The following is a 57,671-nucleotide window of genomic DNA, read 5'->3' as shown; positions in this document are numbered from 1 at the left end:
CGCCGCATTCTTGACAGCCTTCTACAGCGCGCGCCGTGCGCGAACCCTGAGCATCCTGGCTTCATCAGCCGTACCACCGTCGAGAGCTGGCCCGACCCGGTAGCCGAAGAAATGGGCAGCGGGATATGACTCAGCGACTACTGATCATCGGCGGTGGCATCCAAGGAATTTTATCCGCCTCCGCTGCGGCGACGGCCGGAGCCCGCTCCGAACTCATCGTGACTGAACATGCCCTTGGACCTATGGGCGCATCGCTTTATTCTGGGGCGTCCATTTGCCCCACGGTCGTCGAAACCGTACCAGGTCGCTCACTCGAAAGTGCGCACTGGCCCTGGCGGCCATGGCTGCGTCGGCCGTCAGCGGAGGCTTCCGGCTCGTAGCGATGCGTGTGGTGGCTGGACCGGGTGAGGTAAATGAACGGGACGAGCTTAGGGAAGCCCTGGGCCCGGCTTGGCCTGGGATGGCCAGTCTAGCGCTGAACTCTCCGCGGATAATATCCGTTCTTAGAGATCGATGGACTCATGCTGCCGACGTGCCCTCCATGATCGGCCGACCGGAACGGGAACTTGTCGTAAACATTCGCGTGGCCCACGGCTTGCTTCGCGTCAAGCTGCACGAAAGGTCGCCTTATCGGGCAGTCGCACCATCAACAGCATGCTCGGCGGTGACTCCTATAAAGACGTACCGGATCGACAAATCTTTACGAGCCTGGACAATCGCTCCATTGAGGAGGGACAACACAGCCTTGAAAATCCAGCCGGAGCGGAATGCACTTAGCGTCGCCGCCCACATGCCGTGGAGTATCGTCTCCGTGGGCCATACCCTGGCCAGCGCCCGACTGCCTCTAACCGGAATGTTCGACCAACCATTTTTTCCAACAGGAGGCCTTTCGCATGTTGACTGATGCACAAAGAGAAAAGTGGCAGAAAGACGGATACATCAGGCTCGAAAGGTTCTTCGATCCCGCGGCTGTGGAACGGATTTCAAGCTTTGTTGAAGACGTATCACGCTGGGATGTTAGCGATGATAAATGGCTGATGTGGTTCGAGAAGACGACTGATGATCGAAAGATCACCTCTAAGGCCGAGAATTTTCTGGACTTCCATGACCCATTGCGTCTTCTCCTCCTAGAAGATCAGCGCATAAACTCTGCGGTCGAGGATTTGCTTGGCGAAGATTCGCGCAGACTCAAGGAGTTGCTGATCTTCCACTATCCCGATAGCGGCGGTTATCGCCCGCATCAGGACATTTATCACATTCCATACAGGCTGCCCGACCGGATGGTCCATGCGATCGTTGCCATAGGCATTGACGATTCCGACCCGGACAATGGTGGCCTTTTCTTCAGCCCCGGCAACCACAAGAAGGGGGTATTTCCCATGGATGCCGGCGGGGTGATTGATCCTGAGGTCGCCGAAACATTCTCCTGGGAACCCGTAGTATGGAAGGCTGGCGACATCTTCATCTTCGACGATTATGCACCGCATTACTCGAAGCCGAATAAAAGCAGTCGTTCGCGGCGGACGCTCTACTTGGTGTTCCAGCGTGCTTCAACCGGTGGACCGACCCGCGCTGAATATAACGTGCTTAAGCGCGCCCTTAATCCGCCAGAGGGCAAAGTTGCCGATCTCGACAACCTCAAGCCCCCAAACGGCATTTTCTATCGCGATTGAGCTCACGGAACCAGGCGGGAATGCATACGAAACTGATCTACCGCCAAAAAAAATAGCGCGCAGAGCATGGCGTTCTGATTGCCGGCTACTGGAGCATCGTCCGCGGTCCGTAACGACGCTTCGCTATGTCGATCGTGCAAGTGTCGCCGGGCGGGCTTTTGTAACGCCTAAAGCCGCGCTGGCGCCGGTCATCGCCCGCCTGGGGCCCAGAGCCGGACTATTCTGACGGGGGGCCAACGTGTCGGGCTGCCGCTCTCTTCGCAACTTGCAGCAGAGGCCGTTGCGTTGGCAGCCGAAGATACCACTGTTTCAATAGCTGAGGTTCGTCTTGCGGAAATCCACGTTTTCTCGAACGGAGCTATCGCTGGCGTTCGGCATCGACATGGCCACCCTTGGAACGGGGAGCGCGGGTACCGGGTTTTCATTTGGCAAGGTGGCACCGGGCGTCACATCCGAGCCCCATCGGCACGACGAAATCGAGGCCTTCGTGGTCCTGTCTGGAGCGGGCAAGGTCAGGACCGACCTTGGGGAAATCCCGGTCGCGGCTGGCGATGTCGTTCTGTTCCACCCTTTTGAAGCGCATGTGCTGCACAACGATGGAGAGGAAGACCTAAATTTCGTCGATGTCTACTGGCGCGACGGCAAGGCCGCCCTCGAAGCTGCTGCACAAGTCGCGACTCCCCGCGGGCCGATCTTCGTCTTCTCCACGCCGCCGACGCCTAATGGCGATCTGCATCTGGGGCATCTTTCTGGCCCTTATTTTGGCGCCGATGTCTACACGCGTTTCCTGCGCATGAAAGGGGTCGAAGCCTATCACCTGACTGGAAGCGACGATTACCAGAGCTACGTGCCCACGCGTGCCGATGCCGAGCAATCGACGCCCGCAAAGGTGGCGCGCCACTACGGAGACGAGATTCGAGCCACGCTTGCGCTTCTCGACTGTGAGGTCCACAGCTTCCTTCCCACTTTGGGCGATAGCGCTTATGCAGAATTTCAAGCCGCGTGTTTCCGTAGTCTTCTGAGCAGCACGGCGGTAGATCTGCGCCAGAGCCCCGCGCTCTGGGATGCTGTGACAGGCGACTACCTTTACGAGCCGGATGTAAGCGGCCTCTGCCCCGATTGCGGCGGCTCCGCTGGTGGCAACATCTGCGAGGAATGCGGCGCACCGAACCTATGCCACGACCTAGGTGCAGTCCGGTCGCGGCACTCGGCGGAGGCGCCGGTGGTCGGCTCCGTGCGCCGTCCCGAACTTGCGCTGGAACAGCGCTACGACAATATCGACCGGCATTTAAGGGCGTCGGGCGCCCCCTTTCGGATCATGGACCTCTTCGCGCGTCTACGCCAACGTGGCGACTTTTCCGTGCCCATCACCCACCCGTCGGACTGGGGGCTACCGGCCGAGGGGTTCCCGGGGCAGGTGACCTGGGTCTGGCCAGAGATGGCGTTTGGTTTTCTTTACAACATCCAGGCGCTAGCTACATCGGTCGGCCGAGACTGGAATGCGGCCCTGCCCAGCAAGGACTGGCAAATTGTCCATTTCTTCGGCTTCGATAATTCCTTCTACCACGCCCTACTTTATCCGGCGCTTTATGCTGAGGTCTTCTCCCACTGGACGCCGCGCATCCGGTATCATGTGAACGAGTTCTACCTGCTCGACGGTCAGAAGTTCTCGACAAGCCGCGGCCATGCGGTCTGGGGCAAAGATGTTCTGGGCCAAAAGACAGTCGATGTCGTGCGTCTTCATTTGGGCCTGACACGCCCGGAAGGTGAGCGGACGAACTTCACCCTGGACGCGCTACGCCGCACGGAGAACGAGGTGTTCCAAGGAATCTGGCTGAATTGGCTTGATGCGCTGCACTGGGAAATCAAGCAGAACTTTGGCGGCTGCGTGCCCGATGCAGGCGACTGGGCTCCCGCCGATCGCGCTTTCTTTGCTCGGATAGAGATCCATCGCGCGGCGATGGAACGCGCCTATTCGGACGATGGCTTCTCGGTCCGGCGCGCGGCCGCGCAGGCCTGCGATTTCGTCAGCGATTGTGTAGTCTTTCGACAGTCGCAAGACTATGAAGCGGCGCGACGTCTCTATCCCGCCCGCACCCGCACTTCGCTCGCCCTTCAGACGACGGCCGCTGCGATCCTGGCGCAGACACTCGCACCGCTGATGCCCCGATTCGCCAGCACGCTGGCGCGAGGTATCGATGGCGTCTCGACCGAAACATGGCCCACGTCCGTCCGGCGCCTTGCGCCAGGAACGACCTTTGATCTCGGACCCGTGCTAGGCTTCTACGCCAGAGCAGACATTCCTGTTCTCAATGAGGAGGAGGCATAATAGCCTATCGTGATTTCGCCCAGATTTGGGCGGCAATCAAAGCCGAGGATGCCGAAGCTTTACTCGCTACCACTGGCTGCCCGAAGGCCACTCCCAGACCATAGGCACAAACACTGGCCGGCCTTAACCAACATATCGTCGAGACGCCGGCCCGCGCCTTGGAGGATCGCTCGGTTGACAGCTTTCGGGCGCTTGCCATTCGTGCGGCAAATGCCGAGCGGGCTGCACTGCGCTGACCAACTTTTTCGGAATCGCGGAATTTCCGACCTATAGCCAGCCGATCAAGAAGGTCATGCGGTTCGGGGCGCTGGGTCGGCCTAGCTGTGCGCGCCCGCGCTTCGCCGGCGGCGAATGATGCTAGATGAGCCGACGCCAACATTGCCGCAGGGCAGACAGCCAAGCCGCTCTCGCCCTCAAGCGTCTGACGCATGATGCGTGTCCAAAAGCTGACAGCAGCAGAAAACATGTCGGGTTCAAAACAACCGGCCGTCCTGGGCTTGTAAGGTTTCGAGGCAGAATCATCCATTTACTGCGGGCAACGCGCTGGCATGACGTTTGCTGGTTGAGATCGGCAATACTGAGTGAGGGCTGATCGCATGAGAACACGCAAGACTTTGATGGTCTCCTAACCGGTGTGTTCCGTTCTGAGAGAACCAGCTCGCGCATAAACGTCAGGAAAGGTGTGGGAATGGAGAACAACATGTTGCGTAGAGAGTCCCCGGCTCCTCTGATCAAAGTGGACGACTGGCTGCGTGGCTAACCTCTCACGGACTTTCAGCCCGGCAAGGTGTCGGGATGACAAGTGGAATGGAACCCTGATCAATTCGCCCATTTTCTGCGGCGCGCCCGCAGTAACTGTGTTCATGGTGCACAGGGTCGACGGTTTGCTCCAGGTCAGGGCTCGGACCTTAGACTTCCAACCGAATAGCCGCGGCGGCGATATTCGACGCGAATTTGGCCCGTCGTTGAAGACGTCACAGTCCAGGACCTGTTCAAGGTCGGCCCCAGGGGCAGCATTTACGTGGAATCGGCCTGGCGGGGCCGGACGTCGGCTGCGTAAGCGAGCCCGAAGTCAGCGTAACCGAAAGCAGAAATCCTCCGTTGAGGACGAGACCTGAAATTGAGGAAACGAAATGTCTCACGCAGCGCTTGGCCCTGCCGTCAACAAGGATGGCGAGGCCCTTTCCCGCCCGTTCGTCAAATGCCTCCTGCGGCTGATCCGTGCTCAGGATTTTCACGGCTCATGCCAACGGAAATCGGACACCGGGCTGCTGGCCGATTTCATTATCACCGAGGAACTGCGCCGGAATATCCACTCATTGGCAATCGGGATCCGGACGTGCTGTGGAGGCTCGACATGTCGGAGCTGGCGATCGAGGAGCGCTCAGGCGTGATGACATTGTCAACAACAGAAATCAAACGTCTGTCGAGACGTCTACCGATTCGCTTCGAGACTCTCCGGAAACTCGCGGATACCGGCGCGAAACTGGTCGGCGATGTGACTGCAGCTATTGCCTATCCCGAAGTGGCGCGGGCGTGAAGAAACCCATTTTCGAGGAAGGATCATGTCAAACCTGGATGAGATGGCGAAGAAAGTCCGAAAGCTTCAACTGCGCGCAGCAATTGCCAAGACGAACTTGCGCGATCTTGCCGAGGGTCTCCCGGTCAAATGGATTGAGATAGAGGAAGTCGCCGAGAAAACGCATGCCGTTTATGCCGAGTTGGATGGTGCCAGGAGAGAGCTTGCCAAAATGAAGACTTTGCGATGAGGAGCAAATTCATCAGCCGCGACGGCTCCATATGGGTGCCGGAATATCTGATCGCTATCGATGGCAAGATCTGTATCGGCTGCGGCCGCTGCTTCAAAGTCTGCTCGCGCGGGGTCATGCATCTTTACGGCGTCGATGACGCGGGTGAAATCCTCGGCGCCTGCGACGACGATGACGACGATTTCGACGGTGAGCTCAATCGTATGATCATGGTTGTCGACCATGCGGGCCGCTGCATTGGCTGCGGAGCCTGCGGCCGCGTCTGCCCAAAGAACTGCCAGACCCATGTCGCGGCCGACCAGATCGCAGCATGAGCTGCATGATTTGACGAGACAGACCAGGAGAACGGCGTTGAACTTCATGATCTTTTGTCGGCTCCTGGCGCTGCTCTTGTGCGGCACCGCTGCTACCGTTTACTTCGCTTCGCAGTCGATCCGTCTAACCGTCGTCGCCACGCTGGGCTGCTCGCTGCTGCTCCAGATGGTTTATTTCGCAAGTGTGCTCTTTCTGATTTGGCGATCCAGCTGCGCTGGCAAAGCCGGGCAAGGGAAAACGCACGGATTGAGTGGTCCCACCGCCACGAAAGTCGCTAGCTTACGCCACCTCCCAAGGTGAACCCGGCCCGGCAGAGAGCTCCGTCTCTGCCGGGCATGCCTTTCAGAGGACTCGCGTTCAGAACAGCAGCAAGTTCACGTCAGCAACACCGACACAGATTACCAATCAGTTGCTGGATACCGCTAGGACCGACACGCTCGTCAACTACAATCCGACGACTTACGGCCGCGGCGAGGCCAGCCTTTCGAGAGCGTTGGCACCCGTTTCGATCAGGTAGACGAGCACTTCGATCGAGCAACTGAAACCTCTGTGAGGCGTTGAGCGCCACAAAAATCGCCTCGCGGAATTCGGCTCGGCAACCGTGCGGTTCCTGCCGGTCCAATCGCAAACAAGAGCCACTGCGTTTTTATCGAAGTCTGTTGGTTTGGCGGTCTGGCTGCACTTGCAAAGCTGGCAAAAACGCAGATGCCGACCGCGTGTCGTCGTAGGTTTCCTAGGCGATGGTCGCCTCATCGCAGCATGGCGACATGGGGATCGCTTCGTCTCAATCGCAAGGAGAGCGCTGGAAATCCCCAAAGCTCTGATGGGTGGTCGGAGAGCGCGGCCGACCAATCCAAGCAGCGCTTATGGAACGAGTTTTGCGTGGCTATTTCAGCTGAATGATCATCGCCGGAGAGAATATGCTGGAAAAATTCGAGCGTTACCCGCTCACCTTTGGACCCACACCCATCGAGAAGCTCGACCGGCTCGGCAAGCATCTGGGTGGCAAGGTCGAAATCTACGCCAAACGCGAGGACTGCAACTCCGGTCTGGCGTTCGGCGGCAACAAGCTGCGCAAGCTCGAATACATCATCCCCGACGCGATCGCGTCAGATGCCGATACCCTTGTCACCGTCGGCGGCGTGCAGTCCAACCACACGCGCATGGTCGCCGCCGTTGCCGCCAAGATCGGCATGAAATGTCTCCTGGTCCAGGAGAGCTGGGTTCCACATGAGGATGTCGTCTACGACCGGGTCGGCAACATTCTCTTGAGCCGCATCTTGGGCGCGGAGGTGCGTCTGGTCGACGATGGCTTTGAGACATCGGTATCCGCCGCAGCTGGGAAAACGCGCTCTATGAGGTCAAGGCAAGGGGCGGCAGGCCTTATGCGATACCGGCCGGGGCGTCTGTTCACCCGAATGGAGGCCTCGGCTATGTAGGCTTCGCGGAGGAAGTGCGCGCCCAGGAGGAACAGCTAGGGTTTGCCTTCGACTACATGGTCGTTTGCACGGTCACCGGTTCAACACATGCCGGCATGCTCGTCGGATTCGCCAAGGACGGTCGGCAGCGCAACGTTATCGGTATCGATGCCTCTGCTACCCCGGCCAAGACCAAGGCGCAGGTGCTTAGCATCGCCCGACATACAGCGACCCTCGTCGAGCTCGGATCGGAACTTGTCGAGGATGACGTGGTGTTGCTCGAGGACTACGCGCACCCGCGGTACGGTATTCCATCCGAGCAAACCAAGGAGGCGATCCGTCAGTGTGCGCAGCTCGAGGGTATGATTACCGATCCCGTCTATGAAGGCAAATCGATGCAAGGGATGATTGACCTCGTCCAAAAAGGCTTTTTTCCAGAGGGCTCAAGGATACTCTACGCGCATCTCGGCGGCGCGCCAGCCATCAACGGTTATGGCTACACCTTTCGCAATGGCTGATGCTCGACAGATCTCCACGTGCTGTGCCCCCTGTAACAGCGCTGCGCCAAGTTTGACCGAAGGCCCGTGGGCGAACCTCAGCGGGCAGCTGTTAATTGCCGCCACGACGTGGGGTCGTGGTACTGGCATGCTTGGCAGTGTCTACCTGTGCTCAATGTGTCCTGGAGCCGCATAAGGAGGGAGAAGACATGGCCCTTTGACTTTCTTGTCATTTTGCGGTGCGGCGATAATCGTCGCAATTTTGATAAATTGTAAGCCACCGAAGATGTCGCGCAGATGCGGAGGTATCTTCTTGATCAAGTGTGGAACCTGTGACCCAAGCGGGCTCGATCTGGTCGTCGTCGGCGAGCACACAGCGGGACACCCCCAGCGCAGTGGTGAGCTGGGCCAAGCATGGGCGAGGCGAGGGAAGAGCCGTCCCCAGCGAGCGTGACAGCGGGCAGGTCGGTATCCGGCTTAACGAGGGCTTGCTCATACCTATTGCGAGCGTCGACGAGACTGTCGTCCCTTCGGCAATTTTGACCGAAAGGGCGCGTTCAGCCGGCGCGTTGCCTTCGGGCGGGTTCGTCCACCTGGCGCTCTTTTTAGCACTACGTGCGGAGGGGGGTGGGGGCTACGACGTAGCCGAGCCGCTCTATACGGAGGTGGCGCGCGCGAGGCGAGGCGACGATGAGGTCGAGTTTGTCCCCCGATCGCCTCTACGTAGCTCTAAGTGTCGACAGATCCATATCGGCCTGTTTCTCGATCTTCGAGACAGAGGGCTGCTTGATCTTGAAGGTCGAGGCAATCTCCCTGGGCTTCCCAGCCGCATGGCGCAGCTCTCCGAGGCTCTCGACCTCGTCCTTTAACTCTTCGAACGTGCTTCGACACGCTCCCGACGCTCCTCAGTGAGGGCTGCGATCACGTCATCAAGCTTGCGTTCCATCCCTTCCTCTCCTTCTTCTTCGCCGCCGTCCGGCGGTGATTGATGGCATTTGTCCAATGGCGTGTTGATTGGTGGCCCGGAACCGGAAGTCGCGTCTGGCCATTGCCATTGCCCGGGCGCTCATCCGAGACGGCGGGCGCGGCCGCTACTTCGACGGGACAACGATCGCACTGCTCGATCATCTCACACATCGTTGCGAGATCATCGAAATCGGACATGAATTCTGGCGCTTCAAGAACCGCGCCTGGTCACCACATCGCCCAAGACGATCCGCGCTCGCCGGGCTTCGCAACCCCGACCAGCTCCGCCCAGCGAGCGCTAAGCGCGATGCGCTGCAGCCAATTTTTACCGGGATATTCGCTGCGGCCAAGCAAGAGGGATACCTTCTCAAAAAAGCAAAACTGGACACATTGTCGATGTAGCACCGCCAAAGTGCTCTACTGGGTGGATTTGCAGAGCGCGATTGACGGGTATGTGAGAGGGTTTTCACCGAGCTGGAACGGTCCGTGCAGTCCAAAATGCGTTCATAGGAAAATACGATACTTGGCAAAAATGGCTGTTTGACCCGAATCTTTTCTTCCCAGTGGCTGAGCGGACTCAGATTGGTCGACGTCTGCAGCGTGATAGGTATTGCAATCCACGCTGCCCAAAATGGCGAGCAGTATCTGGCGGTCCTCAAGGGATTTGGCGGCCGCATCCTTGCGGTAGTCGATGACTTAGACGGGGATACTTATCGCGCCGTCCATGCCGCGCTTCGCTGGTGTGATCTAAATCCTTGCTTCCAGAAGAAGGACAGGGAGACGCCCAAGTGCGAAGTCGATCTCGTTACAGCGATTGAAGGTGGCCGAGACGCACCATCGCGAAAACTATCGGAAGGAACAAAGTCATGACTGAAGAATCACCGGCGAAATGACTAGCGGCAACGTGTCTGCGGATTTGGGCTTTGACAATCCCGAAGAGGAATTGCGGAAAGCCAAGCTCGCCCGCGAGATCCGCGCCACCATTATACGTCGGCGCCTCACTCAAGCTAAATCGGCTTAAATGCTTGCTATGAAACAGCCCGACATACGCGCCATAGTCACCGGGCGAACAGGCAGGTTCTCTATAGACCGCCTGGTGCGCGCCTTGATCGACACGATCATGTGGCGCGCCACGAGCCGCGCAAACGGTACGGACGGCCGCAGAAGCAGCCTAATCATTGGCGCAAGCGTGGGGTCCAGCTCTCGACAGGATCGTCTTCCTCGGAGATTTCCATCTCCTGGTCCTCCTGGCCTGTTTCGGTGCATACGAGGATCATGCGAACTGCCCTTTGCGCCCCAGTTTTCCTACAGGAAGCGACGCCGCGTCGCAGCGGTATGATGACCTTATCCGGACGACGTTGGCTCTTCCGATTCTTAAGTCCAAATGCTCTCTGGCGTGAGGATCTCGAACGGAACAATCCGCTGTTCGATTAGTCGTGTGTCCGTGCGTTCGATCATGCGCAGCATCACGTCGACAAGTTCTTCAGGCATCCTGTCGACGGGATGGCACAAGGAAGCAGTAATCAAGCCTTCGCTTAATCCCTTGCGTGTCTCGGGCCCGATGTCGCGGCAGACGATCCGGATTTTACACTGATGCTCTACAGCGTGCTCGCGCATGGCCCGCAGGACGCCGGAAATGCCGCCGCCATTAACGAAGATGCCCCTGAGCTCCGGCTCATCCGCTATCAGCCTGCGAACGATTGCATAGGCGTTCTTCGGCGCCTCATGGGTCAGGAGCGTTTCGCTGACGTGGAACTCGGGCGCGTGCTCGCGCATGTAGGAGCGAAAGCTCGCATCCGAGATGTCTTGGAACTGATAACGGTTGCTGCCGATGAGAGGAAAGACCTTGCCGGGCCGACCGGACGTCTGGCTGATAAACCATGCGGCGGTGCGGCCGGCCTTCCAGTTGTCGGTTCCCACAAAGCCGGCCCGGCTGGCGGCGGACAGATCGGTGACGTAGGCGATCACCGGAACGCCTTTGACGCGCAACTCATCAATCGCCTGGCCGACGAGCGGGTGATCGGCCGAGATCACAGCGATTGCATCGGCGCTTTCGCCTATCTTGAGCAGATTGGCAGCAACCGCTTCGGGGGAAGGGTCGTCCTCGAAGAGCACGTCTGGCTCAATAACCGCATCTGTGCGTCGCGCGCAGGCACCTAGAAGCGCCTCGGCCCAGATCCGGCAGAGCGGCCGGTGGGATTGCTGCATGAGAAAGCTCAAGTGCCGATGCGGGAGATTGTCCCGCCTGCGTTCGTGCAGCGGCCCCGAACTGCGGAACCCGATCTGCTGCGCTGCGCTCAAGATGAGGTCGGCCGTCTGCGGTCGCAGTGCGCCAGTTCCGTGCAAGAGCCTATTGACCGTGGAAACACTTACGCCCGCGGCTTTCGCCAGATCGGCGATCGTTGGTCTGTTCATCAGCCGCCTCTCATATGCAATTCGTGAATGACTTTCTTTCAAGTGCAAAGGCCATGTCAGCGGCGAAAGACGCGTTTCTTCGGATCCTTCGAGGAGAGGCCCGACATGTTGGACGAAATCTCCGCGCCGCCTGACGCCAATCGGCAAGATTGTTCGCCCGCGGCCGCCCGTTTTTCCCGATGGCACCACGCGCGCTGCGGTTGTGCGATCCGAAGCCGCGCGGCGCGCTGCAATGCGAAGGCGCAAATCTGGCTGACGTCAACGGACAGCGCTTTCTGGACCTCGACAACACTTTCGCCATTCTGATTGGCGCTTGATGCGGTCGCGCGTATCCTTCATGACGGCAGCCGCCTTTCAATTCGACGGCACATGAGATCGACTTTGCTGAATTACCTGCTCGATTGTCTTCCGGCGGTTGAGCAGATCATTTCGTCAACTTCGACACTGAGGCTGTGACGATCGCCATCAAGACGGCACGCGCATTCACTGGACGCAGGAGCATTGGGAGATCGAAGGCGCTTATCAGGATCCTATGATTGGGCCGAGGTAGGCCAGGGGAGGGATATCCGCAACATCGCGGCGCCGCAGGCGCCTGCGCCCGTGCCGGCTTACGCAGGCGCCGGCATCGATTGCCGATGAGGTCGTCATTCGTCGCTTCAATGATGCCAATGGTGCGGCCATGCTGGTTATGGGCCTGCATGGACGATCCTCCAGGATAAGGGCAGGCTCGGGCATCACCGCCTCTCGTCGAAACCACAACCTCCCCTTTTTCTTGGCGGTACGCTCCACGATCAATCCGACCGGGATTAAGGATAATAACCGCGGCCTGCTCGCCATGGTGCTGAACTCCCCTACTAAACAGCACCACGCGAACGGCAAAGATCATCAAGGTCGGTGGTATGGAACAGCCCTTCGAAACGGCATCGAAGGCGCCTACCCTGGTCGTGCTGAACACCAAAAAGAGAAGGAAACGATCTATGGAACAGATTGCCACCGTCGGCCTGGATCTGGGCGCTCACGTCATTTCATGGGCGGCCACCGGTGCCTCTTTGCGGGATCGGAATTGCTCCCATCCTACTGCGCGAAGATTACACTCGACGCAGGTCCCGCAACCGAAACCCCAGCTATGTCTATGCTCTCGGTCTCCGCTATAGCAAGTGTGGCTTCCCTCGCAGATGAGCTTCACCAGCGCCTCGCCGCCCAGCCAATCCGCCAGCGCCCAGGTCTGCGCCTTGTCGCGCCGCATGAGGGGTGTGTGAATGACGAAACGCGTCTCCATTCCAAGGTTCAGGGCAAGTTGCATTGCTTTGACTGCATCATCTCGACAATCCGGGTAGCTGAAACGATCCGTCTCGGACACGCCGATCACGAGGTGTTTCGCGCCCATCCGGTAAGCTGTCGCGGCCGCAAAGCCGAGGAACAGAAGGTTGCGGCCAGGCACGAAGGTATTTGTTAGACCGTTCGCGTTCAGTGCGACCTCGACGTCACGCGTGAGCGCGGTATCGCTGATTTGGCCGAGCACGGCCATGTCAATCATGTGGTCCTCGCCTAGTCGCCCACGCCAGGCCGGAAAGTCTGTTCGAATGCGCCCGAGCAGGTAGGGCCGCACATCGAGCTCGATCCGATGCCGCTGCCCATAGTCGAAGCCGATTGTCTCGACGCGCTCGAAGTTCTCCAGCGCCCAAGCCAGGCAGGTTGTCGAATCCTGGCCGCCGGAGAAAAGGACGAGTGCGGTTCCCGGATCTCGTTGCATCGGGTCAACCCTCGTATTCAGCCCAGCACAGCGGTGTCTCGTAGACTGTTACCGAGCACATTTGGCCAAGAAGCGGCTTGGTTTGGTTCCAGATCCAGACCGCAATGTTTTCCACTGTTGGATTGTCGAGACCCTCAATCTCATTCAGATAATGATGGTCGAGCCGTTGCAGAAGCGGTCCGAACACAGCCTCGACATCGAAGAAATCGATGACAAAGCCCGTATCTGGATCGACGGGCCCCTCCAGACGCAGTTCCACACGGTAGGAATGGCCGTGTATGCGGTGACAGCGGTGGGTTTCTGGCACCCGCGGAAGACAGTGCGCTGCCTCGAAGGTAAAAGCTTGCGTAATCTTCATGGGATTCCGAGAAATTTGTGGGTTTGAAGGCTCAAGCGCCAACGTGGGTTGGCAAGACAATAGGCCACTGCGGCGGCCGTATTCGCCTCGCGCTCGGGCCCATCCATCGGCTGAAGCAAAAGGTGCTCAAACGCGAGAACTTCGAAATGTTCGGGCTCCGCGCCAATCTGAGGATATACAAGCTTTAGCTCGTCCCCTGCCATGACCACGAGGGGTGCATTGCATTTCGGACTGACGCACAGCCAGTCGATGCCGGCGGGTGTGGGGATGGTACCATTGGTCTCCACGGCAATTTCAAACGCCAAGGAATGCAGCGCTTCCAGGAGTTCTTCATCGATCTGGAGGAGGGGTTCCCCTCCGGTGAGCACGACAAGACGCTGCCCAGTTCCCGACCCGCGCCAGGCTTGTTCGACCGCCAACGCAAGCTCCGGTGGGGTATCAAAATGTCCGCCACCGGGGCCATCTACCCCAACGAAATCGGTGTCGCAGAATCCGCAGAATGCTCTCGTCCGGTCGGCTTCGCGTCCCGACCAAAGGTTACAGCCGGCGAAACGACAAAATACGGCGGCCCGCCCGGCATTTCGTCCTTCACCTTGAACGGTGTAGAAAATTTCCTTGACCGCATATGACATTGCTTAAGCGGCCTTCGAGTGAGCAAGGGAGCATCTCTGCTGGCTTACGAGACGCGGCAAAAGATGGGAAATGTCCCACTGCACGTTCTGCAGCGCGTTCCACCGTCGAGGCTCGTTGCCGAAAACCCGTTCGGCCGAACTCCACACAGAATTAGGGTTCAGTGGGGGAAGGCTGCCGGGAAGGGTCTCTGGCTCCTCGAAGCCTATCACCAAGAGAAACGTCTCGATCTCGCCGCTCATCGCGAGGATGCCTTGACGAGCACGAGGCGTGAAAATCCTGGTGTCTCCTCGCAAGCTTGCCTCACAGCACGGAAGAACTCGCTCATCAGCCGCAAGCCGCGCTCCAGGATGAGGCGGTCGAGCGATGAGTATGTCGTGTGCGGCGGCAGGGCGCCGAGAAAATCCGCCATGTCCTGATCGGTGATCTGAAGGGCTTCATCGATGGTCTTGCCGACGATGAATTCGGTAAACGTCGAGGAAGCGGTTATGGCCGAGCCGCGGCCGAAGGTCTGGAACGTTGCGGCAGTAATCGTCCCGGTCTTGGGGTCGAACCCTATCATCAATTTAAGCCCATCGCCGCAGGCGACGGCGCCGACCTCGCCGGCCGCATTGGGGGTGTCCAAAGCGCCGACATTCTTCGGGTTGATGAAATAGACCTTGTCGCTGAAGAGGTAGACGTTGTCGGTGTCATCCCGCATGGCGCCGATCCTTGTCGTTATGGCGGCTAGCCGAAGGACTTGCCGCAGGCGCATTTGTCCCGCGCATTGGGATTGTCGAAGACAAAGCCCGAGGACTCCAGGTCCGTGACGAAGTCAACGGTCATGCCGGCGAGATGGGGCTGGGAGTTTGCGTCGACGAACACCTTGAACCCGTCCGTCTCCATGATGGCATCGCCCTCGCGCGAGACGCTTTCCAGACCCATCAGGTATTTGAGGCCGGCGCAGCCGCCCGCCTCGACCATGATGCGAAAGCCTTCCGCCGGTTCGTCGGCGCGGGAAAGCGCGGTCTTGACGGCAGCGACGGCGTTTTCAGTGAGTGTGATCATGGGACTATTTTCTTGCTCATGCGTTCGCAAGCCACGCTGCACAGAACGTGCCAGAGAGGAAATTCGATTAAAACAAGGGTTAGCGGATTTGGCGCCCTGTCTCACATCCAACAATTGTCGGATGTCGGTCAGAGTGAAAACTTGCGTACAAAAAGCGGCATGTGTCGGGCGTAATGGGCGGCAACCCTTTCGCCGCACAAATTCGTTAAAATCTGGGATCGCGACAGAACCGAAATGATACTAGGGCGCAGTGACGATTTAACTATCTGAGCCAGATAGCGATAGCCGCGAGTTTGACGAAGCCCATGAAGTTGGCGAGCAGCTTGTCGTATCGGGTTGCGACGCGGCGGAATTGTTTGAGCTTGCTGAAGAAGCGCTCGATGATGTTGCGTTCCTTGTAGAGATCGGCGTCGTAAGGACGCTGATCTTTTCGGTTTCGCTTCGGTGGAATGACGACGGCGGCCTGCATCTCAACTATCTTGTCGAAGAGATGATTGGCGTCATAGCCTTTGTCGGCGATCGTGCATTCTGCTTGGAAGCCGTCGATGAGCTCATGCGCATAGGCGGTGTCGTTATGTTGCCCCGGGCTTGCGATCAGGCGAACCGGAAGCCCGAGTGCATCGCCTGCGGCGTGGATTTTGGTGCTCAGGCCGCCGCGAGACCGGCCCAGGCCCTGGGCATCCACCCCCCTTTTGACCGGCGCGCACCGGCGGCGTGCTGATGCGCGCGCACGATGGTCGAGTCGATCATCAGCCATTCCAGATCGGCTTCGCGAGCAAGAACCATAAGCATCTCGTCGAGAACGCCCATTTCGATCCAGCGATAATAGCGCCGCTTCACCGATCGATAATCGCCGAGCCGCTCGGGTAGATCACGCCAGCGCCCACCCGAGCGGGCCATCCACAACAACGCATCCAGAAATCGCCGATTGTTCGTGCGCAGACCGCGCTTGCCTCTCGTGCCGCCTGGCACAAATCCCTTGATCCGTTCCCACTGATCGTCCCGAAGCGCATTGCAGTCCATCGCTGACCTCCAAAAGTCAGCCTTGAATCTGGAGGGTTCTGTGTAGTCGCGGGCGCGATTGGGCGGGCACGCACGGGTCGCGACTACATCGAAGCCTGATTGAACTGAACCGCGGGATGGCGGGCGGGGCTATGGGGATTTAGGGCTCGACAGTGTGTCCGAGGCGCCGGAGCGGGCTCGCCGATCGCTCTTGGGCGGTCGCCCGTCGTCGCGATGCAGGACCATCTGCGACGCGAGAGACGGCGCCATTGGGTCGTTGACGCTGAGGTGCAGCGTTGCTGGCGACAGCCAGGGCTGCGACTTTGACTAGCGGCGCGCAAAGGCCCTTCGGCGACTGTAGCAGACGCCGGGAAGGACGGTGCGAGCGTGTCGGTGCGCAGCGTGTCATGAGGTGTCTGGCCAGGTCGGGGCCTTGCGCGGGATCGGGCCGAGCGAGGCCATGGCGCCGCCGCAGCCCGGACAGATGTCCAGGGAGCGCCCTGTGAGACAGCGGTAACGCTGTCGATAGTCGGCGGTCGGGTCGGGCGTCAGCGGCGTGGGCGCCGCCAGAAGAAGACGGCACTGGGCGAGCTTGGCGACGCGGTGGCCGTTGGCGAGGAGGCCGTAATGGCGGATGCGATGGAATCCGTCTGGAAGAGCGTGCAGCAGGAAGCGCCGGATGAACTCGTCGGCGCTTAAGGTCATGAGCTTGTGCTTGGACTTGTCGTGGTGGCGATAGTCCTTCCAGCGGACAGACGAACGGACAGGTTCGCTGTTTTCGTATGTCGACCTTGAAGCGCGGGTTCGCTGCGACCATCCGCTGCGAGTGATACAGGAGATCGTGAACGCGGCTCTCGTTGCGATGGACCGAGATTTTGCTGGGCTCTATCGGCCGGGGCTCGGCCGCCCGTCGATCGCGCCGGAACGTTTGCTGCGCGCGATGCTGTTGCAGGCGTTCTACGGCATCCGCTCGGAGCGCCAATTGATGGAGCGGATGGAGTTTGATCTTCTGTTCCGCTGGTTCGTGGGGCTTGGTGTTGACGAGCCGGCCTGGGATCATTCGAGCTTCACCAAGAACCGGGATCGGCTGTTGGAAGGGGAGATCGCGGCAAAGTTCCTGGGCGCGGTGCTTGCTCAGCCAAGGGTGAAGCGGCTTTTGTCGTCGGATCACTTCTCGGTGGATGGGACGCTGATCGAAGCCTGGGCTTCGATCAAGAGCTTCCGCCGCAAGGACGGAGGCGACAACGACCCGGATGGAGCGGGTCGCAACGCCGAGCGCGGCTTTCATAAGGAGAAGCGCTCCAACGACACACACCAGAGCACGAGCGACCCGCAGGCGCGGCTTTACAAGAAGGGCGACGGGCAGCCGGCGAAGCTCTGCTACATGGGGCATGCGCTGATGGAGAACCGTCATGGGCAGGCGGTCGACGGCGGCATTACCCATGCGACAGGTACGGCCGAGCGGGAGGCCGCGCTCGCCATGTTGGACCGCAGATCGTCGCGGCGGCGCATCACACGGGGGCCGACAAGGCCTATGATGTGCGCCAGTTCGTCAAGGACCTGCGCGAGCGCAAGGTCACACCGCACATCGCCGTCGACGGTCATCTGAGCAAAACCGGCAAGCCTCGCGTAACAGCGATCGATGGCCGCACGCGCTGCCACGCCGGCTATGCGGTCAGTCAGCGCTGCCGCAAGCGGATCGAGGAGGTGTTCGGCTGGATCAAGGCCTCGGCCGGCATGGCCAAGGTCAAGCTGCGAGGATGCGCCCGTGTGGGCGCGGCCTTCACCTTGAACCTTGCGGCCTACAATCTGGTCCGCTTGCCCAAGCTGCTGGCAGCGCCGGCATGAGCCTCACAGGCCGCTGGCGGATCATCGCGATGCCCGACTATGTCGAGGACTATCGCGACATGATGGAGCCCGCCTAAATTGAGTTCGCGGACGATGGCTCCGGCGAATTCGCCTTTGGATGCGTCACCGGCCAGATCTTCGGCTCGGGTGACGGCAACAACGTCGCCTTCTCCTGGCAAGGCAATGACGAAATGGACGAAGCCAAGGGCAATGGATGGGCTGAAATCCAACCAGACGGTTCCATCAGCGGACAAATCTGCTTTCATGGCGGCGACGAAGCAGACTTCGTCGCTCACAAATGGACTTCTTCAACAGCCTGCTAGGGCGTGCCCTCACTATGGCGTTACGTCGCCTCGACCGAAAAATGTCTGTTACACATCCAGGAACGGACGGATTCGCCCAATGCCCGCTCGGTCGTTGGGCGAATGACCTCGCGCATCGTGCTCGGCCAGGAGGCCGTCATTGACAAGAGCCGTGACGAACGCAATCTCGGTGCTTGTGGAGCGCCTAGCGGCACATGAGGGCCTGAAGGGAGCGCACGCTCACGTCGCCTTGTCAGCGACCTCCGATGCAGCTTTGCAGGATCGGAATTTCTCACATCCCGCTGCGCGAAGATCACGCTCGACACCGATCATCTCGACAGGCGCGCCGGACATGTAGCGGGCACGCCAAGCCGGGTTGGGGACAATCGCGCACGGCACGAAAGGCGAAGGGACCCACGCCATTGCCATGGCCTTGCCGATCCTCTCGCGACCCAGTAAGGCCCGTAGGTTGCTCCTATTCGCCAAGGTTCGGAGATGGTGTGATCGACCAATCGATTAAATCGGCGGCCCGCTGAAGTATCGTCCGGGTCTGAGCATGACCCGTTGAAACGGCGATGACATGTCCAATGCGGTCTCGATAGTCGCCTTTCCTGGCGATCGGCGTCTTGGGGTCGATATACCACTCGACCTCGGCCACGCCTGAGACGGCAGCCGCCCGACTGTCGCCCTCGATCCAATTGACACTGCCATCGCGATCAGGAATTAGGAACCGCGCGGCCGCGATATTCGTGGGGCTTCTGCGCAAACTCCTTTGGGCACCGGTCACAAGTTTAATGTGCTCGGTGATGAGATCCACGCCGTAAGCCAACTGAACCAGTTCAGGAGCGGGCGAGCCTGGAAGATGCGGACTGACTCCAATGACAACTGGACCACGCTTCGTCCACCGGAGTTGAATGTTCGCTGGCCCCCAGCCAAGGCCGAGAGCTCGCAAACAGCTCAGCGAAACATCGGAAATACTGTTACGCTCGTCGCCAGTTAACACGGCCGGATAGGTGCACTCGCGACAGATGAAATGTGGGGGTCGACCGAAGTCAAGGGCTGCAATTCCAATTACCTCCTTTCCTATCATGTCAATGCTGTAATGGGGGCCTTGTACGAATTCCTCGATTAGTATCCCTCGCAAAGAACGCCATATGTGCTTTCCGCCCAACAGACTAGCCGTATGTGCGGATAACTCGTCGACATTGCTGCACAATCTAACACCGATGCTTCCGCTGCCCAAGGTTGGCTTGACAACTACGGGCATTCCGATGTCCATTGCAAAGCTTTCCACCTCCTTAGCCTTCGCTGCCAGGTGAAACGCAGGTACTGAAACGCCAGCCTCCGCGAGAAGCTGACGTTGAGCGAATTTGTCACAGCATCGTTCAATCGAACCGGGGTTCGGTCCCGGTAGACCAAAGTGCCGACAGAGCTTACCAACGGTAGCGGAAACTGAAACGTCGTCGCCCGCAAAGCCAGTAATTCCAATAATGTCATATGTTATACGCAGCCTGTAACATTCCCGGATCAACGCATCGATATTGCCTGTATCAACACGAATAGCCTCAATGCTTTCCGCCGCAAGATATTCGTACCGGGCCGGATCGACCGCCAAGGTAATCGTATGGAGGCCGAGACGCTTAGCCGCTTGGATGTGGAGCGGACCATTACCCCTATTGCCTTCTATCAGAATGAGCGCTTTTATTCCCACGGGCCTTGGACTCCGATGTTGTGTGCGATTCGGCGGCCAGTCACGCGCCTGATCTCACACCTGGCTTTGAAGGCATGGCGGCAGGTTCAGCGCCGACGGCGTTCAGGCGCTGCTGAAAAAATATAACTCGCCCACGCGAACACTGCGTGCACCTACGCTCAAACAAGCGGGTACAGGGAGCGCTCGTCAACCAACGTATGGGTCTCATCCCCATTGCGTCGCGCGGCCAACAGTCGCGCGAAGTCGGCACCAATATCCGCCAACCGCAGGTGGGACTGTCCTCAAAAACCGGACGCTGCTCGTCACCCGGCCGGAGAATGGCGTTCGTTCGGAGCACGACTTACCTTCACGGAAGACTTAGTTTGGCAGTGCGGCCACCGTCCACGACAAAGATCTGGCCGGTGACGAATGCTGCCTCGTCGGAGGCAAGCCATGAGACCATAGCCGCAACTTCCTCAACGCGGCCGGTTCGACCCAACGGATGAATGGTACCCAGCCTCCCTCGCGCCTGCTCCGGCAATGCGGCGACGAAATTGACGTTAAGATCCGTATCGATCCAGCCGGGAGCCACGCCATTGCAACGCACCCCGTCTTGACCGGCGTCGACCGCCACGGCACGCGTCAGGCCATGCAGCCCAGCCTTCGAGGCACAATAGGCCGCGTGCCCTGGATTAGAGGCCAATCCCTCTATCGAGCCAATATTGACGATTGAGCCGCGGCTTCTGCGAAGATGAGGCATGGCGCGACGGATCAGTAGGAAAGGAGCGTCAAGATTCAGCGCCATTGTGCGTCGCCACTCGTCCAGCCCCGTCTCATCTACCTTCGCCTCAACCATGCGCCCAGCGTTGTTGACGAGGATATCGAGGCGACCAGCCTGTCGAACGACATGGTCAACCACCATGTCCGGAACGCCGGGGTTGCAAAGGTTCGCGACCATCCCTTCTATATGAGCGGTCGCCTCCAACTGAACCGCAAATACTCTGGCTCCGTCGCTGGCAAGTCTGTCGGCGATTGCCGCCCCAATGCCGCTGCTGGCCCCGGTCACCAGGGCGACTCTCCCGACAAAAGGCTTCATGCGACTGCCCTTTCGCCGTTCACCTCGACAAGGGCGCCGTATATGGGATGCACGCGGCAGGGCGGGTTGACCCGAACGCCTTCTGGCGCATAGTCGAGACCACCTCGCCACCCGGTCTGCGATGCGACCGCTGCCTTGGGCATCGTCCTGAGCGGCCGAAAGATGAATAGGAGCATTTGTGCCTCCGAAGGCACCGACACCTTGTGGCTGACCGCCTGTAGCATGGGATGCGCCATACTAGGGACAAGATTCTCAATCAGCGCCGAGGGCTTGATCTGACGGGCATGCGCACGCACGAGGCCAGTCTGGCGCCGCCATTGGTTGCCCTTAGTCGATTTGAATTGTGATGCGAGCATCTGGGCTGAAGCCCCTTTCTCGATTGGTGCCCAAGCCTCCGCCCATACCAGTATGGTCTGGCTATGGTTTCAAAGGCGTCGCGCTGGAAAATCCTGTAAATTGATCGGGTGCTGGGTGTCCAGCACCGCGATGGAACCCATTTTCCAATGCACGGACAGGTACATTGTTGCCTCTTGCTACGAACGATCAAAACTCGTGCCAACTGCGCTTCAAGAACCTCAGAAAAAATTCCAGTTTGTGTTCAAGGCACTTAGCTGAGAGTGGGTCAGCACCCCAGCCGAACGCCACAGTGTCACAGACCGGACAAAAGCCGACAGTTGCATCGGCGCCCGGTCCTTTTTGGGCTTCGAATTGAACCTTTTTCGTTGAGTCGGGCCGGACTCCTAAAAGCGCATTGATATCGATGTTGAGTTCCAAGGCTTGTTTTTGCGCACCATGACGTTGAGAGTTGTGATGAGCTTACGCGTGACTCGACGCCGGTGTCGCGGATCGCCTTCTGCTTCCGTGATGGTCCTGGGCCACTGCGCCGGCTCCACCCTTAGGCAAGGTGGCAGGGACAATGCCTGTCGCAAGAGCCGTTGACGGCGGTGCACTAGCAGTGGGCGGTGCTCGCGAGGTCGTGGGATCAAGTAGCAGTTGAATGGTGCAACTCGCCGCCTTCCCCCGCCTTGGCCAGGCGACGATCGACGCGGGGCGACCAGCACGCAATTGAGATCCCTGTCGCCCAATTTGAACACCTCTTCGACTGCGAGGTTTTCCGCCAAAGCCTGTTTCGCGTCCAACCTGGCGTTGCCGCGATTCGGCGAGAGGAATTGCAAGTTTTTTTGAACCTTCCGCAAGCGATCCGCGCGTTGCGCACGGACCCTACTTGCAGCGGCCATGCGGCGGAAATGAACGAATTGGCCGGTGAGCCATCCCGGTCAATCCTTTCTATGTTTTCTCCTCGGGCGGCCACGCTTTGGCACTTTCGGCAAATTGCGTTCCGGAGTTGCACAGAAAGCGCCGTAATAAACCTTCTTACCCTTGTAGTTAGCCAAGGCCTGCAGCAAATTGGGTAGAAGGTACTGCTTCAGTTCGTCCCGGATAGGATCCGGATGGTTCAGCGACTTCAGTGCCATCTCGACCAACTCGATCGCGCGATCTTGGTTGCCGCTCTCGTGATAGTATCGAGCGACCGCCGGATAAGTCCGGAACTTGTGGCCGTCGCCTTGCGGTGGATTGAGCGCCAGAATATGCTCGGCCAGCTGCTTGCCGAGCGCGAAGCGCTCATGAGAAGGAAAGTGTGAGTGGTCATACGCCGGACCGAAGAGTTGTTCTAGTGTTGCTAGCAGCCAATGCTCGGAGTTCCTGTCGATCGCATCGCGAACCAATTGGCGTATGACAGGCAACCCTGTCCGAATATCTTGCATTCTGTGAAGCAATAGATGGGCATGAGCCAGGCGGAAATTAATATCGCCGTGCATCAAGGCGGTGCCCTCTTCGACTGCCGAGAGCGCCCTCTTCCAGTCCTCTTTCCTCACCGCCGCCCAAAACTTCTTATTGATTGACTTGTTCAACGCTAGTTCGCGCGCTGTGAGTTCTCTATCAGCGATCCGCTTCGAGGTGGAGGCTTTCGCTGCATCGCTCGTGCGCCAGCTGCCGTTGAGCACTCTCGGCAAGACCTGATCGAGTCCCGTCGGGTGACCGATAAAGGCGATACGGCCGTCTAGGTCGATCACGAACGAGGTCGGAACTCCGACAGAAAAGCTGGGTTCCATCCAAAGCTTTTTCATTTCGCCTGTGTGGTCGAACGCGATTGGAAAATTCAGCTTCGGGCAATTTTCGGTCAACCACGCGTCCAGCTTGGAACGCGCCTCAACGGCAGTTGAGGCGCGTTCGTGAGCCGCGACTCCGAGGACCTCGAGTCCGCTGTCCCTGAACCTTTCCTGCAATTGCATCAGGTAGCGCATCACCGCCGCACATGGCTCGCTCCCAGTTACCCAAAATTCGACGACGTAGATTTTGCCGGGCTGGAAGTGTTCAATGGGCTCGCCGCGCAGCCATGTCTCCACTTTGATCGAAGGACCCGGCGACTCCATCTGCAATACCATATTTGCTCTCCAACGCCATTCCAAAGTTGCGCGCCTTTATGGGCAAGCTGTTCCCTGAGAGACGGGGCACAGGGGCCGACGGAAAGGAGGGCGTCGCTCGTCCTGCGGGCTTCGATGCGGTCGGCCGTCAATCAGTTTTTGCCGCACTTCAATCAGCAAAAGCCGTGCCAGGCGTACTAAACGCTCAGTGATTGCATAATTGCGCTTTGAGAAACATCCATGTACCCCAAGAGGGGCGGGTCTAATGAAGCTGACATTTTGCCAGCGTTTTGTTTTGAACCCGACATTTTGTCAGCCGCCGTCGGTTTGGCGTATAGAGTCGCCATCCCAGACTGCGATGGCCCCTCAGCACCTGAATGCTGTTATGTCCTGGGCTCGCAGCGCGCCAGGCGGCAACTTTGGCGCGTTTTTACTGCTTCACGTGGGTATCCTCCACCGCCCCCATGGAGGGGTCAGATTCAGTCAAACAGTATGGATTCACGAATCCTCCGCGTCCTTTTAGTCAACACCACAAGCAAATGATGTACATCGTCGCGGGTGTGGCACATTTCCAGGTGCTATGAATCCATTAACTTTGGAAGCAACCCTATCTCTCTTGGAAGGTGCCCCGGGGTTTTCTTGAGGTATGGCGCGTAGAATCCGGATAGAAGCATAGGATGATCGCTAGGCAACGTGGAGAAGCCACCGGCTGAGCCTCGGCAATTTCTGGATGAACAAAGACATACCGATACCCCTATGCACTCAAATTCCGATGTAGCGTAGTTCCACGTCACTTCGGCGCCAGAGGAGATATGCTGAATAGCTACGAAGTCGTAGGCCCCGAAGCGATTAGACACAATCGCTAAGTTTGGGTCACAACAATGATTCACAATGACAGCCGGCTTATGAAAGAGAGCATGGACATTCCAGTCCAGTTGAAACGAGTTTGTCGTTCGAACCGTTTCCATGCAATCAATTAGCCCTATCACAACAATTTCTCCCGGCAGGAAGTCGCGAGCAGCGAATACCCCGCGCCCCCTATCACCACCCGTGCTGAGGATTTTCACGTTGCGGGCATTGATCTGCCTTGCGCACGCGACGTCATCCGTCAAAATAGACAGATCTTCGTTTATGTGAGTATTGGCCATGGCGGATTTCTTTCGTCTGCACGAGTGGTGTTGAGGGATGAGTACTTATTGCTAGAGATCACTTGGACTTTTGCTGCTTTCGGGAGCGTCTTCCTCAAATCTCAATGGTTCCGAGGCATTTACGAAGTTGGGGATTTGCCATGTCTTTGCACCTTAGACGGTGCCGGCCGACGGCGCTTACTGCCTCGTAGGAACACTCAAAAATCGTGCCGATTCACCCGAATCGCGGCAACGAAGGAATTTTGATTGCCTCTCGCCTAATTACTGAGGCAAAAGAAGGGATTGCCTCCAACGCGTTTGTAGCGGATCCGACAGACCTGACGCAGACATCTCGAATGGCGCTGCTGGATGTCGTGTTCATCGATCTGGCAGGCGGAGGAGTGGTGGCAACGCGTCTACAAGCCAGCAGTTCATTCTGCTGCGGACGGTGCGCGTGGCACCTAGCCGCGGGTCCAAGTATCGAAGTGGTTAGCATACGGTGGGAAGTGGCTGCGAAACCCCTGCACAAGTGCCGCCGGCGTCCAACAATTATGCCGCACTCAATCAAGGCATTTAGAGGCGTCGCGGGAACCCGACTCTTTCCCCAAGATAATCGGCGAACTCAGCTAACAGAGGCTGGCAGGCAACTCTGTAACGCGTTACGCACAAGTCTCCGCCTTCTCGGACCGCGGCCTGAGACGATCGCGTGAGCGGTAACGGCGCTGCCTGTCTAATCGACGCAGATGGTCAATCGGTTGGGAGGCTTGCTAGACGGAAAAGCGCGAGCCTAATATAGACCTGCATCTTGTCTAAGCCTCGCAACCGGTACCATCGACGCACTCGCTTTTTGTCTTTGAAGCGGCTGGCCGCACATTGAGCGTCAAAGGCGCGGCCGGCGACTGTACGTGACAGTATTGTCTCACCCATGGCGTTTTCTGATGTTCGACTGGGGCGCTTCGACTCCCGCTGTGTAGTGTCACGTGAGCAGGTGGCTGCCCGCTCTCTCACGTTTTGGCCAAGTGAGCATAACTTGCTGCGAAACGCCCGAGTTTGTGTTCGCCGCAAGTCACCGGCCGGTAGCGCAGTGGGTTGCTGTCAGTGACACATGAGGCCAATGGTTCAATGATCGCATCGAAATCAGCGTCAATAAAGAACGGGATTGAGTATCGCTCACGCCCTGAGCTATTCACCACGCGATGTAGGTTCGCGAGATAGACACCGTTGGTGAGCCGCTGAAGCAGGTCCCCGACGTTGATTATGAAAGTACCCTGGATCGGCGTTCCTTGTACCCAGTCGCCATCTCGGTTCATGACCTGAAGACCGCCCACGTCGTCCTGTGCAAGGATGGTCAAATTGCCGTAGTCAGTGTGGGCACCAATTCCGATCATGTCTTCGCTGATATTGCCACTCTGCGGCGGGTAGTGAAGCAGCCGCTGAATGCTGATCGGGTTCCGCATGAGGTCCTCGAAATAGCTTTCCGCCAGGCCCAGACTGAGCGCAATTCCCTGCAGGAGTTTTTTCGCGAGGCCCACCATCTCTTGATAGTATCTGTATGTCAGTTCCCGAAACTCGGGCCAATCTGAGGGCCACTGGTTGGGACCAAAAAACGGACCTTCCCACGTCGAACGTTCAGGTCCGAAGTCGAAGCACTCCTTGAGGTCTCTAGTCTTGCCCGGATCGGTGTTCTCGCCAAACGGCTCAACGTACCCGCGAAAGGCGGAATCGGAATTGCTAATATGCAGCGACGACTTCTGCGATGACGACAAATCAAAAAACCTGCGGCTCACATCAAACACCGACTGTATCAAATCATGCGGGACGCTGTGGTTCTTCACATACATAAATCCAGTGTTGGAAAGCGCCCACCGTATCTCCCTGGCTACCACCTGTTTGTTTGTACCATTGAGAAGCGGGGCGATGTCAACTACCGGTATTTTGTCAAACGATTCGCGTTTTGCGCTCAACTTATCGTCTAGTCTGGCTACTAAATCTTTGGACATCAGTACACCTTTGTTGTGCCGATTGGAGCCGGCGCATTACTACCGGCCAATTGGATTATCGTGACGCGAAGTAGGACGGAAACGCGCCACAGTGCTGAGAGAAACCCCCCCTCGTCTTTAGATCATCCACAACCGAGTTTCGCTCCCGAGGCGGAGCATGATCACAACCCCTGTCCCTCTGCCGCGCTGACCTTCTCGGGCACTTGAAAGACCCAATAGTCCGCACGCTCCTCGGCGACGTATCTGCCGTTGCTTAGACACTGCGCCAGTAAAAGAACGCCCTCATCCTGCAAACGCCGCGCCTGATCGTCGAAGAATGCGGCCTCCGCATAGCTCTTGCGGATGCTTGTAATGATGAATCCTTTCGGGCGCGTGACGCGAGCCAGCTCGCGCAGCCCGTCTGGTCTAACGTGCCCAAGCGTAAAGACACCGCAGCAAACTGTGATATCATAGCCCGCGTCGGCATATTCGGAGAGTACCCCGTTAAGGTCGACGCAGTCTCGGACATGACGGTAGACTCGGGTTTGCTCCGCCTTTTCGGCCATCTCTTTGGAAAGATCGAACCCATCGATCAGCCGGAACCCGAGGCGTTCCAATTGCACGCCGACGAGGCCTGTTCCGCAGCCAGCATCCAGGATTGTGATGGCAGTTCGCTCGCTGCTCAAATATGCTGCCTGGACGGCCCCCGCTAGTTCCGCCACGATCATCGGCCCGTAGTACCCCTCGCCTCCAACATCCACATCGTAGGCACCAGCCCATCCCCGATAGAAGTGGGTTAGCCGATCGGCGTCGCCCTCGAGGACAAGGGCGTCCTTGATGCGCTGTCGTGCGACTTGCTCCAGTGTCGTCTGCTGATCGATTATTTTCATAACAGCTCCTCCTTTTAAGGTCATGCTCGGCAGCGGCTGTCCGGCTCCTCATTCCAACTCGCAAATATGAGCATCAAGGCTCGTGCCAATTGGCCAAAAGGCGCGAAGAAAGACAATTTTGATGAATTCGGCTATTTAGGCTGAGGCATAACAACGCAACATGGCTCCCACTGAGCCCGTACCGCAGACGACAAAGGTGACACAGTGTCGGGTTGCGATGTCGCAGAGGGGACGACGCCCCGCGTACAGCATCGCCGCCGCGAAACCGGCAAATCCCGCGCGCCCCTCTGCTATCAGCTCTTGTTTCCAGGCTCTGGAGATCCAGCATCGTCTGCGCGTCACGGATAGATGGCCGCCCAGTCCCGAAGCAAATTCGAGATGATCACGATCCTTACCTCCTTACCGAAAGGAATCACATGCGCTCCACCGCATCCTTTGGTTTGGATCGATAGCTGGCGTGCCGGAAACACTCGCCTGTCCATTCCCTCGGCACTCATCTCTGCTAGGTCCGTAGCGTGCTACCGATGCGGTGGGCCTTTAGAGTCGGCACGCGCGGTCTTCCACTGTCACGGGGTGACACGCACCGGAGGAGCTTTGATCTCAACAATCCGAGTGACCTGCATGCGTGTGTGGGCCCGAACTGAACTGGTATGGGTTGATCGGCCCAGTGCTCGATGACATTGGCGATACAGATGCGGTCGAAGATATGCGGCCGAAGGAGGCGTCGCATGGGGCCATCGCGGTTTTGGGGCAGGTCGGCTATTGCCATGGCGATGGAGTCAGTGATGCAGGCGCTACGCTAAGGTTGGATGGTGTCTCTCGGGCAGCCCAGTACGTCATCCAGCGGCAGCAGCGTCTCCAGCCCGAACGCCACCGCGATTTCTTCCTCGGTATACGTCAGGACCGGTGCTATTGGGCGCCTCGGGTCCCATCCGAGCATCGGCCGTCGTAGTTCGGTTACACTTGACCACTGTCTTCGCGTTCAAGCCGTAGCGGGCGGCAAGGGACAGGTGCTTTCTTGCGACGCTTAGAACTCGAAGATAGGACGTGGCGCCGGCGCTGCCACCCTCGTTGACGACCAAGCGCCTACACCTAAGTCTATTCAATCAGCGGACACTTTGAGATTTCACCCGGACCGCTTGGAGATTGTTTTAGGCGACGTTCTGATGGGGTTTTCCAGATTGCTTTCACTTCCAACTCCGCCGGTGTCATGGTCCGAGTGCTGAGTGCGAAAGCCAGGCTGCCGAGGTGCTTGCCCAATTGGATGCCACGGGTATCTTGCCGGGTCCCAAGGGGGAGTCGTCGACGAATATAGGTCAGCCCCGACAGGTACTGGGATTGGCGCCGAAGGCTTCGCGGAAGCACTTCGAGAAATGCGAGGCCGACACGAAACCGCAGGCGATCGCGATCTCAATAATCGGCAACTCTGTTTGTGCAATGAGACGCTTGGCGCGGTTAAGTCTCAAATGCAGGTAAAAGCGCATGGGAGACAACGAAACCGATCGCTGGAAAAGCCGTTCAATCTGACGCTGTGAGCGGCCGACACATTTTGCAATGTCGCGTAAGGGCAGCGGGTCCTCAATATGCTCCTCCATAATGCGAATCACTTCGGCCACCGGCTTGCAGATGCCAGCTTCACCGGCATTAATGGTCCATTGTCTATCAGAGGCAGGCCGCCAATACCCGGCAGTCGTGTGTCGGCAGACGGTCAACGCAGTGTCTCTGCCGAGGCGTTCGCTGATCAACTCCATAACGAGGTCGAATGACGCAAATTCTCCTGCGCAAGTGAGGAGGTGAGTATCACGAACGAATAGTCGGTCGGTGACCTGAAGGCGGCCAAATTTTTCAGAGAGGGCAGCTCTCTTGTCCCAATGGATTGTGCATGCGGTGCCGTCCAGCAATCCGCTGTCCGCCAACAGCCATGTCGCCGTACCCAACGCTGCGATCGGAACACCGCGCCGCTTGCAAAGCCGAAGAATCTTGCTGAGCGCAGCAGACGTCTGCCTTTCGACCCGTTCGCCTGCACAGACAATAACCATGTTAGTCCCTTTGCCGGCCTGAACGCATTCTCCGGTGCTGGCAAAGTCGCTGCCGACCGACAAGACGAATCCGCTGGCGCATTCAACAGGCTGGCCATCCAGGCTTGCAATCGTCCACTCGAAGAAGGATCGGCCGGACACAGAATTCGCGATGCGAAGGGGATCTACAAATGAAGAAAGGCTGAGTAGCGAAAATCCGGGAAGCGCCAGGATAACCAGTCGGTATACGTCCTGGGTGTCAATCACCTGCCGGCTGGGGCTCCATCCCAGGATCCGCGAATGGTCACCCGTTGAAAATGGCGCATTCATAAAGTCATACCCTGGTTGATGGTGATCAACATCGAGCGGCCGCAAACGACGCCAGCTTTCTCACGCATCGGCACCGCAGCCTTCAACTGCAGGTGTTATGCTTGCGCTTCATGAAATCCTTGGCGGTCTCGACAGCCACGGCTGCGTCGCGGCAATAGGCATCGGCGCCGACGGCTTTGCCGAATTCCTCATTGAGCGGCGCGCCGCCGACCAGCACGACATAGTCGTCGCGGATGCCCTTTTCCTTCATCGTGTCGATGACCACCTTCATGTAGGGCATGGTGGTGGTAAGCAGTGCCGACATGCCGACAATGTCAGGCTTATGCTCCTCAATCGCCGCCATATACTTCTCGACCGCATTGTTGATGCCGAGGTCGATGACGTCGAAGCCGGCGCCTTCCATCATCATGCCGACGAGGTTCTTGCCGATGTCGTGGATGTCGCCTTTGACCGTGCCGATGACCATTTTGCCCTGCTTTGGCGCACCGGTGGCGATAAGCAGCGGTCGTAGGATGAACATGCCGGCCTTCATGGCGTTGGCCGACAGCAGCACTTCGGGAACGAATAGGATGCCATCGCGGAAATCCTCGCCGACGATGCGCATGCCTTCGACCAGCGCCTCGGTCAGCACCGTGTAGGGCTGCCACCCACGGTCCAGAAGAATGTTAGTGCCTGCCTCAATTTCTTCCTTCAGCCCGTCATAGAGGTCGTCATGCATCTGCTGCACGAGTTCCTCGTCGGACAGCTCGGAAAGGATGATCTCTTCGTCAGCCATGTTGGTACACCTGGTGCTCAATTCAGAGGAGGTCGGTGCCCCATCTCGATGGGGCACCGACCAGGCTTCCGGTTCGAAGCCTTGGGAGTTGATTTCAGACTGCCAGCCAGAATTCCCGCAGATGAATTTGGAAACCGGAAGATCGGCCTCCGCGTCGCCGGATTGCGGGCGTATCAGTGTCCATCATCGCGTCCCCCTGCAGCGGAATAAGCTGGTATACCGCATCCAAAACACCCGTGGCTCCGCCGTATGACAAGGCGAGCCTGACTTAACATCGCGCTGATGATAGGCGCCGGCAATTGTCCTGAGAATGCGCAAAAGCTTTCGCTGGTCTTAAACTCAGTTTATGTCCAGATCGCTCCTGCGCAAGCTCGCGAGGCGGATAGGCCAGGGTGAGGGACAATTCAGGTCACGGGCGGAGTTCTTCAGACTGGGCGAGAAACCAGTCAACCAGAACCTTGCACCTCTTGTTCTTGCTGGCATCCTCGCTCGCCAACAGAAAGAAGGCCCTGTCGGTCTGGATTTGGGCTGGAAATGGCCTGACCAGAAGGCGGTTGTTGAGCAACTGCTGGGCGGTGAGGGACCATCCCAGTGCTATTCCCTCACCAGCCAGAGCAGCTTGAAGCGTTAGCTGGTAGTCATTGAACACGATATTGGGTTTGATGTCGCCGGCATCGCCGCCTGCCAGCTCGACCCACTCGGGCCAGTCCAGTCGCTTGCGAAAAGCATCGGACGAATGAATCAACTGATGATGGATCAGATCTTCGACGGCTTGTGGAGCGGGGTGCGACAAAAGATAGGCGGGTGAGCAGACGGGAAAGATGATCTCGTCGCAAACGAACCAGCTATTGACCCTGTCAAAATCCCGCGGCCGCACCCACACCGTGACGTCGATCTCATGATCTGGCTCCACATCCCGGTCGGTGGCGACCACCTTGATCCGGACGTCCGGATGCTCTTCCTGAAAATGATAGAGTTGGGGCGCGAGCCAATGTGCCGCCAGGGATGTCGACGCCGCGAAAGTTATGTACTTCGTTCCGCGATCGGAGATGGTCTCAAGCCGCTGTTCCAGGCGGCGGAAGCTGGTGCGCACCTCATCGTAGAGCTGCCTGCCGGGTTCTGTCAGCTGCACTCCTCGATTATCTCGGACAAAGAGTGCGGTCCCGCAATGCTTTTCGAACATTTTAATCGAATGCGAGACGCTCGGTTGCGTCACGTTGAGTTCGCTGGCCGCGTTCTTGAAGCTCAGCGTGCGGGCCGCCGCTTCGAAGACGAAAAGCGAATGCGTCGAGGGGACAAGATTGCGAAGCTTGGACATGAAGCAGGTCTATATCAGATGCTATATTTTCCGTCTACGAGACCGACAGCGCATGGTCTATTCGAAGCTGGAACAAGCTAAAGCGAGCTGTGCGCACGACCACGTCACCGGCCGCTTCCACCGAGCGAGTTGGCAGTGAACTTTTTGAATCAAACCAAGACAAGACAGCGTGTTGTCGTCCAGGCACCACATCCGGAGCTAACAGTCTCCGGGTGGTACCGCACGTCGGGACCGGAGCTGCCCTTGGTGCCGCAACAAGGCGATGTCGCATGCGACTGCCTAGTCATTGGCGGCGGCTGGATGGGGCTTCACGCGGCCCGCCGATTTGCCGAGCTCAACCCCCAGTCTTCCGTAATCCTGGTTGACGCCGGCCGCATTGGGGACAATGCATCCGGACGGTGCATGGGCTTCGTCATCGATCTCGCGCACAATCCCCGAAAACGCGACTTCGTCGAAGACATCAAGGGGAACAAAGAAGAGCTGTTCGTCAACCTCGAGGGAATAGCCTACATTCGAAGCGCAGTGGAGGAGAATGGGGTAGACTGCGATTGGGACCCGCAGGGGAAATACCACAGCGCGGCCACATCTCACGGCGTCCGGGACCTGCACCGCTTTTCGGAGGCGCTCGATAAGCTTGGACAAAACTACAGTTGGGTTGAAACCCCCGAAATTCAGGCGATTACCGGCAGCAAACACTACATCAAAGCATTGCATCACCCTGGAACTATTCTGGTCCAGCCTGCGAAATATCTCAAGAACGCGGTAAAAAGCCTCCCTGCGAACGTTACCATCCATGAAAACACCCCCATTGTGGCGGTCCAGTTCGGCGCGCCGAAGCACATCTGCGAGACGACTGGCGGAACAATCAGGGCTTCGAAGGTAATCATCTGCGCATCGGGTTACCTGACGAGGTTTGGCTTCTTCGAAAATCGAGCCATACCGCTCTACACCTTCGCCAGCATGACCAGACAGCTCACGGAGAACGAGCTTTCCAAAGTGGGCAACAAGCGAGCGTATGGGCTTATTCCGGCCGACAGCTTTGGGACCACGGTACGACGCACGGTCGACAATCGTCTTTTCCTTAGAAACGTTTACTCGTATGCGACGAATTTCAAGACAACGAAACAAGACGTCCTGAGGGCGCGGACCCAGCAGCAGGTAGCATTCGACCGCCGATGGCCCGGACTTTCTTCAATCGGCTTTGAGGCCAGCTGGGGTGGTCTGCTCACGCTCGCGCAAAATGGCGGTATGGTATTCGGCGAGTTGGCGCAGGACGTATATGGTGCCGCCTTCTGCAATGGAACCGGCGTCGCGCGAGGCGCTGCCTTTGGCAAGGCCGTCGCCGAATTGGCCACGGGGCAATCTTCGGCTGTGATCGAAATCCTGAAGAGGCGGGCCGCTCCGAGCAGGACATATCCGAGACTTGTCACATCAATGGGCGTCCGCTTCATGACAGCACTCCGTTTCAGGCAAGCGGGCGCCGAAGTCTAACGAAAGAGGAATGGCAATGGCGGACTTGAAGGGCATCAATCTTGCAATGCAGACACCGTTCGAACCTAACGGTGCAATCGATTACGGCCTCTTGGAGGAGTTGATCGAAAAATACGTATCGGCCGGAGTTCACGGCCTGGTTCTTGGGGCCGGGACGGGCCAGCACCCTTACCTGACGGAATCCGAATGCAACCAGCTCTACGAGCTGGGGGCGAAGCGCATCGCAGGCCGCTGCAATGTTATCTGCCAGACCTCGGCTCTCAACATGGACGAAGTCATCCGGCGCTCACGGCAAGCTGAATCCGTTGGCGCGGACGCGCTGATGATTTTGCCGCCCTATCTAGAAGGCCCGTCAGACGATGATGGCATTTTCAATTTCTACAAGGAACTCGACGCGGCGGTCGGCGTGGATATTGTCGGTTACAACATCCCGCAGGCAACCGGCATCGCGGTCTCGCCACGCCTTTTTGACCGACTTAGCAGTCTTAAGAATTTCAACTACATCAAGGATAGTGCTGGCGACTTCACCGTGCATCAGGAGTATCTGCAGACGAGAGGCATGGTGCTAAATGGCTGTGATACCACAACCCTTTATGCACTGATGGCTGGCGCGCGCGGTGTTATCTGGGGCGCAGCAAACTACATGCCTCGCGAGGCTGTCGAACTGTACAACCTTGTGGCAGCGAAGGATCTGGAGAGGGCGCTGGCACTTTGGCAGCGCATGCTGCCCTCGTTGCTTTTCATCTGGCGGGCACCCTATACGCCTTCTGTTCTAAGAGCCGCGCAACTGCGCGGCTTCGGAACCGGCAATGTCCGCAAGCCGCTGGCAAAACTCTCGGCGGAGCAGGAAATGGCGCTTCGCGCCGCACTTGCCCCGCTGTTTGAGGTCGCCTCCTAGGCGTCGGATTCTAGGAGAGTCTCTATGCGAATTGCACTGGTTGGTTCGACTGGGATTGTCGGGTCGGCCGTGGCGGCCGAACTTGGCAAGCGGCACGACATTATAGGAATCGGGCGAACCAGCGGCTCGTTCAAAGTCGACATCGCCGAGCCGAACTCTATCGACCAATTATTCGACAAGCTTGGTGCATTTGACGCGTTGATCTGCACAGCGGGGGCCGTGCACTACGCCCCCCTGAACCAATTCACCAATGAACAGTTCGAAATCGGGCTGCGCAGTAAGTTGATGGGGCAGGTCAATCTCGTAGCGAGGGGTCTCAAGCGTATCCGCGATAGAGGATCATTTACCTTGACGTCCGGTCTGACCAATGAAGACCCGATCCGGCAGGGAAGCTCGTCCGCCTTGGTCAACGGCGCGTTAGACGGTTTTGTACGTTGCGCGGCGATCGAGCTTGGGCGGGGGCTGCGGATCAATCTGGTCAGTCCGACTCTCGTCCAGGAATCGGTTCACCTCTACGGCGACTTCTTTCCTGGCACCGCGGGGGTGCCGGCGAGCGAGGTGGCGCTCGGCTACGTCAAGAGCGTAGAGGGCGGTCAAACGGGTCGAGTTTATCGCATGGGTTGGATCAGAGACGCCTAATCTGACCAGCAATGACGTCGCGCTAACGGAGGACAGGCATGCACAGCCAACTCTGCATCGGAAGTAGGTGGGAACTCGCTGGTAAAGCGCCCCAATTTCGAAGTGATAACCCTGCGCATCGCTCTGCGGAGGGGACATCAACTTGTGGATGTCGCTCCATGAATAGGCAGTGGGTCGCCCTGCAAACTGCCCATCAAGTCGCACTATCGTCGTCGCAGGCGACAAGTGAATGTGACGCAGGGCGCCACTTCACTCGCGTGGCAGAAGGCCATATCCGCATCAGCCTCTGCCAGTCGGAGCCGATCCTTCAAGAAGCCGCGGCTCGGCTGCACCGTTTTGCCTCCAGCTATCGCCGCGAGGCCCAATGACCAGGACCATCCCTACCAAGGCCATCCCTGCCAAAGCAAGGGCGGTAATCATCGGCGGCGGCGTTTCCGGCTGTTCGGTCGCCTATCACCTGGCCAAGCTCGGCTGGACCGACATTGTGCTGCTCGAACGCAAGCAGCTGACCTCGGGCACGACCTGGCACGCCGCCGGCCTGATCGGCCAGCTGCGCGGCTCGCAGAACATGACGCGGCTGGCAAAATATTCGGCTGACCTTTACGTCAAGCTGGAAGCCGAGACGGAAGTCGGCACCGGCATGCGCCAGGTCGGCTCGATCACCGTGGCGCTGACCGAGGAGCGCAAGCACGAGATCTACCGGCAGGCGTCGCTCGCCCGCGCTTTCGATGTCGACGTGCGCGAGATTTCGCCGAACGAAGTCAAAGGGATGTATCCGCATCTCAACGTGTCCGACGTCGTCGGTGCCGTGCATCTGCCGCTCGACGGCCAGTGCGACCCGGCCAACATCGCCATGGCGCTGGCCAAGGGTGCACGCCAGCGCGGCGCCACCGTCGTCGAGAATGTGAAGGTCACCAAGGTCCACACGAAGAATGGCCGCGTCTCGGGCGTGTCCTGGGCGCAAGGCGCGGAGCAAGGCACCATCGAGACCGACATCGTCGTCAACTGCGCCGGCATGTGGGCACGCGAGCTTGGTGGGCAAAACGGCGTCAATATCCCGCTGCACGCCTGCGAGCATTTCTATCTCGTCACCGAGCCGATCCCTGGCCTCGGCCGCTTGCCGGTGCTGCGCGTTCCCGATGAATGCGCCTACTACAAGGAAGATGCCGGCAAGATGATGCTCGGCGCCTTCGAGCCGGTGGCAAAGCCGTGGGGCATGGACGGCATCCGCGAGGACTTCTGCTTCGACCAGCTGCCCGAGGACATGGAGCATTTCGAACCTATCCTCGAAATGGGCGTCAACCGCATGCCGATGCTGGCGACAGCTGGCATCCATACCTTCTTCAACGGCCCCGAAAGTTTCACCCCCGACGACCGCTACTATCTCGGCGAGGCGCCGGAACTGTCCGGCTACTGGATGGCGACCGGCTATAACTCGATCGGCATCGTCTCCTCCGGCGGCGCCGGCATGGCGCTGGCGCAATGGATCAATGATGGCGAGGCGCCCTTCGACCTCTGGGAAGTCGACATCCGCCGCGCCCAGCCCTTCCAGAAGAACCGCCGCTATCTCAAGGAGCGTGTCTCCGAAACGCTCGGCCTGCTCTATGCCGACCACTTCCCCTACCGGCAGATGGCAACGTCGCGGAATATCAGGCGCTCGCCGCTGCACGAACATCTGAAGGCGCGCGGCGCGGTGTTCGGCGAGGTCGCCGGCTGGGAGCGCGCCAACTGGTTCGCCCGCGAAGGACAGGAGCGCGAATACCGCTATTCCTGGAAGCGGCAGAACTGGTTCGACAACCAGCGCGAGGAACACCTCGCCGTCCGCAACAAGGTCGGCCTGTTCGACATGACCTCGTTCGGCAAGATCCGCGTCGAGGGCCGCGACGCCTGCGCTTTCCTGCAAAAGCTGTGCGCCAACGACATGGACGTGGCGCCGGGCAAGATCGTCTACACTCAGATGCTCAACCAGCGCGGCGGCATCGAGAGCGATCTCACCGTGTCGCGGCTGTCGGAGACGGCTTACTTTCTCATCGTTCCGGGCGCGACGCTGCAGCGCGACCTGGCATGGCTGCGCCGGCATGTCGGCGAGGAATTCGTCGTCGTCACCGACGTGACGGCAGCCGAAAGCGTGCTCTGCCTCATGGGTCCGGATGCACGAAAGCTGATCCAGAAAGTCAGCCCCAATGATTTCTCCAACGAGAACAATCCGTTCGGCACCTTCCAGGAGATCGAGATCGGCATGGGCCTCGCCCGCGCCCACCGCGTCACCTATGTCGGCGAACTCGGCTGGGAGCTTTATGTCTCGACCGACCAGGCCGCCCATGTCTTCGAGGCCATCGACGAAGCCGGTGCGGATGTCGGCCTGAAACTCTGCGGCCTGCATACGCTGGATTCCTGCCGCATCGAAAAAGCCTTCCGACATTTCGGCCATGACATCACCGACGAAGACAATGTGCTGGAGGCCGGCCTTGGCTTCGCAGTCAAGACAGCAAAAGGCGAGTTCATCGGCCGCGATGCGGTGCTGAAGAAGAAGGAAGCCGGCCTGTCACGCCGGCTGGTCCAGTTCCGGCTGAAAGACCCGCAGCCCTTGCTCTTCCACAACGAGGCGATCCTGCGCGACGGCAAGATCGTCGGCCCGATCACCTCGGGCAATTACGGCCACCATCTCGGCGGCGCGATCGGCCTCGGCTATGTGCCCTGCAAGGGCGAGAGCGAGGCGGAGGTCTTGGCGTCGTCCTATCAGGTGGAAATCGCAGGCGAGCGTTTTGCCGCGGAAGCATCGCTGAAGCCGATGTATGATCCGAAAGCGGAACGGGTGCGGGCCTAAGTTATCGGAAACACCCATAGGAATAGGTCAGGAATAGGTCTATAGCGGCGCAAAGCGTCTTCGCTAGGGATGCAGCTTCGTGGGAAGACGTCCTCAGTAGTCGTCCCTCCAATAGACCACAGGCAAGGTGAGTGGGGTTTTCAGATCGTTCAGCATGCAGGGCGCCGGGGCACTGCGCGAGCACTTCTACTAAGCCCGGGACAAGGCCGGTTCGCTCATTTCTTGCCTTCGGCGCTGTGAGCAGTGAGCGCAGCTGTGTCAATATCGATTGATCTTCCAGGCCTTTCTGGACGGATTGAGGGGGCAGAGCCGCCCCCGTACTGGTAAACTTTTCCCAAATTTACACCACTCATGGCATCGGGGCTGGATATCATGCCTTGAATTCCTAAAAACAGGGCGCGCCGGGTGACGACGCCAGCCGGCTCCCCGCCGTCGTAGACTGCGATCAGATCGCCGCCATCCGCAGCGGTGCTGACCACAACGGAGAGCTTGTCAATAGTTTGCACGCGGGGAAGCGCCTGGAATCTCTTTTCAGAAAGCGTCGCTATGCTGTCCCGCGGCTGCATGATCTTCCTGGCAGTGACAAGATTGAGCAGCGAAATGCCTGACACGAAATCAGCGACATAGCGGTCCTTGGGTGCGGTTACGATGTCTTCCGGCGTTCCCACTTGAACGAACTTCCCATCCTTCATGATCGCAATACGATCGCCCAGGCGAATGGCTTCGTCGAGGTCGTGTGTGATAAACACCGTTGTTTTCTGGACGACCTTCGCGAGGTCTAGGAACTGCTGTTGGAGTTGGCGGCGGATCAACGGGTCGAGCGCTGAGAACGGCTCGTCCAGTAACAGGATCTGCGGGTTTGCCGCCATGGCACGGGCAAGCCCCACCCGCTGCTTCATCCCGCCCGAGAGCTCGTCCGGGTAACGATCGCCCCAACCGCTCAAGTCAACGAGCTTTAGGTTTTCTTCCGCTACGCGGCGGCACTCCTGGCGTGATTTGCCTCGGAGTTCGAGACTGAGGGAAACATTGTCGTAGACGGTGCGGTGCGGCAGCAGCGCCATGTGCTGGAACACCATGCCGACCGTCTCAGAGCGAAGAGCCCGGAGTTCAGACGGCGAAAGTTTGTTGATGGCATTTCCGCCGATCCGAACCTCGCCAGCGGTGGGTTCGATTAGCCGATTGAGATGGCGGACAAGCGTGGATTTGCCTGAGCCGGACAGACCCATGATGCAAAAGATCTCGCCAGGCTCGACCGAGAAGGACACATCGGCCACACCCAGAACGCAATCGAATTCTTCAAGGACTTGCCTCTTGCTGAATCCGCGATCGCGCGCCGCCGCGAGGGCTTCCCCTTTGCGCGTCCCGAAAATCTTCCACAAGCCGGAGCAGACGATGGCGGGTACAGTCATGTGCGGAACTCTCGATAGTATTGTTGTGCCTATCTTCAGACCGTAATCGGCCGGCGGATGCCGCCGGCCGATTCTAAACCTCAGAGCCTCACTTGGCAGCCTTGGCTTCAGCGATCCACTTTTCCCAATCAACGTGGTGAGCGGCGATCCAATCGGTGGCGTGTTTCATGATCTGCTCGTTGCTCTTTTCACCATCGGCAACCTTTTGATTTTCCGCGTTGACGTCCGCAATCGGGATCTGCACGAGCTCAAAGAATTTCTTGGCTTTCGGGTTGGCTTTCAGCCAAGTCGTGTTGGCGATGATCTTCTGGTCGTTCACGGGGAAGCCGAGATTCCCGAGTCCCTCAACAACTGTGTTGCCGGTCTCCCCATCAGGAAGAGAGGTGTTCTTCACGTTGAGCCAGACAACTTCCTTGCCGGGGCGGAGAATGGCAGAGACCCACAGCGGCGTCCAAGTATAGTATAGAGTCGGCTTGCCAGCCTTGATGCGTTCGATCGCGTCAGGAATGATGGCAAAATAGAGCCGCCTTGCTTTTCCTCGACGGTATCACGCAGGCCATAGGCGTCGAGTTGATGCTCGATCACGCGTTCGCAGCCCCACCCCGGTTCGCAACCATAGAGATCTGCCTTTCCATTCCCGTCGATGTCGAAGAGCTTGGCCTTCTCGGGATCCTTGAGGTCCTCAAGATACTTGATGCCAGTGGCGTCGGCCGTTTTTTTATCGATCAGATAGCCCTGCAGGCTGTTCTTGATTAGGGTGCCGACGCTCATCAGCTTTTCGTCGCCGCCTGATGCTTTCGAGAAAGTGTCGTGGAGCGGGACCCAGTGTACTGGATAGAAAGTGAGATCGCCATTGGCCACAGCGGTATGCGCCAGCTGAACTTGAACCTGGGTCAGTTCAGCCACGTCATAGCCGAGTTCCTTGAGGCCCTCATCCACGACAAATGTCTGGAACAGCTCTTCTGTCGCTCCGCTCCAGGCTGGCTTGACCTGATCTGCCATTGCCGGCGCCGCATAGCCAGCCATCACGGCTATGGCCAGCACCACACATTTTATCTTCATCGTTTCCTCCCTGTATGAGCAAATTGCTCAGCTTCTGTGACTAGTTGTTAAGGTCACGGCCCTGAGGAGTCCCACCGGACCTTGACGCCAGAGCTCGCCCGGCCTGCGCTTCTGTGTCGACAGCGAATGCGTGAAGCGATCCAGCACGATGGCCAGCGCGACGATGCCCAGGCCTCCAACTGTCGCCAAGCCCACATCAAGACGGCCAATGCCGCGCAGCACCGTCTGGCCCAGTCCTCCAACAGCGATCATCGAACCGATGACTACCATCGACAGCGACATCATCAGCGTCTGGTTGATGCCGGCCATGATGGTGGGTAGCGCAAGCGGCAGCTGAGCCTTCCACAGAAGCTGACGCTCGGTAGCGCCGAAGGCGCGCATGGCTTCGATCACCTCTTGAGGTACCTGCCGTATGCCCAGGTTCGTAAGGCGGATCAGCGGCGCAACCGCAAAAATTACCGTTACGATCACGCCCGGCACGTTACCGATACCGAAGAGCATCACAATGGGAACCAGGTAGACGAAGGCTGGAATGGTCTGCATCCCGTCAAGAATCGGACGCATGACCACGAATACTCGCTCGCTCCGCGCCGCCCAGATGCCGAGCGGAATGCCAAGCATTACCGCGACGACGAGCGAAGTCAGCACAATTGAAAGCGTCGTCATAGCGTCCTGCCAGACGCCGATGAGACCCATAAAGATGAGAGCGCCGACGATAACCCCGGCGACTTTCCGTCCGCCGAACTGCCAAGCCGCCAGGCCCGCAACGATGATCATCACCACCGGCGGGACCGAATGAAGCGCTATGCCGAACCACTGCAGCAGCAGGTCGAAGGGCGCCTTGACCGATTGAAACAAAGGCCTGTAGTGATCAACAAGCCAGCGCAGTCCGATAGTCATCCAATCAGCGAGAGGAATTACCCCGCACTCAAAAGGATCTAGTATTCCGCACTTACCCATGTTGCTGTTCTCCAGAAGCTTTCTCGTCCGAAAACTTGCTACGCCAACAGGGTCCTGGGGAACATCGCGGCGTCGCGCTAAAGTTAGTTGTGGGCAATAAGTGCTCCGGATTCCGCAAGGCCCTCAGGTAGAGCTACTCTTCTATTCCTGATCAGGGTGCCACCGTTACCGACAGATGCGCACTTCTGCTGCTTTATGTTGCCATCGTCCAGACTCCCCCTTCTGACCCGACCACACCCATCTGGAACACCACGCTCCGGGCCAAGGCCTGCCCTCCAGTCGGCGTTCACACGACTGAGCCTTCAGGCGGCGAGCCAGACGTTCTGCAGATCCATTTGAAACGTCGGGTGAATTGCGTAGTTCTGGACCTTTTTGTTCATGTGACCGAAGAGGCTTTGCCAGAACGGCTGGATGATCACTCCGGAGTCCTGCAACACGTCCTCGATGTCCTTCATAAACTCTTTGCGCTTGGCAGCGTCACTCACGGAGAAGGCCTTTTTGAGCTTGGCATCGAAGTCCGGGTTTGCGTAAGCGGTCTCATTCCAAGCCTCGCCAGTGCGATAGGCCAGCGCTAGGACCTGAACCCCGAGCGGCCGCATGTACCAAACGGTCAACGAATAGGGATACTTTGACCAGTCGTTCCAGAAAGTCGAACCCGGAAGCACCGTGCGCTTGACCTTGATGCCGGCCTCTCGAAGCTGCGCCGCAATGGCGTCACCGGTGTTCTTCTGCCAGTCTTCGTCGATCGAAATCAGCTCGTGCTCGAAGTCGGCATTTCCGGATTCAGCAATGAGTTTCCTCGCGCCCTCTACGTCCCGGCTCTTTTTTGGCAGAGCATAATATTCCGGATGAATTGGGCAGACGTGATGGTTTTCGCCGACCGTTCCCCGCCCTGCATAGCCGAGTTGAAGGACAGTGTTGTTATCGACCGCCATCTGCAGCGCGTTTCGGACCTTCTTGTCGTCATATGGTTTGTGGGCGGTGTTGGTGCGGCACACCAGCGTCGTTGCGGTGGCGACTTCCGATTTGAACACGTCCATCTTGTCCAGGATGTCGATGAAGTCTGCCGGCGTCTCCATATTGACGTCGATCTCACCGGAGTCGAAGGCAGCCACCGTTGCCTGGAAGTCGGTCCCATAGTCGATGAATTGCACGCCATCCAGCAGAGCTTCGCCGCCCCACCACTTGCCATCCTGCCGGCGTTTGACTTCAGCCTTGCTGCCGACCGAGTAGGATGCCAGTTCGAATGCACCCGTCCCGATCGGTTTAGTGACTGGGTCGGCGCCGCCGGCATCGAAACTGGGGTGGACGATCAGCCCGGGATAGTCGGTGAAATTCGCGATGATGGCGATGTCGGGCTCGCTTAACTCGAGTTTGACGGTATGGTCATCGACCTTGACGATCGCTCCATCTCTCGCCTTGCCGTTCTTGGCATCGATAAGACCCCCGACACGAGCCGCCATCGAGTTGCCCGAGACGCCCTTCTCGCACCACCGGGTGATATTGAAGATTACGTCATCGGCGTTGAATGTATCGCCGTTGTTCCAGGTGACGCCCTTCCGGACGTGGAAGACATACTCCGTCGCGTCCGCATTGATCTCCCAGCTTTCCAGCAGAACAGGCTCGAACGTGAACTCATGTGTGTAACGGACAAGCGGCTCCAGCCAGCCACGAGAAATGTTGGCAAGTTCCACCCAGTCATAGGTACGCGGGTCTTTCTGCGCCTTGACGGGCATTGAAACGCGTAGAATTCCGCCCTTCTTCGGTTCAGCGGCGCGCACGGATTGGGGCAATGCTACGCCGATCAGGCTATAGGCCATCGCAGCCGAGGCGCCGAATGTACTCGCAAACGCAAGGAACTCACGCCGGTCCATCGTGCCTGCTTTGACCTCGCTCGCCATTTTTTCGATGGAAGCCGGAACGCGATCGCCATTGCTTCTAAAAAACCCCATATTTCTTCTTCCTATTTTGTTCCCGGTCCATTCGTCAGGGCGCCTGGTGGAGGCGCCTAGGCAAGGCTTGGCGAAATTTCCTCCTGGCGTTTGGCGACAAACGCATCGAGTTCCTCGCGCACGGCGGGGTCCATCGGCGGCTGCTCGTAGCTCGCGATGATTGCTTTCGCCTTCTCCCTGCAGCGCTGTGCCATGTCCTTGGAGCCTTTGACCTTCCACTGCTCGTAGCTTAGGTAGTCGAGGATTCTCCGGCGCGATGAACGCATCCTTGAAGCGCTTGAGCGTGAAGGAGTCTCCGAGATAGTGGCCGCCGGGGCCAATGCGGCGCACAGCTTCGAGCGCATCCTCGAAATATTCGAATGATATGCCCCGGGCGTATTTCTCGATGAGCAGGTTCTGTTCAGCATCGGCGACGAATTTCGCCATGCAGCACACCAGACCGGCTTCATCCCAGCCGCCGGCATGCATCATAAGGTTCGAGCAGGCGCTGGCGCCGGACATGTAGGCAATGGCTGATTCATAACCGGACTGGGCATCGAAGGTTTTGGCGGAGGATTGAGACGCAGTGGTTCGCCACGGCACGTTGTAGCGCCTTGCCAGTTGTCCGATGACGGCGTTGATCAGAGTGACTTCCGGCATGCCGGACATGGGGGCGCCGCTGCGCATCGACACCGAGACGGAATATTGACCGTAGATCATCTTGGCGCCTGGCGCGGCAAGCTGAGTATAGGCCAGAGCGGCGAGCGCCTCCGCATTCAACTGGGCGATCGTGGCGGGGATGTCGGCGGGAGTGTTGGCGGCACCGAGCACGAATGGAGACAGCAGCACGACCTGGTTTGCGTCGACGAAGGCGCGAAGGCCTTCCAGCATGGTCGAATCCCAGACAAGCGGCGAGTTGCCCGACACGTGACCGATCATCACCGCATTCTGATCCATAAATGCCTTGCCGTGCACGATCTGGCCCATGGCGATCGAGTCGTCGGCACGCTGCTTTCCGGTCGTCAGACCGAAGAAAGGCATGTTGGTTTCCACCAGGCTCGAATGATTGATGTGCAGATGGCGCCATGGCACGGCGATGTCGGTCGGCTCGCAAGTGAACCCGCCGGCGATATGGAAACCGGGCAGCATCTGGGTCAGCCGGTTCATGTTCCGGAGATCCTCGATCGTGGATGCGCGCCGCACGCCCTGAAGATCGCGAATATTTGGCGCACCCTGCATGACGCCGAAAGTCATTGTGTCTGGCGCGATCTCGAAACGCTGTGACGGATCGCGAGACGTCATTTCAAAACGGGGAGGGGCTTTGGAGATGAGGTCCATCACCATGTCGCCCTCAAGGCGAACACGGTGTTCACGGACATCCGCACCGGCTTCTTTCCACTGCCTGATTGCCGTCTCGTCTCTGAATTCGATCCCGATCTCGCGCAGGATAGCCAGGGAAGCCTGGTGGATGCGCTCAAGCTGCTCGGCAGTGACCGCCTCTACCGGCCGGATGCCGTACTTGATGGTTGACACACGTGGCTTTCTTTCAGCCTCCCGTGCTGCAACGACCGAAGAGCGGCCTCCGCGGCGTCGGTTTACGGGAACGTCAGTGTCCATTCAGAGCCTCACCCGCGACAGCGGAACGACCGGCATCCCGCATTAAACACTCGTGGCTCCGCCGTCTAAGAAGGCGTGCCTGACTTGTTCTAATGATGATAGGTGCCGGCAATTGGCCTGAGAAGGGGCAAAAGGTTTCGCCAGACTTAAACCCACTTTATGTTCAGGTCCGTCGGGCGAAGGCTTTGGCGGTCCAAGCACTCCAATGGTCGCCACGAGAACTGCAGAACCTATGGACATCGTTCCGTTATTCCTCTCGTGCCGTTCGGGACCTGGCGCTGCCCGAGGCCGACGATCCCTTGCCGCAGGCGACCTGTCAGCGTAAAAATTGAACGCTCCTACGAGCGGCTTTGAGCTTGACATGAAGCAGGTCTATGTCGGGCAGCAATCTTTTCCGCCTGTCAAAGCACGGGAGAGCTGGAATAAGAGCGGCTGATTGCAGTAGAGGTCCGCGACCAGACCTGAGAATTGAACTATCTGACAAGGAAGTAGCATTCAGATCGCGATTGCGGTGGTTGCTGACGCAGCTGGCGTGCCCTCAATTTGCAAATAGCCGGTTGGACGGACAATCGAAGATCCGCCCCGTGCATGGGTTACAATCGACGCCGGAGCGTTCTATGACGACTTGCGGCTGTTTTTAAAGGTGTCCTTGGGCACAATGTGAACAAGATGAAAGGTCATCGACATGACTTTGCCCGATCAGTTCAAGCGCACTGTAGTCATTGCAGTGGATTTACAAAATGACTGCATCGAACCGGATGGGGCATGGCCGATCTACAATCGAGAAGAGCTTCTGCGGAGTGCCAAGACAGCTCTCGATGCATGCCGTGCAGCCGGGCTACCCATTGTCTATACACAGAATTGGTATGACCCCAGAGGGGTAGACGCGCTATGTCACGAGGCTTTGGACGGCGGGCGCCCATCACATAGCGTCGGGCAGGCTGCTGAGATTCACGTCGACCTGAAACCGGAATCTAGCGACATCCTTGTACGAAAGCAGCGTCCCAGCGCATTCTACAACACGAATTTGGAGATTTTGCTGCGCCGTTTGAATGCGGACCATCTTATAATGTTCGGAGCCTGGAGCGAGGTTTGTTTGGAAACGACGGTGTGGGACGCGATTTCGCGCGACTACCGCATCACGATTGTCAAGGATGCCTGTGGCACCGCGACTGAACTCATGCATATGACGGCCATGCTTGACTTGGCCAACTGGCTGTACGCTGGCTCGGTGATCACCGCGGACAACCTCAAGAGGGCTCTGGAGGGTATGCCACACAAGGCCTGGCGCTTCGATAGGCCGGCTGCATTTGCTTACACGCTGGAGAACGTTAAATCGCTCTACAACTCCCTTTGACTCTCCAACTATATAGACGGCCTCTCAATTGGAAGCCTTCGAAGCAGGCCATATCGCGATGCCAACCGCCAGCCCGGTCAGCCGATCTGGGGGGAGAGGCTGTGAGGCTTGATATCAATCAGGTCTATACCAGACGCCATCCTTTCAGTCTACGAGACATCCGGAATATGGTTTATTCGAATAGAGTTAGGCGACGTTGGTTTTGAAACGCTGGCGATCAGCGTTTCAAAGAACTGGTATGAACTAGAATGGGTTCGCGTGCCGCGCCAAGCTGGGTCGGAGATAGGAATCGAGTAGCAATATCGACAACGGGTTGACCGGAGTAGATCAATTTGGAACACAACACAGAGGCGTCGATGTCTAATGTTATGCCTGCGCCGTTCGCGCGAAGTTTGTATTACAACATGGCGCGCATCAGGCAGTTTGAGGACCGGGTTGTCACCCTGGTAGATGACAACGAGATCGCCGGCGTATGTCACGAGTACAGCGGGCAAGAGGCGGTTGCGGTTGGTATTTGCGGCGCACTCACGACCTCAGACATCGTCACAAGTACCCATCGAGGGCATGGCCACACACTGGCGAAGGGCGGCGACGTTGGCAGAATGTTTGCTGAGTTGCTCGCGCGAACGGGCGGATACAATAAGGGTCGTGGCGGCTCCATGCACATTGCTGACGTCGGGCTTGGAATATTCGGGGCCAATGGTATCGTCGGCGCTGGAGCCCCTATAGCCTGTGGTGCGGCTCACAAATTCAAAGCTGCTCGCGAAAACCGCGTTGCTGTTTCATTCTTCGGCGACGGAGCAATCAATCAAGGGGTCCTCCACGAGGCGATGAACCTCGCGGCGATTTGGGATCTTCCTGTCATTTTCGTCTGCGAGAACAATCAGTACGCGATCTCGACGCCTCTCAAGGAAGTCACGATCCTAGACCCTTACGTTCGCGCGCAATCCTACGGAATGCCTGGTGTGTGTGTCGATGGCATGGACGTCGAAGCCGTTTATCACGCTGCTCTCACTGCTACGGAACGCGCTCGGACCGGCAAAGGCCCAACGTTCATTGAGTGTCAGACTTATCGCTACTTTGGGCATTATACAGGCGAGCGTCACATGAAGATGAACTATCGATCTCAAGAGGAACTCGATCGCTGGAAGTTGCGGGACCCTATTAAGATTTGGGCAGCGCGTACGATGGAAAGTGGCTTGTGCGCTCAAGAAGACATCGATGCTATCGATGCCGAGGTCAACATTGAGATCGACCGGGGTGTCGAGTTCGCTAGGAGCAGCCCTCCGCCGAACCCGGCCGAGGCTCTCGATTGCATGTATGCCGTGCCGTATCCGAACACTCCGGCATGGGGAGTAGAGCCGTGAGACAGCTGAGATTTCTTCAGGCCATGAACGAAGCCTACCATCAGGCTATGGGGGCAGATGAGAGTGTCATGATCATCGGGGAGGACATTCGAGGCGGAATTCGCGGTGAGACGAAAGGCCTGCATGGCGCTTTCGGCGATCTCCGCGTACTCGACACGCCCATTTCCGAGGCAGCGTTCACCGGCTTCGCTACGGGGGCGGCTTTGGCCGGCTTGCGCCCAATCGTTCAGTTCCAAGTTCCCTCACTAATTTACGTCGCGTTCGACCAGCTAGTCAATCAAGCGGCGAAGATGCGATTGATGTTAGGAGGTCAAGCAAATCTTCCAATCACTTACACGCTTATGGTGTCTGGATCGCGGGGTGGAAACGCGGGCCAGCACTCAGACAATCCCTATCCGTACCTCCTACACGCTGGCTTCAAGGTTGTTTGCCCTTCGAATGCCTATGACGCCAAGGGGCTCATGATCCAGGCGATCCGAGAAGACGACCCGGTCGTTTTCATTGCATCAGCCATGTCGCTTCCGCAAAGGGGTCCGGTGCCGGAGGAAATCTATGCCGTCCCTTTCGGTTGCGGTGACGTTAAGCGTGAAGGCTCCGATGTCACAGTCATTGCTATCGGGCATTTAGTGCCCGAGGCTCTAGCAGTCGCTGAGCGCCTCTCTCAGGAGAAAAACATCAGCGTCGAAGTGTGGGATCCTCGGACTCTCTTGCCGCTTGACAGGGAAGGGCTGTTGAAGTCCGTCAAGAAAACTGGCCGCGTCGTAATTTACGACGACACGAACCGTACTTGTGGGTTCGCCGCCGAGTTGAGCGCAATCATAGGGGAGCTGGCGTTTTCATCTCTCAAGGCCCCGATCAAGCGTGTCACGCGAGCTGACGTTCCCATGCCATTCAATCTTGCGCTCGAAGCTGCTGTTCTGCCGAAGCCGCAGCAACTGGAAGAAGCGATCTTATCCGTAAGGAGCTATGCTCATGTTTGAAGTTCGTATCCCGAAGATGGGTGCATCGACGGTCGAGGTTGATCTTACGAAGTGGTATGTTTCGGTCGGCACCTCGGTCGTTCCAGGTCAGATTCTGGCCGAAGTGGAGTCGGAAAAAACCAACATTGAGATAGAGGCGGAAACCGCGGGTGTGGTTGCCGAGATCCTTGTTGATGAAGGGTCAGTGACGGAAGTCGGAACCGTCATCTGTCGCATCAACACCGAGCAGTAGAAAGTTCGTTACTCATCCCGATTGAACTTCAGAACCTCCGAGGCCCGATTTAAGTGCCACCCTGGCTGCTTACGTCTGCATACCCATTGGATAGGTGTTCGGAGTCAACTGCACGCTGCTCTAGGGACTACCATGACGCAAGACAAGCGCTTCGAAGGTAAGACGGTTTTGATTACTGGTGGAGCTCGAGGTCAAGGTGCGGCGGAAGCCGTCCAGATCGCATCGGAGGGAGGGCGGGTTGTTATCGGCGACATCCTAGACGAGCAGGGCAAACAACTCGCAGCGACTGTCGGCGAAAAAGCGTCATACGTGCATCTCGACGTCACTAGCGAGCAAGACTGGCGAAGCCTGATCCGCTGCCTGGAGGAGAAGGGGACGGGGCTTCACGGTCTCGTCAACAACGCGGCAATTTATGAACCCTTGCCAATGAGGGATACGAGCGTCGCGCTGTTGGAAAAGCACTTCCGTGTGAATCAGTTGGGTTGCTTCCTCGGTATGCGGGAAGTTTCACCTCTCATCGAGGCATCCGGCGGTGGCGCAATAGTCAACATCTCGTCTGTCGCCGGGATGCGCGGAAGCCGAACTTGTATGGCCTATTCCGCGACGAAATGGGCCCTTCGAGGGATGACAAAATGCGCGGCCCTAGAGCTTGCGCCAGCAGGAGTCCGCGTCAATTCTATCCACCCGGGGTGGGTGGATACCGAGATGCTGCTCGCCGAGGATCCGTCCGACAGAGAGCGTCAGTACGCGCTCATTCCGCTCAAGCGGGCCGGCACGGTCGACGAGGTAGCCGACCTCGTTCTCTTCCTGCTCTCGAACGAGAGCCGCTACATTACCGGGGCGGAGATCGCGATCGACGGCGGACTGTTGCTGTGAGCATTTGAGCCTTCTTAGCCCAACATGCGTTCAGCTCGAAGATTTTTGGACTTCGTGCCCAACCAGAGCAGCCCGAACCCGCAAACCGCTAGCCGGCAGATACCTCAAAAGCCACAGTAGAGCCGATGCCTATCAACGTCAGAATGCCTGCCTTCGCTTCCGATATGGGAGCGGCCACCATAGTAAAATGGATGTTCAACGAAGGGGACGACATAAAGGCCGGAGATGTTTTGGCTCAAGTATCAAGCGGTAGCAATACAGGTGAGATCAAGGCCGCTGCCGGCGGTACCTTGGAGAGGATTGTGGTTCCGGAAGGCGCTAACGGTCTAAAAGTCAGGGACTTGGTCGCCGTTCTTGCCATCAAGACTGAAGCTGGTTCGGTTGCCGCAGCCCCGGGGCAACGGTCCGGCGCACCTGGAGAACCTGTTCCTGCAGCGTTGTCTGGAAGCAACGGTGTCTCGGACGACGCTGTTCTTAAGCTGTTTGAGGACGGATCGTATGAACGCGTACCTAACGACGGGATGCGAAGGACGATTGCACGTCGTCTGGTGACCTCCAAGCAAACCATTCCGCATTTCTATGTCGCAGTGGATTGCGAGATCGATCAGCTTCTGGGACTGCGCTCCCGATTCAACGATGCGGCGCCCAGGGCCGCGGACGGACTGCCGGTCTACAAGTTGTCGGTCAATGACATGGTGATAAGGGCCTTGGCGCTTGCGCTGCGTGACGTTCCGGACGCAAATGTCTCCTGGACCGAGAGCGCTATCCTTAAACACCAGCACGTCGACATAGGGGTAGCAGTCTCGATCGCAGGCGGTCTGATCACGCCGATTATACGCAAGGCTGAACAGAAAACCCTTCAAGTCATTTCCGCCGAGATGAAGGACCTCGGCAAACGCGCGAGAGATCGCAAGCTAAAGCCTGAAGAGTATGAAGGCGGCACGACATCGATCTCAAACATGGGCATGATGGGGGTCAAAGAGTTCGCTGCCGTGATCAATCCCCCCCATGCTACGATTCTCGCAGTCGGTGCGGGCAGACAGCAGGTAGTCGTCAAGAGCGGTTCAATGGCCATCGCAACGGTGATGAGTGTTACACTTTCCATCGACCATCGCTGTGTGGACGGCGTGCTCGGAGCAAAGCTGCTGCAGATATTTAAGAGCTATATTGAAAATCCTATGAGCATGGTCGCCTGAGCAATGAGGGTCTTCCAAGTTTAGCAACTAAACGCTTGCGGTTTATGGCCGGCGAAGGTATGGCGCCGGGACTGTCTCAGGTTAGCACTGCTGCACAGTCGCCTTCTGTTGTTTGACTGTGGTTTCGCCAGCCATAAGAACTCCATTTGCGATCTGACCTGCCGTTTACATCGCTGTTCGTATTCGCAATCTTGCGCGTGCACGGCTGGATATAAGCTGGGTTTAAGGCCAGCGAAACCTTTTGCGCATTCTCAGGACAATTGCTGGCGCCTATCATCGCACGACAGTTGGGCAGGCTTCCTACACGGGTTATTTCTGCGGCAGAATGTTGATCCCCTGTCTCACCGTACTGGACAATGTCATTCCGTATCCGTGTCGCGGGGGTCGTTTTAGTGATGGTAACCGGCAAAGTGGCGCGGACTCGCAAAAGCAACAACGGGCGTCCCCGGGGTCGTGGTCGTGGCCAATTTATTGGGGCGACGCCAAAATTGAAACTTGGATCAAAGGCAGCATGGATTATCTGAAGAAATTCGACCTGTCCGGCAAGCGCGCAATTGTAACCGGCGGGGGGCGCGGTATCGGGCTCGAAATCGCTCACGCTCTCGGCCAAGCGGGCGCGGCAATTGTCATCGCGGACTTGGACGCGGATGGCGCTGCTGCCGCTGCAGCGGAACTCTCATCATGCGGTGTCCGGGCAAGTTATCGCGCCATCGATGTGGCAAAACCGGATGCGGTTACGGCGCTCGCCGACGAACTGAATGCCGAACAGCCGATCGATGTCCTTATCAACAATGCCGGTATAGCCCGGATAGCCGAGGCCCTCGATACTTCCGACGCGGACTGGCTGGCAACGATGCGGGTCAATTCGGATGCTGCATTTTGGTGTGCGAGGGCCTTTGGCCGGCACATGATCGCCCGTCGCTGGGGCAACATCGTGAACATCGGATCCATGTGTGGCATGATCGTGACGCAGCCACAGAACAACACCGCCTATATTACCAGCAAGGGCGCCATTCACATGATGACGAAGTCGCTGGCCTGTGCCTGGGCAAAGCATAATGTGCGGGTAAATGCGGTAGCTCCAGGATATGTGGCCACAGAGATGACAGTTTCCCCACAAATCGGAACCTCCTTTCAATATGACCGATGGCTAGAGCAGACTCCGCTAGGAAGAATGGGCGAGTCGCATGAAGTTGCATCTGCAGTTCTGTTTCTTGCCAGCCCTGCATCAAGCTATTGCACGGGAGCTATCCTGTCCGTTGATGGTGGCTATACATGCATGTGAGCGACGGACGATCCATTGGAAGTGAACTACTGCGACAGCCTCTCCCAGTAAGAATGTCACTTTAGATTCAAGATAAGCGTTTCGATTTGGGTGAGTGGATTTGGTGCAGGTGCGTTAGGTACGGAGCCACCTAAGAGCTTAAAATCGCAGCGTGAAGGATAACGTGGACTTTCAGGTTTTTAGAGAGAGATCTCTTTGGGGAAAAATGGGCCATCGCCTGCTATTTGGCCCACTAACCGCGCCGCTGATCCGCCTTACGAACCTGGGCATACGGCAGGTACCTCAAGAGGTGATCGAAGCCATGCGCGCCTTCGGCGCTACCGAGCGTCAGCTTCTGTGGAAGGCTCAGCTGCCGCTTGCGCTACCCACCATCATGGCCGGCATCAACCAGACGCTGATGATGTCGCTGTCGATGGTAGTCATCGGTTCGATGATCGCTGTTGGAGGACTGGGCCAGACGGTGCTGCGCGGCATTGGCCGTCTTGATGTGGGCTTGGCGACAGTTGGAGGCCTGGGCATCGTCGCGCTGGCCATCGTGCTGGATCGCTTCACGCATTCGCTGTCGACACAGAAGCGCAGGCCGGGCGAGCTCTGGCGTCAAGGTCCGGTGGGACTCCTCAGGGCCGTGACCTTAACAACTAGTCACAGAACAAGTATCTTGAGGACCTCAAGGATCCCGAGAAGGCCAAGCTCTTCGACATCGACGGGAATGGAAAGGCAGATCTCTATGGTTGCGAACCGGGGTGGGGCTGCGAACGCGTGATCGAGCATCAACTCGACGCCTATGGCCTGCGTGATACCGTCGAGGAAAAGCAAGGCGGCTCTATTTTGCCATCATTCCTGACGCGATCGAACGCATCAAGGCTGGCAAGCCGACTCTATACTATACTTGGACGCCGCTGTGGGTCTCTGCCATTCTCCGCCCCGGCAAGGAAGTTGTCTGGCTCAACGTGAAGAACACCTCTCTTCCTGATGGGGAGACCGGCAACACAGTTGTTGAGGGACTCGGGAATCTCGGCTTCCCCGTGAACGACCAGAAGATCATCGCCAACACGACTTGGCTGAAAGCCAACCCGAAAGCCAAGAAATTCTTTGAGCTCGTGCAGATCCCGATTGCGGACGTCAACGCGGAAAATCAAAAGGTTGCCGATGGTGAAAAGAGCAACGAGCAGATCATGAAACACGCCACCGATTGGATCGCCGCTCACCACGCTGATTGGGAAAAGTGGATCGCTGAAGCCAAGGCTGCCAAGTGAGGCTCTGAGGTTTAGAATCGGCCGGCGGCATCCGCCGGCCGCGCGGTCGCGGGAAGAAGACCCGCAGGTTGGCCAGATCAGATGAAGTCGTGGAGCCCGGAGGATGCGTGACGATCCTGCGCAATCGCAGAATCCTGATCTCCTGTGTGAGATTTATCGCCAAACGACTGAGAGGTGCACCCAGATTAGGCTGATGGCAAGTCGATGCCACTCAAGGCTCGATGACGCGGCCAGCCTCACCCCGATCGATGACATGACGGCGCTTGGCGTGTTGGCCGTGGCCTTTTTTTGATGCGATCCACGTGAAACCAAGTTGAGTCCGCGCGAAAGGCGTCAATTCGGGAAGACGAAAGGCTATCGAGCGTGCCGTTCGATATGAATGGGCTTTATGCCAGTCGCGAACTTTTCCCTCTGCGACTCTCCCGCCTCGTCGTCTATTCCAGGTGGAAGGAGGACGGCGCTCGCAACTCGGTCGTCGGTTCCCTTCGAGGAACCCAGGTATCCCTGCCGCTGACGTTGGTCCCAGCAGGGTTCTCTGTCCCTCTACTCAACATAGAAGGCAGTTCCGAAGCGCGAACGCAAATAAGGATTGACCATGGATGATATCCGCGTTGTCACCGACTTCCCCCGAAACGTGCGTGAGATCGAGAATGTCTGGATTCCAATGCCGGACGGGGTGAAGCTCGCTGCGCGCATTTGGTTGCCGGAGGACGCCGAGGCAGACCCGGTCCCAGCGATTCTCGAATACCTGCCATATCGCAAGCGGGATGGGACTGTGGAGCGCGACCAACTCAACCATCCCTACTTCGCCGGGCATGGCTATGCAGGTGTGCGCGTGGACATGCGCGGTTCGGGTGATAGCGAAGGGGTCTGCAAGGGCGAATATCTCAAACAGGAGCAGGACGACTGTCTGGCCGTGATCGAATGGTTGGCGAATCAATCCTGGTGCTCAGGCAGTGTCGGTATGATTGGCATCTCTTGGGGCGGATTCAATAGCCTTCAGGTTGCTGCCCGCCGTCCGCCGGCACTTAAGGCGGTGATCTCGCTATGTTCGACCGACGATCGATACCAGGATGAATGTCACTATTTCGGCGGCGCGCTTATGTGCGAAAATTTGATGTGGGGGGCAGCAGCTTGGGCGATTGCCATGACCCCGCCCGATCCAGCTATTGTGGGAGAACGCTGGCGGGAGATGTGGGAAGAGCGGCTGAATGGCAACGGGATCTGGCTGCAAGACTGGTTCGCGCACCAGCGTCGGGATGATTTCTACAAGCACGGTTCTATATGCGAGGACTATTCCAACATCGAGGTTCCTGTCTATGCCGTGGGTGGCTGGGCGGACGCATATCCGAACGCCATCTTCCGCATGCTCGAGAACCTGCCGGGACCTCGAAAAGGCCTGATCGGCCCTTGGGCACATAAGTACCCTAACATCGCAATGCCTGGGCCCCGTGTTGGCTTTCTCCAGGAATGCCTGCGCTGGTGGGACCAGTATCTTAAAGGCATCTACACCGGCGTGGCCGACGAGCCGATGTTGCGCGCGTGGATTCAGGATCCTTTGCCCCCCGCCCCGATCTACGACGAGCGGCCGGGTCGTTGGATCGCTGAACCCTCCTGGCCATCAGCGGGCATCGTGGAACGACAGCTGTCACTTTCACCGGGTCTCCTTGCCGAAGGAGATGACAGCGGCGCTGTTCTAACGATCTGCTCGCCATCCACGGCGGGGCTGTCGTCAGGTGTTTGGTGCGCGTATGGCGCAGTGCCCGACCAGCCAATCGACCAGCGCATGGAAGCCGGAAACGCGTTGGTATTCGAAACCGAGCCTCTTGTGGAGGCGATAGACCTTCTTGGCTTCCCCGAGTTTGTAGTAACCCTCTCCTCAGACAAACCGGTAGCAATCCTATCGGCCACGCTTTCGCTGGTGTTCCAGGACGGCGCAGCCACCCGTGTGAGCTATGGCATTCTGAATTTAACTCATCGCCACGGTGACCTTGATTTGAAACCGATGACGCCGGGTAAGGCGGAAGCAATACGCCTAAAGCTGCGGTCATGCGGGCAACGCGTTGAAAAGGGGCAACGCATAAGACTCGCCATCGCCACCAGCCATTGGCCTATTGTTTTCCCGAGTCCAGAGAGGGCGAGTCTCTCTATACATTGCGCCGCCAGCAGGTTGATCTTGCCGGTGCGTAAGGCGAATGCTGTAGACTCCCAACTTGTGCCCTTTCTGGAGCCGGAAAGTGCTCGGCCGATGGCAAGAGAGGTTATCAAGCCTGGTCACCCCTTTTGTCGCGAGGTAATCACCAACCAAGTTACGGGCGAGACAACTTTCCGCATGGCGAGCGACTTGGGGACCGTGGTGGATCCCCGCACTGGAATGATTATTTCGGCTAGGCATAGTGACACACTTACCATGCATCCCGACGATCCGAGCTCGGCGCGCGGTACCTCCATCTGGGAAAAGTCTTACGCCCGCGGTAACTGGAACGTGCACATTGCGCTCTCGGCCACTGTTCGCGCGCTGCGCGACATATGGCGCATCGAGACACACATCGTGGCGAAGGAAGGCGACAAGCTTCTGCTTGAACGAGACGACGTCAAGGAGTTCCGTCGGGATTTAAACTGAACAGACGAATTGGCCCCGCTCAGCCGGGAAACTGACCCTTTCACATCTTTGCTCAATCCAACTATCGAACAAGCAGACAGCAGGGCTAGGTGCTGACGAAATCTCGTGAAGGGATGCGCTAGGGCGCGGACGGTACCCGTTGAGCATATTGATGCGTTCCAAGCGGCGAGGTTCACACGATAGCCGCAATTTCTTAAAGCGAAGGTGCGTCGGCAACGGGGCCGGAACACACGATATGAATTGAATTTATACCAACCGACATCTTTTCCGGCTGCGGCTATCGTTCTCAATAGTATATTCGAAAGAAAAACACAGCCCGTGCACCAACACATCGGTCGCGCCGCCGCCGTGGCAAGACGCCTCCGGCAAGTTACTCGGCAAGGGGAACCAACCATGGAGGACATGATGCAAAGTGTAAGCCGACGCACCTTTCTTAGGGCAGGAGCCGCGCTAAGCGGTGGCATAATCTCTGCTGGCTTGCCATTGTCGCAAGTCATTTGGGCGGCCGAAGGCAAGGTGCTCAAGGTGCGTTCCAGTGGAGACCTCGTCACGCTGGATCCGGCTTTCGTCGGGCAGGCGGCGGAAGTAGACCTGATGAATTGCATCTATTCAAAGCTCACGCGCTACAAGCCAGGCACCGAATGGGGCTGGGAGTTGGAGGCGGCAGACAAGATGGAGCAGGTCGACCCCACTCATATACGTTTTCGTCTCAAGAAAGGCATAAAATTTAGTGGCGATTACGGCGAGTTGACGGCCAAGGACGTAAAGTTTTCTTTCGAACGCGTCATCAAGCTCAGTTCACCCATCAAACCCCAATGGGGCTCTTTAAGTCACGTCGAGTTGGAGGACGACTACAGTGGGGTTATCGTCTTCAACGCCCCATTTGCCGCTGTTTGGCTCGTTCCGCTGCCTTATGCCGTCGGCCAAATCGTTTCAGAGGCTGCGGTAACGAAGGCTACTAAGGACGGCGGTAATTTCGGTGTGAAGCCGCCAGCATTCTCAGGTCCCTACGTGCTGGCCGACTGGAAACCCAACCAGTATGCACTTCTCACGAGAAATCCGGATTGGTCGGGCCCCAAGCCCGGCTTCGACGAAATCCGCATCCTGCCTATTCCGGACGCCAAGGCAGCGGAACGTGCTTATCAGGCGGGCGACGTCGATTTCACCGTCGTCGGTTTGGACTCTCTCGCGGCGTTCAAGAGCAATCCGCCCCCCAATACCCAGATCGCGGAGAGGGCATCGACCCGTTACACATGGATCGGCATGAACATAGAACATCCCAAACTGAAGGACATAAATGTCCGCAAGGCGATCCAATGGGCGATCAATGTATCACAGGTCCTAGATACCGCGTATGACGGTCAGTCGATCGCGGCCACAGGCATTATTCCTCCAGGTATCGTTGGGCATCGCGCCAAGACTCTGGTTCCACCAGAAGGCGATCTCACAAAAGCCAAAGAGCTTCTCGAAAAGGCCGGGGTAAATGATTTGACCTTGACCCTCGATTGTACAAACGACAGCAAGATCTCAGCCATAGCCCAGACCGTGCAAGCACAATTGTCCCAGGCCGGAATTTCACTGGCGGTTAATGCTCGAGATCCCGGGACATTCTGGTCGCTCGGCGTGGAGTCGGAGGGGAACAGCTGGAAGGATGTGCAGCTCTTCATCATGACTTTCTCCGGTCTGCCGGATCC

At 58.0% G+C, this 57,671-nt stretch carries 45 protein-coding genes and 9 pseudogenes (2 of these 54 only partly in view); 27 read left to right on the top strand and 27 right to left on the bottom strand.

All coding sequences use genetic code 11. From position 1 onward, the window contains the following. From SLT36_RS26095 to SLT36_RS26055, 9 genes and pseudogenes are all read left to right on the top strand, one after another. Positions 1-129 carry the 3' portion of a lysine N(6)-hydroxylase/L-ornithine N(5)-oxygenase family protein gene (locus tag SLT36_RS26095; RefSeq protein ID WP_432288496.1) on the top strand. It extends 1,176 nt beyond the left edge of the window, so only the last 129 of its 1,305 coding nucleotides appear in the window; its start codon lies beyond the left edge, outside the window; it ends in the stop codon at positions 127-129. A gap of 764 nt (positions 130-893) precedes the next feature. After that, complete coding sequence (locus SLT36_RS26090) at positions 894-1,673, top strand: phytanoyl-CoA dioxygenase family protein (protein ID WP_432284953.1); 780 nt, start codon at positions 894-896, stop codon at positions 1,671-1,673. 328 nt (positions 1,674-2,001) lie between these two features. Beyond that, a complete protein-coding gene (locus tag SLT36_RS26085) occupies positions 2,002-4,002 on the top strand; it encodes a class I tRNA ligase family protein (protein ID WP_432284952.1) in 2,001 nt (666 codons plus the stop codon). Positions 4,003-5,135: 1,133 nt separating this feature from the next. Beyond that, positions 5,136-5,542 (top strand): annotated as a pseudogene (locus SLT36_RS26080) (DUF269 domain-containing protein). A 25-nt stretch (positions 5,543-5,567) separates the two neighbouring features. Then, complete coding sequence (locus SLT36_RS26075; RefSeq protein ID WP_027033222.1) at positions 5,568-5,771, top strand: CCE_0567 family metalloprotein; 204 nt, start codon at positions 5,568-5,570, stop codon at positions 5,769-5,771. Next, a complete protein-coding gene (gene fdxB / locus SLT36_RS26070) occupies positions 5,768-6,085 on the top strand; it encodes a ferredoxin III, nif-specific (protein ID WP_432284951.1) in 318 nt (105 codons plus the stop codon). Before SLT36_RS26075 ends, fdxB begins: the two co-directional genes overlap by 4 nt. After that, positions 5,994-6,386: an exopolysaccharide production repressor protein gene (locus SLT36_RS26065; protein ID WP_432284950.1), complete on the top strand. Its 393-nt coding sequence runs from the start codon at positions 5,994-5,996 to the stop codon at positions 6,384-6,386. Before fdxB ends, SLT36_RS26065 begins: the two co-directional genes overlap by 92 nt. A gap of 620 nt (positions 6,387-7,006) precedes the next feature. Next, positions 7,007-8,022: pseudogene (locus tag SLT36_RS26060) on the top strand (1-aminocyclopropane-1-carboxylate deaminase). Positions 8,023-8,993: 971 nt separating this feature from the next. After that, positions 8,994-9,192, top strand: a pseudogene (locus SLT36_RS26055) (hypothetical protein); the annotation flags it as partial. A gap of 1,149 nt (positions 9,193-10,341) precedes the next feature. Here SLT36_RS26055 and SLT36_RS26050 read toward each other — a convergent pair. After that, complete coding sequence (locus SLT36_RS26050; RefSeq protein ID WP_432284949.1) at positions 10,342-11,382, bottom strand: LacI family DNA-binding transcriptional regulator; 1,041 nt, start codon at positions 11,380-11,382, stop codon at positions 10,342-10,344. A gap of 149 nt (positions 11,383-11,531) precedes the next feature. On the opposite strand from SLT36_RS26050, the gene SLT36_RS26045 reads away from it, so the two are divergent. Continuing rightward, on the top strand, positions 11,532-11,699 hold the full coding sequence (locus SLT36_RS26045; protein ID WP_432284948.1) for a hypothetical protein: 168 nt from the start codon (positions 11,532-11,534) through the stop codon (positions 11,697-11,699). Between the two features lie 698 nt (positions 11,700-12,397). Here the strand turns inward: SLT36_RS26045 and queC are convergent. The 7 genes and pseudogenes from queC to SLT36_RS26010 all read right to left on the bottom strand — a co-directional run. Next, positions 12,398-13,135, bottom strand: a complete 738-nt coding sequence (gene queC, locus SLT36_RS26040; RefSeq protein ID WP_172234307.1) for a 7-cyano-7-deazaguanine synthase QueC — start codon at positions 13,133-13,135, stop codon at positions 12,398-12,400. A gap of 4 nt (positions 13,136-13,139) precedes the next feature. Next, positions 13,140-13,493 (bottom strand): 6-carboxytetrahydropterin synthase QueD, encoded by a 354-nt coding sequence (queD, locus tag SLT36_RS26035; protein WP_432284947.1) that lies wholly within the window; start codon positions 13,491-13,493, stop codon positions 13,140-13,142. Further along, entirely contained in the window at positions 13,490-14,125 is a 636-nt protein-coding gene (gene queE / locus SLT36_RS26030) for a 7-carboxy-7-deazaguanine synthase (protein WP_432284946.1), read from the bottom strand. Before queE ends, queD begins: the two co-directional genes overlap by 4 nt. 236 nt (positions 14,126-14,361) lie before the next feature. Continuing rightward, positions 14,362-14,823 carry an iron-sulfur cluster assembly scaffold protein gene (locus SLT36_RS26025; RefSeq protein WP_432284945.1) on the bottom strand — a complete coding sequence of 154 codons (462 nt, stop codon included), beginning with the start codon at positions 14,821-14,823 and terminating at the stop codon, positions 14,362-14,364. A gap of 26 nt (positions 14,824-14,849) precedes the next feature. Continuing rightward, a complete protein-coding gene (locus tag SLT36_RS26020) occupies positions 14,850-15,170 on the bottom strand; it encodes a HesB/IscA family protein (RefSeq protein ID WP_214392474.1) in 321 nt (106 codons plus the stop codon). Between the two features lie 262 nt (positions 15,171-15,432). Beyond that, positions 15,433-16,193 (bottom strand): IS5 family transposase gene (locus SLT36_RS26015; RefSeq protein WP_432284944.1). Its coding sequence is split into 2 segments (ribosomal slippage): positions 15,433-15,854 and positions 15,854-16,193, totalling 762 coding nucleotides; the frame shifts between segments, so codons are not numbered across the junction. A gap of 384 nt (positions 16,194-16,577) precedes the next feature. After that, positions 16,578-16,928, bottom strand: a pseudogene (locus SLT36_RS26010) (transposase); the annotation flags it as partial. A gap of 16 nt (positions 16,929-16,944) precedes the next feature. Between SLT36_RS26010 and SLT36_RS26005 the strand changes: the two are divergent. Beyond that, a pseudogene (locus SLT36_RS26005) lies at positions 16,945-18,020 on the top strand (IS5 family transposase). Here SLT36_RS26005 and SLT36_RS26000 read toward each other — a convergent pair. The 13 genes and pseudogenes from SLT36_RS26000 to SLT36_RS25940 form a co-directional block, all read right to left on the bottom strand. Then, on the bottom strand, positions 17,975-18,316 hold the full coding sequence (locus SLT36_RS26000; protein ID WP_432284943.1) for a hypothetical protein: 342 nt from the start codon (positions 18,314-18,316) through the stop codon (positions 17,975-17,977). The pseudogene SLT36_RS26005 and the gene SLT36_RS26000 overlap by 46 nt on opposite strands. A 481-nt stretch (positions 18,317-18,797) precedes the next feature. Then, positions 18,798-20,033, bottom strand: a complete 1,236-nt coding sequence (locus SLT36_RS25995; RefSeq protein WP_432284942.1) for an ATP-grasp domain-containing protein — start codon at positions 20,031-20,033, stop codon at positions 18,798-18,800. A gap of 346 nt (positions 20,034-20,379) precedes the next feature. After that, positions 20,380-21,108, bottom strand: coding sequence for an SDR family NAD(P)-dependent oxidoreductase (locus SLT36_RS25990; protein ID WP_432284941.1), 729 nt, complete (start codon positions 21,106-21,108; stop codon positions 20,380-20,382). Next, a complete protein-coding gene (locus SLT36_RS25985; RefSeq protein WP_432284940.1) occupies positions 21,105-21,284 on the bottom strand; it encodes a hypothetical protein in 180 nt (59 codons plus the stop codon). The genes SLT36_RS25990 and SLT36_RS25985 overlap by 4 nt, the downstream gene beginning before the upstream one ends. 1,101 nt (positions 21,285-22,385) lie before the next feature. Continuing rightward, positions 22,386-23,555, bottom strand: coding sequence for a TlpA disulfide reductase family protein (locus tag SLT36_RS25980; protein ID WP_432284939.1), 1,170 nt, complete (start codon positions 23,553-23,555; stop codon positions 22,386-22,388). A 557-nt stretch (positions 23,556-24,112) separates the two neighbouring features. Further along, complete coding sequence (locus tag SLT36_RS25975; protein ID WP_432284938.1) at positions 24,113-24,682, bottom strand: SET domain-containing protein-lysine N-methyltransferase; 570 nt, start codon at positions 24,680-24,682, stop codon at positions 24,113-24,115. A gap of 983 nt (positions 24,683-25,665) precedes the next feature. Then, entirely contained in the window at positions 25,666-26,661 is a 996-nt protein-coding gene (locus SLT36_RS25970) for an isopenicillin N synthase family dioxygenase (protein WP_432284937.1), read from the bottom strand. Positions 26,662-26,822: 161 nt separating this feature from the next. After that, positions 26,823-27,530 (bottom strand): class I SAM-dependent DNA methyltransferase, encoded by a 708-nt coding sequence (locus SLT36_RS25965; RefSeq protein ID WP_432284936.1) that lies wholly within the window; start codon positions 27,528-27,530, stop codon positions 26,823-26,825. A 652-nt stretch (positions 27,531-28,182) separates the two neighbouring features. Further along, positions 28,183-28,299, bottom strand: a pseudogene (locus SLT36_RS25960) (IS481 family transposase); the annotation flags it as partial. A 57-nt stretch (positions 28,300-28,356) separates the two neighbouring features. Next, positions 28,357-28,534: pseudogene (locus SLT36_RS25955) on the bottom strand (IS481 family transposase); the annotation flags it as partial. A 312-nt stretch (positions 28,535-28,846) separates the two neighbouring features. Next, complete coding sequence (locus SLT36_RS25950) at positions 28,847-29,878, bottom strand: GlxA family transcriptional regulator (RefSeq protein WP_432284935.1); 1,032 nt, start codon at positions 29,876-29,878, stop codon at positions 28,847-28,849. A gap of 82 nt (positions 29,879-29,960) precedes the next feature. Continuing rightward, positions 29,961-30,653 carry a corrinoid protein gene (locus SLT36_RS25945; protein WP_432284934.1) on the bottom strand — a complete coding sequence of 231 codons (693 nt, stop codon included), beginning with the start codon at positions 30,651-30,653 and terminating at the stop codon, positions 29,961-29,963. Between the two features lie 409 nt (positions 30,654-31,062). Then, positions 31,063-31,971 carry a LysR substrate-binding domain-containing protein gene (locus tag SLT36_RS25940; RefSeq protein WP_432284933.1) on the bottom strand — a complete coding sequence of 303 codons (909 nt, stop codon included), beginning with the start codon at positions 31,969-31,971 and terminating at the stop codon, positions 31,063-31,065. Positions 31,972-32,217: 246 nt separating this feature from the next. On the opposite strand from SLT36_RS25940, the gene SLT36_RS25935 reads away from it, so the two are divergent. The 4 genes from SLT36_RS25935 to SLT36_RS25920 all read left to right on the top strand — a co-directional run bounded on the left by SLT36_RS25935 (position 32,218) and on the right by SLT36_RS25920 (position 37,826). Next, positions 32,218-33,462, top strand: a complete 1,245-nt coding sequence (locus SLT36_RS25935; RefSeq protein WP_432288494.1) for an NAD(P)/FAD-dependent oxidoreductase — start codon at positions 32,218-32,220, stop codon at positions 33,460-33,462. Between the two features lie 16 nt (positions 33,463-33,478). Further along, the gene (locus tag SLT36_RS25930; RefSeq protein ID WP_432284932.1) at positions 33,479-34,360 is read left to right on the top strand and encodes a dihydrodipicolinate synthase family protein; all 882 of its coding nucleotides are present in this window, start codon (positions 33,479-33,481) and stop codon (positions 34,358-34,360) included. A gap of 24 nt (positions 34,361-34,384) precedes the next feature. After that, positions 34,385-34,999: a short chain dehydrogenase gene (locus SLT36_RS25925; protein ID WP_432284931.1), complete on the top strand. Its 615-nt coding sequence runs from the start codon at positions 34,385-34,387 to the stop codon at positions 34,997-34,999. Between the two features lie 364 nt (positions 35,000-35,363). Further along, complete coding sequence (locus tag SLT36_RS25920) at positions 35,364-37,826, top strand: GcvT family protein (protein WP_432284930.1); 2,463 nt, start codon at positions 35,364-35,366, stop codon at positions 37,824-37,826. A gap of 215 nt (positions 37,827-38,041) precedes the next feature. On the opposite strand, the gene SLT36_RS25915 is transcribed toward SLT36_RS25920, so the two are convergent. From SLT36_RS25915 to SLT36_RS25890, 6 genes and pseudogenes are all read right to left on the bottom strand, one after another. Then, complete coding sequence (locus tag SLT36_RS25915) at positions 38,042-39,235, bottom strand: quaternary amine ABC transporter ATP-binding protein (RefSeq protein WP_432284929.1); 1,194 nt, start codon at positions 39,233-39,235, stop codon at positions 38,042-38,044. Between the two features lie 88 nt (positions 39,236-39,323). Next, complete coding sequence (locus tag SLT36_RS25910; protein ID WP_432288492.1) at positions 39,324-39,722, bottom strand: glycine betaine ABC transporter substrate-binding protein; 399 nt, start codon at positions 39,720-39,722, stop codon at positions 39,324-39,326. Further along, positions 39,626-40,297, bottom strand: coding sequence for a glycine betaine ABC transporter substrate-binding protein (locus tag SLT36_RS25905; protein ID WP_432284928.1), 672 nt, complete (start codon positions 40,295-40,297; stop codon positions 39,626-39,628). The genes SLT36_RS25910 and SLT36_RS25905 overlap by 97 nt, the downstream gene beginning before the upstream one ends. A gap of 27 nt (positions 40,298-40,324) precedes the next feature. After that, complete coding sequence (locus SLT36_RS25900; RefSeq protein WP_432284927.1) at positions 40,325-41,197, bottom strand: ABC transporter permease; 873 nt, start codon at positions 41,195-41,197, stop codon at positions 40,325-40,327. Positions 41,198-41,559: 362 nt separating this feature from the next. After that, on the bottom strand, positions 41,560-43,209 hold the full coding sequence (locus tag SLT36_RS25895; protein ID WP_432288490.1) for an ABC transporter substrate-binding protein: 1,650 nt from the start codon (positions 43,207-43,209) through the stop codon (positions 41,560-41,562). A gap of 306 nt (positions 43,210-43,515) precedes the next feature. Beyond that, positions 43,516-44,805 (bottom strand): annotated as a pseudogene (locus SLT36_RS25890) (trimethylamine methyltransferase family protein); the annotation flags it as partial. Between the two features lie 685 nt (positions 44,806-45,490). Between SLT36_RS25890 and SLT36_RS25885 the strand changes: the two are divergent. The 12 genes and pseudogenes from SLT36_RS25885 to SLT36_RS25830 all read left to right on the top strand — a co-directional run. Then, positions 45,491-46,162: a cysteine hydrolase family protein gene (locus SLT36_RS25885; protein ID WP_432284926.1), complete on the top strand. Its 672-nt coding sequence runs from the start codon at positions 45,491-45,493 to the stop codon at positions 46,160-46,162. A gap of 332 nt (positions 46,163-46,494) precedes the next feature. After that, positions 46,495-47,529 carry a thiamine pyrophosphate-dependent dehydrogenase E1 component subunit alpha gene (locus SLT36_RS25880; protein ID WP_432284925.1) on the top strand — a complete coding sequence of 345 codons (1,035 nt, stop codon included), beginning with the start codon at positions 46,495-46,497 and terminating at the stop codon, positions 47,527-47,529. 23 nt (positions 47,530-47,552) lie between these two features. Beyond that, the gene (locus tag SLT36_RS25875; protein ID WP_432284924.1) at positions 47,553-48,509 is read left to right on the top strand and encodes an alpha-ketoacid dehydrogenase subunit beta; all 957 of its coding nucleotides are present in this window, start codon (positions 47,553-47,555) and stop codon (positions 48,507-48,509) included. Continuing rightward, on the top strand, positions 48,502-48,741 hold the full coding sequence (locus tag SLT36_RS25870) for a biotin/lipoyl-containing protein (protein WP_292326269.1): 240 nt from the start codon (positions 48,502-48,504) through the stop codon (positions 48,739-48,741). The genes SLT36_RS25875 and SLT36_RS25870 overlap by 8 nt, the downstream gene beginning before the upstream one ends. A 132-nt stretch (positions 48,742-48,873) precedes the next feature. Further along, entirely contained in the window at positions 48,874-49,617 is a 744-nt protein-coding gene (locus tag SLT36_RS25865) for an SDR family NAD(P)-dependent oxidoreductase (protein ID WP_432284923.1), read from the top strand. Between the two features lie 125 nt (positions 49,618-49,742). Continuing rightward, on the top strand, positions 49,743-50,813 hold the full coding sequence (locus SLT36_RS25860; RefSeq protein WP_432284922.1) for a 2-oxo acid dehydrogenase subunit E2: 1,071 nt from the start codon (positions 49,743-49,745) through the stop codon (positions 50,811-50,813). Between the two features lie 511 nt (positions 50,814-51,324). Next, entirely contained in the window at positions 51,325-52,098 is a 774-nt protein-coding gene (locus SLT36_RS25855) for an SDR family NAD(P)-dependent oxidoreductase (RefSeq protein ID WP_432284921.1), read from the top strand. Between the two features lie 241 nt (positions 52,099-52,339). Beyond that, positions 52,340-52,861, top strand: a pseudogene (locus SLT36_RS25850) (ABC transporter permease); the annotation flags it as partial. Further along, positions 52,798-53,052, top strand: coding sequence for a glycine betaine ABC transporter substrate-binding protein (locus SLT36_RS25845; protein ID WP_432288488.1), 255 nt, complete (start codon positions 52,798-52,800; stop codon positions 53,050-53,052). The pseudogene SLT36_RS25850 and the gene SLT36_RS25845, both read left to right, overlap by 64 nt. After that, the gene (locus tag SLT36_RS25840) at positions 52,935-53,354 is read left to right on the top strand and encodes a glycine betaine ABC transporter substrate-binding protein (protein ID WP_432288486.1); all 420 of its coding nucleotides are present in this window, start codon (positions 52,935-52,937) and stop codon (positions 53,352-53,354) included. The genes SLT36_RS25845 and SLT36_RS25840 overlap by 118 nt, the downstream gene beginning before the upstream one ends. Before the next feature lie 595 nt (positions 53,355-53,949). Beyond that, positions 53,950-55,977, top strand: coding sequence for a CocE/NonD family hydrolase (locus SLT36_RS25835; RefSeq protein ID WP_432284920.1), 2,028 nt, complete (start codon positions 53,950-53,952; stop codon positions 55,975-55,977). Positions 55,978-56,370: 393 nt separating this feature from the next. Further along, positions 56,371-57,671 carry the 5' portion of an ABC transporter substrate-binding protein gene (locus SLT36_RS25830; protein ID WP_432284919.1) on the top strand. Its footprint extends 283 nt past the window's final position, so only the first 1,301 of its 1,584 coding nucleotides appear in the window; it begins with the start codon at positions 56,371-56,373; its stop codon lies beyond the right edge, outside the window.

The sequence above is a fragment of the Aminobacter sp. BA135 genome (assembly GCF_050859125.1).
Lineage (GTDB): Bacteria > Pseudomonadota > Alphaproteobacteria > Rhizobiales > Rhizobiaceae > Aminobacter > Aminobacter ciceronei.
Note: the sequence above shows the minus strand (reverse complement) of the source record. Positions and strands in the feature narration are given on the sequence as shown.

Coding starts and splice junctions, on each gene's coding strand:
- SLT36_RS26050 (WP_432284949.1), bottom strand. CDS start 11,382: ATGAACAGACCAACGATCGCCGATCTGGCGAAAGCCGCGGGCGTAAGT.
- SLT36_RS25885 (WP_432284926.1), top strand. CDS start 45,491: ATGACTTTGCCCGATCAGTTCAAGCGCACTGTAGTCATTGCAGTGGAT.
- SLT36_RS26075 (WP_027033222.1), top strand. CDS start 5,568: ATGTCAAACCTGGATGAGATGGCGAAGAAAGTCCGAAAGCTTCAACTG.
- fdxB (WP_432284951.1), top strand. CDS start 5,768: ATGAGGAGCAAATTCATCAGCCGCGACGGCTCCATATGGGTGCCGGAA.
- SLT36_RS25905 (WP_432284928.1), bottom strand. CDS start 40,297: ATGAAGATAAAATGTGTGGTGCTGGCCATAGCCGTGATGGCTGGCTAT.
- SLT36_RS26090 (WP_432284953.1), top strand. CDS start 894: ATGTTGACTGATGCACAAAGAGAAAAGTGGCAGAAAGACGGATACATC.
- SLT36_RS25950 (WP_432284935.1), bottom strand. CDS start 29,878: ATGAATGCGCCATTTTCAACGGGTGACCATTCGCGGATCCTGGGATGG.
- SLT36_RS25930 (WP_432284932.1), top strand. CDS start 33,479: ATGGCGGACTTGAAGGGCATCAATCTTGCAATGCAGACACCGTTCGAA.
- SLT36_RS25875 (WP_432284924.1), top strand. CDS start 47,553: ATGAACGAAGCCTACCATCAGGCTATGGGGGCAGATGAGAGTGTCATG.
- SLT36_RS25895 (WP_432288490.1), bottom strand. CDS start 43,209: ATGGGGTTTTTTAGAAGCAATGGCGATCGCGTTCCGGCTTCCATCGAA.
- SLT36_RS25870 (WP_292326269.1), top strand. CDS start 48,502: ATGTTTGAAGTTCGTATCCCGAAGATGGGTGCATCGACGGTCGAGGTT.
- SLT36_RS25925 (WP_432284931.1), top strand. CDS start 34,385: ATGCGAATTGCACTGGTTGGTTCGACTGGGATTGTCGGGTCGGCCGTG.
- SLT36_RS25985 (WP_432284940.1), bottom strand. CDS start 21,284: ATGCTCCTATTCATCTTTCGGCCGCTCAGGACGATGCCCAAGGCAGCG.
- SLT36_RS25900 (WP_432284927.1), bottom strand. CDS start 41,197: ATGACTATCGGACTGCGCTGGCTTGTTGATCACTACAGGCCTTTGTTT.
- SLT36_RS25970 (WP_432284937.1), bottom strand. CDS start 26,661: ATGTCCAAAGATTTAGTAGCCAGACTAGACGATAAGTTGAGCGCAAAA.
- SLT36_RS25945 (WP_432284934.1), bottom strand. CDS start 30,653: ATGGCTGACGAAGAGATCATCCTTTCCGAGCTGTCCGACGAGGAACTC.
- SLT36_RS25990 (WP_432284941.1), bottom strand. CDS start 21,108: ATGAAGCCTTTTGTCGGGAGAGTCGCCCTGGTGACCGGGGCCAGCAGC.
- queE (WP_432284946.1), bottom strand. CDS start 14,125: ATGTCATATGCGGTCAAGGAAATTTTCTACACCGTTCAAGGTGAAGGA.
- SLT36_RS26025 (WP_432284945.1), bottom strand. CDS start 14,823: ATGCGGGATGACACCGACAACGTCTACCTCTTCAGCGACAAGGTCTAT.
- SLT36_RS25915 (WP_432284929.1), bottom strand. CDS start 39,235: ATGACTGTACCCGCCATCGTCTGCTCCGGCTTGTGGAAGATTTTCGGG.
- SLT36_RS25980 (WP_432284939.1), bottom strand. CDS start 23,555: ATGGTATTGCAGATGGAGTCGCCGGGTCCTTCGATCAAAGTGGAGACA.
- SLT36_RS25975 (WP_432284938.1), bottom strand. CDS start 24,682: ATGGCCAATACTCACATAAACGAAGATCTGTCTATTTTGACGGATGAC.
- SLT36_RS26065 (WP_432284950.1), top strand. CDS start 5,994: ATGCGGGCCGCTGCATTGGCTGCGGAGCCTGCGGCCGCGTCTGCCCAA.
- SLT36_RS25965 (WP_432284936.1), bottom strand. CDS start 27,530: ATGAAAATAATCGATCAGCAGACGACACTGGAGCAAGTCGCACGACAG.
- queC (WP_172234307.1), bottom strand. CDS start 13,135: ATGCAACGAGATCCGGGAACCGCACTCGTCCTTTTCTCCGGCGGCCAG.
- SLT36_RS25860 (WP_432284922.1), top strand. CDS start 49,743: ATGCCTATCAACGTCAGAATGCCTGCCTTCGCTTCCGATATGGGAGCG.
- SLT36_RS25920 (WP_432284930.1), top strand. CDS start 35,364: ATGACCAGGACCATCCCTACCAAGGCCATCCCTGCCAAAGCAAGGGCG.
- SLT36_RS25865 (WP_432284923.1), top strand. CDS start 48,874: ATGACGCAAGACAAGCGCTTCGAAGGTAAGACGGTTTTGATTACTGGT.
- SLT36_RS26020 (WP_214392474.1), bottom strand. CDS start 15,170: ATGATCACACTCACTGAAAACGCCGTCGCTGCCGTCAAGACCGCGCTT.
- queD (WP_432284947.1), bottom strand. CDS start 13,493: ATGAAGATTACGCAAGCTTTTACCTTCGAGGCAGCGCACTGTCTTCCG.
- SLT36_RS25835 (WP_432284920.1), top strand. CDS start 53,950: ATGGATGATATCCGCGTTGTCACCGACTTCCCCCGAAACGTGCGTGAG.
- SLT36_RS25855 (WP_432284921.1), top strand. CDS start 51,325: ATGGATTATCTGAAGAAATTCGACCTGTCCGGCAAGCGCGCAATTGTA.
- SLT36_RS25940 (WP_432284933.1), bottom strand. CDS start 31,971: ATGTCCAAGCTTCGCAATCTTGTCCCCTCGACGCATTCGCTTTTCGTC.